This is a genomic window from Kitasatospora sp. NPDC041917 (assembly GCF_055589745.1).
The window spans coordinates 113,805-169,975 of the sequence record NZ_JBVJBI010000004.1 but is presented as its reverse complement, the minus strand read 5'-3'; the positions used below and the strand labels follow the sequence as shown (position 1 = coordinate 169,975).

The window sequence follows — 56,171 nt, the reverse complement described above, 5'->3', positions numbered from 1 at the left end:
GTAGTCAAGTGCTCTATCCGTTGAGCTATGAGCGCTCGCCCTGGTGAACGTTGCCTCCGGGGCGTTGCGGGGACAACATTACATGACCTGCGGCGTAGGACGAAATCGGTTGATCCGGGCCCCCGCCGACCCCTTCCGGCCCCGCCATGGCCGCGCTCGGGGCCCCGCTCCGGGCCGCACCCGCACCCGCACCCGCACTGTGTCCGGGAACGCGAAGAGCCCCCGTCGACGAGATCGTCGACGGGGGCTCCCGACTGGCGGAGGCTGAGGGATTTGAACCCTCGATCAGGAATAACCCCGAAACCGCATTAGCAGTGCGGCGCCATAGACCGGACTAGGCGAAGCCTCCCCACATGGATCGCATCCGCGCGAGCGGACCCGTTCCGTGTGTCAGTGATGATGCCACAACCGTGGGGCTCGGCACCAACCACCGCCAACGTTACTAGGCGGGTCGACCCCGCCGCAAAGAAGAATGAGATACTGCCGTCTCCGGAGGAGCTGCCCCGAGCCGAGGAGACCTGTCGACGTGAGCAGCAGGCCGATCCGAGGCGCTGCTCGCCTCGCCGCCATACTCGACGCCCTGCCCGACGCGTTGCTGCTGGTGAACAGCAACGGCACCGTCGTGGACGCCAACAGCGCGGCGGTCCAGGCGTTGCAGGCGCCGGGCACCTCACTGGTCGGCATGGGCGTGCTGGGTCTGCTGCCCGAGTTCGACCCCAGCCGCATCCCCGGCTCGATGCGCCCGGCCACCCGCGACGACGAGGCCCTCGACCGCCCGGTCCGGATGACCGCCCACCGCACCGACGGCACCACCTTCCCGGTCGAGGTCTCCGGCAACGACTTCGCCGACGACGGCGACGGCCGCGGCTACGCGCGCTCCCCGTACGACTCGTACCGCGAGAACTCGCCCTCCTCCTCCGACCTGCTCCTGCTGCTGGTCCGCGACCTCTCCGGCCGGCTCGGCGTCGAGGCCGAGCTGCGCCGCCAGCACAAGCAGACCGAGATGATCCTGCGCGCCGCCGCCGAGGGCGTGCTCGGCGTGGACCTCGAAGGCCGCTGCGTGCTGGTCAACCCGGCCGCCGCGCACATCCTGGAGTACCGGGCGAGCGAGCTGGGCGGGCGCGAACTGCACCCGCTGATCCAGCACTCCCGGGCCGACGGCACCCCGCTGGCGCTGGAGGAGTCGGCGCTGCTGGACACCCTGACCTCCGGCCGCAAGCACCGGGTGCGCGGCACCGTGCTGTGGCGCAAGGACGGCCGACCGGTCACCGTCGACCTCACCACCGCCCCGGTCCGGGACGGCGACCAGCTGGTCGGCGCGGTGATGACCTTCACCGACCGCAGCCGCGAACTCGCCCTGGTCGCCCGCAACGAGCACCTCACCGCCGTCCTGGAGAGCGAGCTGGGCGGCGCGCTGAACGCGCTGAACCAGCGGCTCGACGCGCTCGCCGCCGACCCGGCCGGCCAGCTCTGGCCGGAGGCCAACTGGACGCTGCGCCGGCTGGCCGCCGAGTGCCGCCGGTTCGGGAAGCTGATCGACGGGGTGCTCGACCACCAGCGCTGCGAGGCCGGCGAGAGCGCCGGCAGCGAGGCCAAGGACGGCAAGGACAGCAAGGACGGCAAGGAGCCCAAGGCCGGCAAGGACGCCAAGGATGGGCAAAAGCCCGCGCCCCGGGTGCCGGTCGGCCTGGACAAGGTGGTCCGCCGGGCCGTCGACGTGGCCGGCGAGCTGGTCGGCCCCGGCCGGGTGCGGTTCTCGGTGCACGCCGCCGCGGTCGAGGTGATCGCCGACGAGCGGCGGCTCGCCCAGGCACTGGCCCACCTGGTCGCCGACGTCAGCGGCATCGGGCTGGCCCTGGACCCCCCCGACGCCCCCTCCCCCGGTCTGGCCGTGCCCGGGCTGAACGGCGCCGCCACCCCCGCGCTGCCGCCCGCACCCGACCTGCCGACCGTGGTGCTGGCCGCCGCCCAGCGCGGCGAGGTCGCCCGGGTCGAGATCCGCGGCCCCGGCGTCGGCGGCAGCCCCGTCCACCTGCCGATAGCCCGCGCGGTGGTCGAGCGCCACGGCGGCGTGCTCCAGCCGCACGAGCTGCCCGGCAAGGCCGGCACCACGTACGTCGTCGAGCTGCCACTGGACCCGGTCGCCGCGAAGGCCGCCGCCGAGCGCGCCGCCGCCGAAGGCCGCTCCGACCGGCCCAAGGAGAGCGACAGCGCCGTCCTGCCCGAGCTTCCGGGCATCCCGCAGCTGCCCAGCAGCGGTGAGAGCACCGAGCCCGCGGCGACCGCCGAACAGCCCGGCGCCGAGGCCCCCGAAGCCCCCGAGGCCCCGGCCGCGGAGCGGGCACTCGCCGAGGAGCCCCCCGCCGAACGGCGCGGCCGCCGAGGCCGACCGGCCGCCGAGGTCCCGGAGTCCGACACCCCCGGTGCCCCCGGCAGCCCCGGTGCCCCCGACATTCCGGCCGACCAGTGGCCGAACGCCCCCGCCCGGGTCGAGCGGGCCGTCCCCGAGCAGTGGAACGGCACCGGCAACGACCCCGCGTACGGCCGCCAGGGCCTGCCCGGACCGGACGGTGCCCAGAGCGACCCGTGGGGCAAGGACGACGGCCGCTCCGGCCCCGCCTACGCCGTGCCCGTCGAGGGCCACCGGGCGCCGCCGAACCGCCCCGGCGGGCGCGAGCCGCTCGCGCTCGGCCCGGCCCCCGCGCCCACCGCCCCGGACGGCACCCCGCCGGCCGGCACCCCGACCTCCCCGACCACCGAGGCCGCCCAGGAGCAGGCCCCGGGCGAGACCAAGCACCGGCGCCGCCGCGCGCTGCCCTCGACCGAGGAGTCCTCCGGCGGCTTCGCCCTGCCCGGAGCGGCCGACGCCCCGGTCTACCCCGGCCTGGAGCACGCCCTGCCGGCCGGTCCCGCGCCCGCGCCGCCCGAACCGGGCGCCACCGCGCCGACCGGACGCCGCCGCCGGCTGGCCGTCCCGCCGGGACCGGACCCGGACGCCCTGGTGAACGCCTCCGTTCCGGCCGGTCCGGTCGGCCAGGTCGAGCACGTCGGCCAGGTCGGCCAGGCGCTGCCCTCCCCCGGCAGCGCGCTGGCGCCCGCCCGCGCCGCCCTGCCCGCCGCCGAGGAGCCGTCCGGCCCCCGCCCGGTCGGCACCGGCCTGGGCGAGCTCGCCCCGCCGCGCCAGCTCGGCCCCGCGCCGGTGCCCGCCACCGCGCCGCAGCCGCCCGTACCGGCCGAGGCCCACCGGACCGCGCCGCGCCCGATGGCCGAGCTCCCGCCCGCCGACGAGCGACCCGCCGACGAGCAGCCGTCCGCCCCGACCGGCGAGCTGGCCAACACCCGCCGGCTGCTGGTCTGGCCCGAGCCCGACCCCGCCACCAAGCAGGCCCTCCAGGCGCGCGGCTACCTGCCGGTGATCGTCCGCTCCCGCGAGGAGGTGGACGCCCAGGTCCCCGGCTTCCCCGCCGCCCTCTTCGTCGACCCGCTGACCGGCCCGATCACCCGCACCGCGCTCCAGTCGCTGCGCACCGCGGCGCTCAACCGCCGGGTCCCGGTGCTGGTCACCGCCGGCCTCGGCCAGGCCACCCGGGACGCGGCGTACGGGGCCGACCCGGCCGTCCTGCTGCGCGCCCTCGCACCGCGCGACGGTGAGCACCACGCCCCACGGGTGCTGCTGGTCGAGGGAGACCCGGACATCGCCGCCGCCATGATCAGCAGCCTGGAGCGGCGCGGCATGCACGTCGAGCACGCGGTGGACGAGAACGACGCGGTGGCCCGGGCCAGCAGTGTGCAGCCCAATCTGGTGGTGATGGACCTGCTGCAGATCCGCCGCCGCCGGGTCGGCCTGCTGGACTGGCTGCGCGCCAACGACCGGCTGCACCGCACCCCGCTGGTGGTCTACACCTCCGTGGACCTCGACCCGCGCGAACTGCCCCGGCTGCGCACCGGCGAGACCGTGCTCTTCCTCGCCGAGCGCTCGACCAGCGAGGACGTCCAGTCCCGGATCGTCGACCTGCTCGGGCGGATCGGTGCGATGGGCGAGGCGGGCGTCGCCGCCGCGGGCTGACTCCGTCGTGGGCCGGCTCTGCGGCTCTCGGGCTCTGCGGCTCTCGGGCTCTCGGGCACGTGAAAGGGCCGACCGCCCCCGTTCCGTACGGGGCGGCCGGCCCTTTCGGCCGGTCACTCCTTGCCGAGCACCGTGACGTCCAGCTCCTGCGCCGCGTAGCCGGCCCGGATCACCTTCTTGTCGAACTTGCCGACCGAGGTCTTCGGCACCGACTCCACGATCGCCCACCGCTCCGGCAGCTGCCAGGAGGCGATCCGCTCGCCCAGGAAGGCCCGCAGCTCCTTCAGGCCGACGGTCGCGCCCGGGCGCAGCACCACGGTCGCCAGCGGGCGCTCGCCCCACTTCTCGTCCGGGACGGCGACCACGGCGGCCTCGGCCACGTCGGGGTGGGCCATCAGGGCGTTCTCCAGCTCGACCGAGGAGATCCACTCGCCGCCGGACTTGATGACGTCCTTGGCCCGGTCGGTGAGGGTCAGGTAGCCGTCCGCGGTGATCGTGCCGACGTCGCCCGTGCGCAGCCAGCCGTCCTCGGAGAACTTGTCGTCCGGGCGGACCGGGTCCTGGCCGGCGCCGCCGTAGTACGCCCCGGCGATCCACGGACCGCGCACCTCCAACTCGCCCGCCGAGACGCCGTCGTGCGGCATCCGCTCGCCGCCCGGGCCGATCAGCCGGGCCTCGACGGAGGCCGGGAAGACGCCCTGGGTGACCCGGTACGGCCACTCCTGCTCGGGGGTGAGGCCGCCCGGCGGCTGGGCGAAGGAGCCGAGCGGGGAGGTCTCGGTCATGCCCCAGGCGTGCAGCACCCGGATGCCGTGGCGCTCCTCGTAGGCCTTCATCAGCGACGGCGGACAGGCGCTGCCGCCGATGACCACCATGCGCAGGCTGGAGGTGTCGTAGTCGCCCGCGTCGAGTTCGTCCAGCAGGCCGGCCCAGATGGTGGGGACGGCGGCACTGACGGTCGGACGGACGGCGGCGATCATCTCGGCCATCGGCTTGGGCTGGAGGAAACGATCCGGCATGAGCAGGTTGGCGCCGGACATGAAGGCGGCGTGCGGGATGCCCCAGGCCTGGACGTGGAACATCGGCACCACCGGCAGCGCGGTGTCGCGCGGGGTGAAGGCGAAGTTGTCGCCGGTGTTCACCTGGAGGCAGTGCAGGTAGACCGAGCGGTGGCTGTAGAGCACGCCCTTCGGGTCCCCGGTGGTGCCGGAGGTGTAGCAGAGCACGGCGGCCCGCCGCTCGTCGATGTCGTGCTGCCACGGGTACTCGGTGGGCCGACCGGCGATCAGCTCCTCGTAGTCGTGCACCGCGCCCGCGAAGCCGGCCAGCACCGAGCGGTCGCCGGGGCCGCTCACCACGATGTGCCTGAGGGTCGGCGCGAGGTCCGGGAGGACGGCGGCGAGCAGCGGCAGGACGGTGCCGTTGACGATGATCACGCGGTCGGCGGCGTGGTTGACGATGAACGACAGCTGCTGGGAGGGCAGCCGCAGGTTCAGCGTGTGCAGCACGGACCCCATCGCGGGGACGGCGAGGTACGCCTCCAAGTGCTCGGTGTTGTTCCACATCAAGGTGGCCACCCGGTCGTCCGCGGTCACCCCCAGCTCGTCGCGCAGCGCGCACGCGAGCTGCGCGGCCCGCGCGCCGACCTCGGCATAGGTCCGGACGACCGGCCCGGTGCCGTCCCAGGTGGTCACGGTCGAGCGGCCGTGGATCGTCGACCCGTGCTCCAGGATTCGGGCGACGGTGAGCGGTACGTCCTGCATCGTGCTGAACACGGGTCCTCCTCGACCTGGCGGCACTGGGGGCTGCGCCTGCGGCACCTACCGGGCGGTAATGCGCGCGGACGTGCCCGATTGTGCCGCCCCCACCCCCCGCTGTCAGTATCCCGGCCCCGTTGCACGGATCACGGATCCGTCCCGGTTCCGCCCTCCGCCCGCAGGGGCGGGCAGGCGTCGGCGGCCCGACGGTCACCGGAGCCCTGCGGCGGGGGAGGTCAGGGGAGGTCGGGGCGGGTGAGGCGGAGGGAGTTGGCGGGGTCGGGGAGGTAGGCGGGGTCGAGGGTCCAGCCCTGTTCGGCGGCGATGCGCAGGGCCTGGTGGGCGCCGGCGCCGCGGTAGGTGGCGCGCTTGAGCTGGATGCGGTGCGCGGGGGTGGTGCCGGAGGTGCGGGCGGCGGCGCGGATGCGGGTGGCGTCGCGTTCGAGGATGCGGCGGATGTGGCGGTCCCAGGCGGCGGGGCTGTTGGTGAACTCGGCGCGGAAGGCGCGCGGGCCGACGGTCCAGCGGGCGCCCCAGCGGTCCCAGTGGTCGGGCTCGGGGCGGCTCACCCAGCAGGTGAGCAGGCCGTACACCGGGACGTAGAGGACCTGGAGCAGGAGGACGAACGGCAGCAGCGGCGCGAAGCGGACCGGCTGCGGGCCCCACGGGGTGCCGGGGGCGGCGGGCGGGTCCTGCGGGGAGGGGGCGTTCAGGGCTGCCGGGGCGGGGAAGTGGCGGGCGAGGCGGACGTGCCCGGTGTCCGTCCCGGACGCCACGCCGTGCCAGCCGTGCCGCTCCGCGAGCCGGACCACGCCGGCCGCGCCGAGACCGCGGTAGAACCGCAGCGGGAGTCCGACCCGCATCACCCGGCCGAGGTCGGCCCGTACCTCGCCGTCGCCGGCCGCGTGCGCCGCCTCGGCGGCGGCGATCCGGCGGGCCAGGATCGGGGCGACGTAGCGCTCCCAGTGCTCCGGCCTGCCGGAGAGCTCGGCCCGCAGCCGGCGGGGCGGGACGAAGCTGCGGTTGACCTTCAGCCAGCCGTCGGAGTCGGGACCTCCCCCGCTGTAGTCCGCGAGGAGCAGGACGACGAAGAGCAGCACCAGGCCGAGGACCCAGAGCGGCGCGTAGATCCACTGGAGGACGAACTGGACCAGCACGGCCAGGCGGTTGCGGCGCGGCGCGGGGCCGGGGAAGCCGCCGGGGCGGCCGGCTCCGGGCTCCGGCGGGGCGCCGAACCGGTCGGCGGCGTACGGCTGTTGGGGGGCGGGGTGGGCCTGGTGGACCGGGTGGGCCTGGTGCGCCGGGACGGCCTGCGGCTGCCGGGGCGGGTAGGGCTGCGGCGGCGGCACCGGCTGCGCGTACGGGTTCTGCTCGTACGGGTTCTGCGCGTACGGATTCTGCGCGTAGGGGTGCTGTCCGTACGGCGGCTGTCCGTACGGGTTCTGCGGTGGCGGCGCGCCGTACCCGCCGGTGCTGCCGCCGTGCCCCTGCCCGTTCGCCATGCCGTTCCCCCGTGCTCGATCGGGGGCCACCCTACCGGCGGGGCTCAGTGGGCGGTCGGGCCGTCCACGTGGTTGCGGTCGACGGTGAGGGTGGCGCCGCCGAAGGTCTCCTCGACGTTCCCGTGGTACTGGTGGACGCGCTGGTGCAAGCTCCAGAGGTCGGGGGCGAGGCCGCCGGAGCCGTCGGTGTCGGCCCGGTCGTCCCAGCGGGCGTACCAGAGCGCGTCGGGCATCGGGGAGCTGCCGGCGCGGGCGGCGGCGGCGAGGTCCGCGATGCCGGAGTCGAGGCTGGAGTAGAAGCCGGAGCGGTAGTCGGCGTCGTGCAGGGCCGCGGTCCAGCCGAGGGTGAAGTCGACCACGGCCTGGCCGCACGCCGGGTCGCGCATCGGGTAGGCCTCGATGTCCAGGTAGACCGGGCTGCCCTTGGCGAGTCCGAGCGCGCGCAGGGCCCGGGCGGCCTCCTCCGCCTCATCCCGGCCCTGCTCGGCGGCCGTCGCCGGGTCGATCCGCTTGGGCTTGCGGCCCGGTTCGGCGCACGGCGCCTGCAGTCCGACGTGCACCGGCAGGAACCGCCAGCCCAGCGCCCGCACCTGGCGCACCCACTCGGCGGTGAGCCGGGGCTGGTCGCAGCCGCGCTGGGAGCCGCTGGTGTAGATGCCGACCGCCCCGTACGGGGAGGCGTCGCGCCAGGTCTTCAGGGTGTCGAGCGACGGTGCGGTGCAGGCGTCGAAGGCGGGGCCGCTCCAGGTGTCGCGGACCCGGGGCGGGCCGTACCGGTCGGGCAGCGTGACGGCCCGGATGCGGGGGGCGGCGACGGCGGCCGGGACGGTGGCTTCGGCGTTCACTCCCGTCCCGTCGGTGGCCGGCAGGAGCACGAGGGCGGCGGCGAGGAGGGCGGCGGGGCGGAGAAGGCGCACCCCGCCTTGATACTGACGGCCCGTCGGGGGTTTGCCGCAACCACGCCGCAGCGCCCGCGCGAGTCCACCCTTTCGGACGCACCCGTCCGCATCCGTCCCGATTTTTGTAACGAGCTTGCCCGTTCATCACTCCTTACGGCAAACTCACAAATATGCCCACCTCCCATACCAGCGAAACCCCTGCCGCCTCGTCGTCGGCCGCCGCCGTCGCCGAGGCCCTGGCCATGCCGCCCGCCCCCAAGGGCGAGCCTGCCGGCGAGCGGGGAAGCTGGCGACGAGGTGGGGCCTCCGGCCCCGCGGCGCCACCCGGGATCGACCCCGGCCGGTCCACCGGCCGGCTCGGCAAGGTCCTGCGGCGCCCGGAGAGGATCCCGGCGCCGCTTCTCTGTCTGACCGCGATGTTCCTGGTGCAGACCGGCATCGCCCTGTCCAAGCCGCTGTTCGGCCCGCTCGGCGTCAGCGGCACGACCTTCCTGCGGCTCGGCTTCGCCGCCGTCATCCTGCTCGCCGTCACCCGGCCCAAGCTCCGCGACAAGCGCCCGCGCGACCTCGTCGCGGCCGCACTGCTCGGCGTGGCCTCGGCCGGGATGACCTTCCTGTTCGCCGGGGCGATCGACCGGCTGCCGATGGGCACCGCCGCCACCATCGAGTTCCTCGGCCCGCTCGCGGTCGCCCTGGTCTTCGCCCGGCGCGCCAGCCACCTGCTCTGGGCGCTGCTCGCGGCCGCGGGCGTGGTGCTGCTGACCCTGCTCGGCGAGGGGGACGGCGGCGGGTCGCTCGACCCGGTCGGCCTGCTCTACGCCTTCGGGGCGGCCGCCTGCTACGCCCTGTACATCCTGTTCACCGACAAGGTGGGCGCGACCTTCCAGGGCTTCCAGGGCCTGGCCGTGTCGATGACGGTCGGCGCGCTGGCGCTGGCACCCTTCGGGCTCGGCCAGGCCTGGGACGGGCTGACCGCGCCCGGCGCCTCGCCACTGGGGCTGCTCGCCGCGGTGGCCGGGGTGTCGCTGCTGCTGCCGGTGATCCCGTACGCGCTGGAGATGACCGCGCTGCGACGGATGCCGCAGCGGGTGTTCAGCGTGCTGGTCAGCCTGGAGCCGGCGGTCAGCGCGCTGGTCGGGCTGGTGGTGCTGGGCCAACTGCTGGGCGTGCCGCAGCTGGCCGGGATCGGCTGTGTGGTCGCGGCCAGCGTGGGCGCCACGCTGACCGGGCGGCGGTAGCCGCGTCTGCCTGGGTGCTCCTCCTCCGGGGAGGCGTGCTCCGGGACGGCCTGCCCCGGGGACGCCCTACGGCCAGAGCAGGGTGCGCGACCACTCCGGGGAACTGACCGGGCCGGTACGGGTGTAGCGCAGCCGGATGTGCCGGCGCTGGGCGTCGCCCTGCCAGAACTCCACCTCGTGCGCCCACAGGGTGTAGACCGCGTGCCCCGGCGCGACCGCGTCCGGGTACGTCTCCAGCCGGCGACGGGCGACCGCCTCCGCCTCGTCGTACTCGTCGACCGAGCCCAGCGGCTCGCTCTGCCGCCCGACCAGCGCGCCGACCCGGGCGGCGGGCGAGCGGGTGGCGAACTCGGCGGCGGCGACCAGGTCGGCGGCCCGCTCGACGGTGCCGCGCACCCGGACCTGGCGGCCCAACTGCGGCCAGTAGACGGTCAGCGCGGCGGCCGGGTGACCGGCGAGCTGACGGCCCTTGGGGCTGTCGGCGGCCGCGGAGAAGTTCCAGCCGGTGCCGGCCGCGTCGACGTCGCGCAGCACCAGCACCCGGGCGTCCGGCATGCCGTCGGCGTCGACGGTCGAGAGGGTGAAGGCCTGCGGGTCCAGTACCCCGGCGTGCAGCGCGGTGGCGAGCCAGTCCACGAACAGCGGGCCGGGCTCGGTGGGGGCGGCCGCATGGTCGAAGGAGGGCAGCGGGCGGGCCATCGGCGGACGGCCGAGCAGCAGCTCCGGGACGGACCTGGGCCCGGACCGGTGCCCGTGGACCGGCTCGGCAGACGGCTCCGGGCGCGCGTCCGCCGCGGGCTCCGGTGCAGGCCTGGCCTCGCCCGGGCCCGTCAGGCCCTCCTCCTCCGCCGCCATCGCGCACCCTTCCTTCCGATTGCCGCGGTCGCCGCCCCGGCCGGGCCGGCCCTTCGGGCCCGGGCACGTGGTGCGCTGTCGGAGCGCAACCGTACCGCCGTACACCCACGGCTCCGGGCGCGGGCCCTCGGTGGACGGATCCGGGCCGGTCGGCGGGCGGTTCCGGGGCGTGCGGCGGGCGCACCGGCACCGGCACCGGCACCGGACACGCTCGTGGGCGGTGCCGCCATCGGCACCGCCCACGAGGCCGGTTTCGCGGTGACCCTTTCCGCGGCCGGTCGAATGTGCTGTTCCCTCTGCTGTACTGCGGTGGTACCTCGGTTTCCGTTACAACCGTTCCAACCGATCCGTCCGTTCCGACCCGGTCCGGGCCCGTCCGCGGCTGCTCAGCTCAGCCGCGGCCACCCACGTCCGGCGCCCCCGCCTTCCGTGGTGCCCGGTGCCGCATCACGGCGGTCAGTTGAAGGTCGGGGCGACGACGACGTTGACGTCCTTGTTGCCCTGACCGGCCTGGACGTTCCCCGCGTTGTCCTTCACCGCGACGGTGTTGTCCTGGTTCGAGCCGCCGGAACCGGTGGCGGTCTGCTGGGTGGAGACGTAGTTGCCGTCGACCCCGCCGAACACGTTGCCGGTACCGGTGTTGGAGACCGCTCCGGCGTTGGAGCCACCCTCGGCACCCGCGCCGTCGTCGGCGGCGGCACCACCGGCACCGGCCAGCAGCAGACCGGCCGCGAGTGGGCCGGCGAACAGTAGTCCGGCTGTTCGACGGGTACGGGTGCGAGCCATGAATGCCTCCAAAGAGCTGTTCACCGGGCAATGGTCGATCAAGGTGTGCAAGGTTCGTCGACCGGACGAACACCTGCGGGCTGCGACGCCGGAACACAGCCTTCCGCAACAAATCGACAAAGCACTAGCTCCCACAGCGATTTTCCCCCGTTAGCGTGATATCCAGCCGCGCGGCGCATGGCGGCCGCGAAACCGGACCATGCGTCGATGCACCCCGTCCGAGCTGGGAATTCACCCGGACGGCCGAGGATCGGGGCGGCTCGGCGAGCGGCGCAAACGGCGTCACACAGTCCGCCGGTCGCACCACCCCGGCGCATGCGAACCCGTGAACGCGCCCCCGAAAAGTTCGATCACCCTTCCATGTCGACTTTCCGACCATTCACAGACCATCGGAATGTCACACCAGGGCGGCAGGAGTGAAGGCCCCGTCCGATCCGACGAGATGACTCAGTGGAAATCAGATCATCTTGCCGGGATTCAGAATTCCCAGCGGATCGAAGACCGCCTTCAGCTGCCGCTGCAGGTCCAGTGCCACCGGGCCCAGCTCACGGGCCAGCCAGTCCCGTTTCAGCAGCCCCACCCCGTGCTCCCCGGTGATCGTGCCGCCCAGCTCCAGCCCGAGCGCCATGATCTCGTCGAAGGAGCGCTGGGCACGGGCCGTCTGCTCCACGTCCGAGGCGTCGAAAATGACGATCGGGTGGGTGTTGCCGTCCCCCGCATGACTGACCACCCCGATGGTCAGCCCGTGCCGCTCGGCGATCACCGCGACACCGTTCAGCATCTCCGCCAGCCGGGAACGCGGCACGGCCACGTCGTCGATCATCGTGGTGCCCAGCCGGTCCAGCGCGGGCAACGCCATCCGCCGGGCGGCCAGCAGCAGATCGGACTCCGCCTGGTCCTCGGCCGGCACCACCGCCGTCGCCCCGGACTCCCGGCACAGCTCCGCGACCCGCGCCAGCTCGGCCTCCCGGTCCGGCCCGTCGAAGGCCACCAGCAGCAGCGCCCGGGTGGACTCCGGCAGGCCCATCCGACCCAACTCGTTGACGGCCCGCACCGAGACCGCGTCCATCAGCTCCATCAGCGACGGGGTCAGACCGCGCGCCATCACCTCGCAGACCGCCGCCCCGGCCGCGTCCGCACTCGGGAACTCCGCCGCCAGCGCCAACTGCGGAGCGGGCGCCGGCCGCAGCGACAGAACCGCCCGGACCACCACACCGAGCGTCCCCTCCGAGCCGACGAACAGCCTGGTCAGGTCGTACCCGGCCACGCCCTTCGCCGTCCGGCGCCCGGTGGACAGCAGCCGCCCGTCCGCCAGCACCACGTCCAGCCCGAGCACGTACTCGCTGGTGACGCCGTACTTCACGCAGCAGAGCCCGCCCGCCCCGGTACCGATGTTGCCGCCGATCGTGCAGGACTCCCAGCTGGACGGGTCCGGCGGATACGAGAGCCCCAACTCCTCGACAGCACGGGAGAGTTCAGCGTTCACCACACCGGGCTCGACCACCGCGATCCGGTTCACCGGGTCGATCTCCAGGATCCGGTTCAGCTTCACCAGCGACAGCACGACGCAGCCGTCCACCGCGTTCGCCGCACCCGACAGCCCGGTCCGGGCCCCCTGCGGCACCACCGGCACGCGCAACTCGGTCGCGGTGCGCAGCACGTGCTGCACCTGCTCGACCGTCTCCGGGAACACCACCACCGCGGGCTGCCCGGCCGCGCAGAAACCCGCCATGTCGTGGCGGTACGCGGCGGTCACGTCCGGGTCCACCACGACGGCCCCCGCCGGGAGGCCCTGCGCCAGTCGGTCCGTCAGATCACTCATCGCCGCCTCCACTCGCCGCCCGCCCGCCTCCACCTCCGCACTCTGCCCGGACGACCGGGGCCGGGCAAGTGGGCCGCGGGGCGGTTGGGGAACAGGAGACGAACGGACAGGGGAACACGGGGTGACTCAGGCCCGGCGGAGGGCCGGGGTGGCCAGGGCGGTGAGCCCGGCGGCGGCGGTGGCCAGGGCGCAGAGCAGGGTGGGCAGGGCCGCGCCCGCCGCGTCCGCGAGCAGGCCCAACAGGGAGTTCGAGAGCACCAGTGCCAGGCTCTGCACGAGCGTCAGCAGTGCCTGGACCCGGGAGAGATGGGTCGGCGGCGCGCCGGTCAGCACGAGTGGGCCGAGGTGGCAGGCGAACAGCCCCGAGCCGAGGCCCGCCACCGCGCTGCCGGCCACCGCCGCCACCGGCCCCGCGGCCGACGCCAGCAGCGCGATCCCCACCGAGGCCGCGCAGAGCCCGGCCGCCGCCCCCACCCCCGCCCGGGGCAAGGTGCCCCGCCGGGCGATCAGGCCGGCCACCGCCAGCACCCCGGCCGCCTGGCCGCCGCCCACCAGTCCCGCCGTCCCGGCCGCCCAGCCGTGCGCCCGGGCGAGCAGCGGACCGAGCAGTGACACCACCGGCAGCAGCGCCCCGGCCGCAGCGCCGGTGACCAGCAGGGCGGCCCGCAGCAGCGGGTCGGCCACGGCGAGCCGGACGCCGGACGCCGCCTCGCGGAGCAGTCCCGCCCGCGGACCGGACGGCCCGTCCTCCGGGGGCCGCACCCGCAGCAGAACCAGCAGCACGACCCCGAAACTCGCCGCGTCCGCCAGCGCCGCGCCGGACAGCCCGCCGGCCGCGACCAGCAGGCCGCCCAGCGGTGCGCCGAGCAGGACGGCGCTCTGCCCGCCGGCCTGCCGCAGGGCGAGCGCCCGGGGCAGCCGGTCCGCGGGCACCAGCCGGCGGGGCATCGAACCGCCGGCCGGGAGGTGGAAGGCGTCGACCGTCCCGATCACGGCCGCCGCCGCGACCAGCAGCCACAGCGGCGTCCCCCAGGAGGCCGCCACCAGGGCCAGCACACCGGTCGCGACCAGCATCACCGTGTCCCCGGCGAGCATCACCCGCCGGGCGCCGAAGCGGTCCGCGACCGCGCCGCCCAGCAGGACCAGCGCGGTGCGCGGCACCGTGATCGCCGTCAGGACCAGCCCGGCCGCGCCGCCGCCGTGCGCGGAGGCGGCCCAGCCGAGGGCGAAGTACAGCGCGGCGTCACCCAGCAGTCCGGCCTGGACACCGGCCAGCCAGAGCAGGTACCTCCGCGGCAGCGCGGCCCGCGGAGCGACAGTGGCAGTGGCAGTGGCAGTGGCAGTGGTCATGCCGGGCGACGCTAGGGCCCTCGACCCGGTCGAGGGCAAGCGCGGCTACCGCCGGACCACCGGCTCCTGCAGCTCGGTGACCCACCCGGCCCGGTCCTCCGGGCACTCCAGGTACAGCTCCCGGGCGTAGCCGGCCGAGCGGTAGCCGTTCTCCTCGATGAAGCGGGCCAGTTCCTGGCCGGTGCCCAGCACGTCGTCCATCGGGCCGCGGTGCACGATCGTCGCCGCCTCCTCGATCGGCGGCAGGTCGAGCACCTCGAAGTCGTGCTCACCCGGCCGCACCGACGGGCCCACCGGGACGGCCACCAGGACCAGCACCGAGCCGTTGCCCTCCGGCGCGTCCTGGTAGCGGGCGACGGACGGGCCGGCCGCCTCGACCCCGGCCGCGGCCAGCCTCCGGCACAGTTCGGCGAACAGCGGCCCGATCACCGGGCCGATGTCCTCCGGCTCGTAACTCGTGGCCGCACCGGCCAGTTGGGCCACCCGGACGGACGGCACCCGCTTCACCACGACATCGTGTGCGGACATGGTCCCCTCGCTCTCGATCGTCCGGAGCCTCGCCTCCACCCGGGCCAGCCGCAGCTCGTCGGCGGCGATCGCCTCGGCGAGCTGGGCCCGCCGCAGCCGCAGCATGCCGCGCAGTTCGGCCGCGTCCACCTGCTCGTCCAGGACGGCGCGCACCTGCTGCAGGGTGAAGCCGAGCTCCTTGAGCGCGATCACCCGGTTGAGCCGGGCCAGTTGGGACGCCTCGTAGGAGCGGTACCCGCTGATCGGGTCCACCCGGGCGGGCCGCAGCAGCCCGATCGCGTCGTAGTGGCGCAGCATCCGTACCGACACCCGGCCGTGGCTGGCGAAGTCTCCGATGTTCAACATGATGCGCCCACTCCATCCCCTGCCACCGTGTCAGGGTCAACCCGGCCGTCCGGGAAACACCGAGGGCGGGTGCCGAGCGAACTCGGCACCCGCCCTGAGCAGGTGGTTCTCCTACCAGCGGAGAGCGTGGGATTCGAACCCACGGTGACGGGTCACGCCACGACAGTTTTCAAGACTGTTCCCTTAGGCCGCTCGGGCAGCTCTCCAGGCGGAGGTCAGCCTAACGGGTCCGGCGGGGTTCGGCGCACACGTTTCGGTGCGGGCGGGGGTCACGACTGGTCGCCCTCGCGCTGACCGAGGGTGACCTTGGTGTTGAAGGTCTGGCCGTTGCGGGTGTACTCGACGTCGACGGTCTCGCCGGGCTTGTGCGTCCAGATCCGGCTGACCAGGGCCGGGCCGTTGTCGATCGGCACGCCGCCGAGCTTGGTGATGACGTCGCCCGGCTTGAGGCCGGCCTTGTCGGCCGCGCCGCCGGGGGTGACGGCCGGCTGGCCCTGGATGTCCTTGGTCTGGATCTGCGCGCCGTCGCCCTTGTAGTCGTCGTTGCGCAGCACGTCGAGCTTGGCGTAGACCGGCTTGCCGGTCTTGATCAGGGTGTCCGCGACCCACTTGGCCTGGTTGATCGGGATGGCGAAGCCCAGGCCGATGCTGCCGGCCCGGCCGTTGGCGGAGGCGTTGGACTGGATCGCCGAGTTGATGCCGATCACCGCGCCACCGGAGTCGAGCAGCGGGCCGCCGGAGTTGCCGGGGTTGATCGAGGCGTCGGTCTGCAGGGCGTTCATGTACGAGGCCTGCGAGCCGGTGTCGTCGCCGGAGGCCACCGGGCGGTCCTTGGCGCTGATGATGCCGCTGGTGACGGTGGACTCCAGGCCGTACGGCGCACCGATCGCGACGGTGGCGTCACCGACGTTGACCTTGTCGGAGTCGGCCAGCGGCAGCGGGGTCAACTTGCTCTTCGGCGGGTTGTCGATCTTGACCACGGCGACGTCGTAGCCCTCGGCGTGGCCCAGCACGGAGGCGCTGTAGGAGCTACCGTCGGCGAACTTGACGGTCAGTTTGCCGCCGTTGAGGGTCGGCGCGACCACGTGGTTGTTGGTGAGGATGTGGCCCTCGGTGTCGAAGACGAAGCCGGTGCCGGTGCCCGACTCGCCGTTGCCCTGCGCCTTGATGGTGACGACGCTGGGCAGCGCCTTCTGCGCGATGGCGGCGATCGAGCCGGGGGCGGGCTCGTTCTTCTGGGTGTCGCTGGCCTGCACGGTGGTGCTGCGGTGGTCGTTCGCGGAGCTGCGCTTGTCGGCATTGTCGGTGACGGTCACACCGAGCACGCCGCCGGCCACACCGGCGACCAGCGCGACGGCCGCGATCAGGGCGACCAGGCCGCCGCGCTTCTTGCGCGGGCCGCCGGGGCCGACCGGACCGCCGGGGTGGTCCGCCGGGTAGCCGAGCGGGCCCGCCGGGCCGCCGGGGTAGCCCGCGCCGCCGGAGGTGGAGTCGTGGGTGGGGCCCCAGCCGCCGAGCGGCTGACCGGCCCCGAAGGGGTGGTGGCCGTGCGCGGCGGGGGCGGCGCCGTAGCCCTCGTGCGCGACGGGGGCGGCCGGAGCGGCGCCGTAGCCCTCGTGCGCGACGGGGGCCGGGACGCCGTGGGTCGGGGTGGCGTACGGGTTGTCGGCCGGCGGCAGCGCCGGGGCGGCGGGGGCCGCGGCCGGGGCGGGCGCGGCGAGCGGGGCCACCGGAGCCTGCGGGGCGGGCGGCAGGACCGGCGGCGGCGCGTCGATGTAGCCGGTGACCGGGTCGACGGCCGGCTGCTCGGCGGCGGGCGCCGCAGGGGCCGCGGGGGCCTCCGGTGCGGGCACCTTGGTGAAGGCGACGGTGGGCTTGTGCCCGCCCTCGGCCGGGACACCCTCGGCCGCGACGGCGTCGACGGGCGGTGCCGCCTCGACGGGGGCGGCCTCGACGGCGCCCGACTCCGGCTCGGGCACCCGCCGGAAGGCCATGGTCGGCTGGTGCCCGCCCTGAGCGGGGCCTTCGGAAGCGGACTCGGCCGCCCCCTGCCCGGCGGGCTGCTCCCCCTGCGGCCCGGCGGGCCCAACCTCGCGCTCGGTGCTCACGGACGACCTCCATAGCTGGCAGAACCAAGGACCATAGTTTTTCGCACTGTCGATTCGATTGCCGTAAGGACCCCTCTGAAGAACTCATAAGAATCCTTAGCCGACGCAGACGCCGACACCCGACGCCGGCACCGAACACCGGCTCCGACACCGGCACCCACGCCGGCACCCACGCCGGCACCGGCACCGACGGCCGAGGCTCCCCTCCCCCGCCGGGCGTCCCGCGATGCGGACCGCACACCCTCGGCCTTGGGCGTTCGCCCCCGTGCCGGTTAGCCTGTCGCTCCAAACTGACACGCGGGAGCTTGGACCCACCAGGCTGAGAGTGCGCATGTCGACCGTACGCCACACGAGTGACGGACGGTCGAGGGGGCGCTGACCGCCGGAACCTGTCCGGGTAATGCCGGCGTAGGGAGTATCGGCCATGCCGCCTGCTTCGCCATCCTCTTCTTCGGGCGCGAACGTTCCCGCCCCCGGTGCGGACGCCTCCGCCGCGGGCGCGACCGCCGTCCTGGAGCGCCCCGAGCACGTCGAAGCGCCCCTGGTGCTGGACACCGAGCCGCCGCGCACGCTGCGCTTCCGGGACCACTTCGCGCTCTGGATGAACCTGGGCGTCAGCCTGATCGGCTTCTCCACCGCCGCCACCGTGCTCGGCGCCCCCGGCAGCGAGCTGTCGCTGGTCGCCGCGGTGACCGCGATCACGGTCGGTACGGCGGTCGGCACCGCGATGCTCGGCGTGGCCTCGCTGATCGGCGCCCGCACCGGCGCCCCCGCGATGGCGAACCTGCGCGGGCTGTTCGGCACCCGGCTGTCGTACCTGCCGACGGTGCTGAACATCGTGCAGTGCATCGGCTGGGGCGTGTTCGAGCTGCTGACCATCTCGGCGGGCGCGCAGACCGTCGCGCACACCACCGGCTACCGCTGGCTGTTCGTCCTGCTCGCGGGCGCGCTGACCACGGCGCTGACCATCTGGCCGCTGGGCTCGATCGCGGTGCTGCGCCGCTTCGTGGCCGGGGCGGTCGCGGTGGCGATGGTGTACTTCACCGTCCAGCTGGGCCGCCAGGGCGTGCCGGACCCGGGGGCGGGCAACTGGCACGGCTTCCTGGGCGCCACCGACGCGATGATCGCGGTGTCGGTCTCCTTCGTCCCGCTGGCCGCCGACTACACCCGGCACTCGCGCACCCCGCGCTCGGCGTTCTGGGGCAGCTTCTCCGGCTACACGATCGCCCAGGTCTGGTGCTACGTGCTCGGCCTGATGGCGCTGCTGCAGTCGGACGGCGATCCGAACCGGATCTTCGACTCCTTCCTCGGGGTCTGGGCCGGCTGGCTGTTCCTGCTGGTGCTGGTGCTGCGCGAGACGGACCAGTCCTTCGCCAACGTGTACTCGACGGCGATGTCGGTGCAGAACCTGCTGCCGAAGGTGGACCGCCGGGTGCTCTCCGGCACGATCGGCGCGCTGACCACCGTGCTGGCGCTGCGGATCGACGAGTTCACCGACACCTACTACGGCTTCCTCGGGCTGATCGGCTCGGTGTTCGTGCCGCTGCTGGCGGTGCTCGTGGTGGACTACTTCCTCGGCGCCGGGCGGCGCGGCTGGAACCTCTCCGCCGACGCGCCGTCCCGCTGGCCGATGCTGCTGCCGTGGGCCCTGGGCTTCGCGGTCTACCAGTTCATCGCGCCGACCAAGGTGGCCGGCTGGTGGACGGACTTCTGGACCTCGGCCCAGGAGTCGCTGCACTTCACCCCGCAGGAGTGGACCTCCGCCTCGCTGTTCGCCTTCCTGGTGCCCGCCCTGGTCACCTGGGCGCTCACCCCGCTCTCCCGCCGCGCCGACCGGCACTGAGCGGGCCGCCCGCACCGGGCGAAGCGGGGGCGGCCCGGCCCCGCGGGCCCGGCCGGGACGGCCCCGCGGGCAGGAAGACGGCCCCACAGGTTGGGGCCGTCTTTGTCCGCGCTTCACCTGTGCCGCCTATCGTTGGGCCTGTGACCAGCCCAGACCTGTCCTCGCCGGCGGCGCGCACCGTGCCGTCCGTCCAGGTGATCGCCCACCGCGGTTCCTCCCACGCCCTGCCCGAGCACACCCTCGCGGCCTACCGGCGCGCGCTCGACGAGGGCGCCGACGCGCTGGAGTGCGATGTCCGGGTCACCGCCGACGGCGCGCTGGTCTGCGTGCACGACCGCCGGATCGGCCGGGTCTCCAACGGCCGGGGCACCGTCTCGGCGATGACCCTCGCCGAGCTGGAGGACTACGACTTCGGCGCCTGGAAGACCGGCCGCCCCAGCGTCGACCCGGAGCTGCGCGGCGTGCTGCGGCTGGAGCGGCTGCTGGAGCTGGTGGTGGAGTGCGGCCGCCCGGTGGACCTGGCGATCGAGACCAAGCACCCGGTGCGTTTCCGCGGCCGGGTGGAGGCCGAGCTGCTGCGGACGCTGGAGCGGTTCGGGATCGGCGCGACCCGGGGCGGCGACCGCCCGTCCGCCCGGATCATGAGCTTCTCCTCGATCGCGCTGAACCGGGTGGCCGCCGCCGCGCCGCAGTACCGGCGGGTGTTCCTGTTCGAGCGGACCCTGCCGCTGCTCGGCCGGCTGCGCGAGGGTTCGCCGCTGCCGGGCGGGGCGCGGATCGCCGGCCCGGGCATCGAGCTGGTGCGGGCCCGCCCGCACCTGGTGACCAGGCTGCGCGAGCTGGGGCACGAGGTGCACGTGTGGACGGTGGACGAGCCGGCCGACGTCGAGCTCTGCCTGGAGCTCGGGGTGTCCGCGATCATCACCAACCGGCCCGCGGAGGTGCTGGCGCAGCTCGGCCGGTGATCCGCCGGTGCGTCCGGGGCCGCACCCGCCCGATCCGGTCGCCCCGAACCGGTCGCTCCGTCAGGTCACTTGCGTCCGGTCGGCCCGATCCGATCACCCGATCCGATCACCCCGATCCGATCACTCCGGTCCGATCACTCTGGTCGGCAGTCAAACCTTCCTTGCGCGAAATTGCCGGAATTCTTGCATCCAGGCGACAGAGGGTGAGCACGGAATGACCTGATGTCGACCGTCGGTCGCCGCACTCGAAATGGGCTCGCGGGATCGTCCGGTGCTCGTTTCCGACGCATTACCAAGGGGCATCTCTCCCTCGGCATACGCTGAAGGAGGTCCGGGGGTGGCGTTGATGGTGGCGCGTGAAGTGCCGACTTCATCGACCATGGCAGTGCCGCACGGCCCAGCGAGTGTCGGGGTCGCACGGCGCCGACTGCGTCGAGATCTGGGTGACCGGCAGATACCGGAACCGGTCATCGATGATGCTGTTCTGATCCTTTCCGAGCTGTTGAGCAACGCCTGTCGATACGCCCGTCCGCTCGGCCCGCTGCCGGCCCTGGGCCGCAGCGGCCGGGCCGAGGTGCTCGGGCAGGTGCTGGTCGGCGTCCCGTCCGGGACGCGCGCCGCACCGGGCGGCCGGGAGTCCGCCGAGGGCTCGGACGAGCCGGACGGCGGCGTGCTGGTCCGCTGGCAGATGCACGCCGACGGGGTGCTCACCCTGGAGGTCACGGACGGCGGGGCGGCCACCCGGCCGCTGCCCGCGAGTCCCTCGCTGACCTCGCGCGGCGGCCGCGGCCTGAGCATCGTCGACCAGCTGGCCAGCGACTGGGGCGTGCGCGACGCCCCCGGCGAGGTCACGGTCTGGGCGGCGCTGCCCGCCCGGGCCCGGCACGCCCGGCGCACCGGGGGCGACGCCCGTAGCGCGTGAGCCGGGCGCGGGGAATGTGTCGTTAGGCTTCCCGGAACACAGGACCACCGTTTCCGGGAGAGCCGCAGCATGGGCAAGAAGGCCGCCAAGAAGGCGCCGCAGCGCCAGTCCACCACCGCCGTCACGGGCGAGATCCCCGTGGTCGGGGCCCGCGAGGACTGCCCCTGCGGCTCCGGCCGCCGGTACAAGGCGTGTCACGGCCGGGAGGCCTCGCACGCGGTGCAGGAGCTGGTGCACCGCCCGTTCGAGGGCCTGTCGGGCGAGGCCGACTGGGTGGCGCTGCGCGAGCTGGTGCCCGCCGCCACGGTGCCGCTGACGCTGGCCGCCGGGGTGACGGACGGCGCCACCGGTGACGTCCCGTCGGTGACCCTGGCCACCGTGCTGCCGCTGGCCTGGCCGGCCCTGCGCCGCCAGGACGGCTCGATCCTGCTCGGCCTGCAGACCCAGTCCGCCTCCGGCGACCTCAGCCGCGACCTCGCGGACGCCCTGGAGCTGGCCCTGGCCACCGAGCCGGGCAGCCCGGTGCCGGCCCGCCGGACCGTCCCGGGCGGGCGCCGCCTGCAGGACCTGCTGGACGCCGGGGCCGCGTTCACGCCCACCGTGCACACCGGCTTCGAGTTCTGGCTTGAGGACGCCGAGGCCGCCACCGGTGAGGTCGCCGCCTCCCTGGAGCGCGCCAACGCCTCGGCCATCCCGACCGAGAAGCTCGCCGGCGTGGACTCCGCCTACTGGTGCGGCACTCCGGACAAGAACCACCTGCGCTGGGTGATGACCGTGCCGGAGGAGCAACTGCTGGACGCGCTGGCCCGGCTGAACGCGGCCGGCGAGGCCTCGCTCGGCGCGGACACCCGCCTGGTGGGCTCGTTCCGCGCGCACGGCCTGACCGTCCCGGTGTGGGACCTCCCGCTCGCGATGACCGCCGCCGACTGCGAGAAGCCGGCCGCCGAGTTCGCCGAGCGGCTCGCCGCCGTGCTCGCCGACGGGACCCCGCTGACCGCCGAGGAGCGGCGCGCCCGCGCGAACCTGGTGAACCGTCAGGTCACCCTGAACTAAAGCGCGCAGGATCCGCGTGATACGCGTCACATTGTCGCGGTGAACGCGCAATTTCCGGGCGTGGAGGGCGTCTTGGAAATTGGCGCGGGCGCAGATCCTTGTTACTGTCTAAAGAGTCCGGCCGCTGGTGCATCCCCCGTCGCCAGCGGCCGGATCTTTTGTTTTTCCGGAACGCCCCGGTGCACGCCCCGACGCGGAGGCCCCGACGCCCCGCCCGGCACCTGCGCTCCTCAGTAGGCCGAGCGTCCGCTGTCCAACCGGACCGCCGCCTCCACCAACTCCCCCAGCAGCGGCCCGACCTGCGGCAGCCAGACCCCGCCGCCGGCACCCGGCCGCGGTGCCAGCACCCAGCGCACCTTCCCCCGCCCTCCGGCCGCGGCGACCCCCGCGGCCGCGCCTCCGGGCGGCAGCGCCAGGAAGCCACCCGGCCCGTGATAGCGCAACGAGCCCGGCACCCAAGGGAGTTGGGCGAGCATCTCACCGAGCACGTCCAGCGAGTACGGGGCCACCAACAGCGCGTAGCGGCCCGGCATCGCCAGCACCGGTCCGAGCGGCAGCCGCAGCGCGCCCAGGTAGACCAGCGCCCGGGCGCCGGCCGCCGCGGGCAGGCTGACCGCCGACACCGTGGAGCCGGTGGCGGCCAGCACCGGCGCGTCCGGGCTCTGCCGCTCCCACCACCAGCGCACCATCCGGGCGTCCGTGGTGGCGGCCAGCAGCGAGGGGTCGTGGGGGTGCGCGCCGGGGACGGTGCAGTCCAGGTCGCCGCAGGAGCACCGGCCGTCGCGCAGCACGGCGCCCGGCACCACGGGCCAGCGGTGGTCGACGGCGGCCGCCAGGGCCGCGGCGAGCCGGGCGGAACGCTCCTCCGACCGGTCCTTCGGATTCTCACGCATGGCGCTCGTTCCTTTCCCTGACCGCTCGGTTCGCTCCGCCCCGCCGGCGTCCGTCGGGATCCTCCGTGCGGGCCCGCCGCGGCACGGTCCCCGGGCGGCGCGGCGCGGGGCGGGCGGCAGGGCGGGCGGCGCGGCTTCGACGTGGAGCGGGTGTGGAGCACGACATGAAAGGGCCGCGCACCGGCACAGCCCTTGGAACGAGAATCCCGTACGCGACGGATGGACGCCGCCCGGGCACGCTTGGTTCCACCGTACGAGTGAGAGAGTTCCGGCCAGCCCGGCTCACGGGCGGCACGGACATACGATCCGGACGGCCGCCCGGGCCGTCCTCCCGGTTCTGCCCGTTCGCGGCCCGCTCCATGCCTCCCGGCCCGACCGGCGCGCGCACCAACCCCGCGCGCCCCCCGACCGGGTCGCGATGGATGTGGAACAGGCCACCGCGTCGTCCTGGATCTGGACATGCCCCGAATGGCCTGTGTAGAAGTGGTGGCATTGCTGTCGATCAATGACGAGTAGTAGCGAATCGAGGCGAAACGCGCCCTAAGGCCGTGCTCGCTCCACATTGGCCGTATCTGGGGGTTTCGCATGGCACGTAGCACCGCGTCAGGAGTGACGGCATGAACGAGTCCCACCCGTCGACGGCCCTCCCGTCGACGACGACCGCCGAGCCGGGCGAACCCGGCTGCGCAGGCGGGCTCACCGTCCTCGACCTGCCGGACCTGCCCGGCCCCGTCGACGCCCTGGACGGCACGACGGACGCCCGCACGGCGCCGTCCGCCGCCGTGCAGGACCGTTTGGCCGGACGCCTGTCCGAAATCACCAGCCTGCACGAGCACACCGAGCGGCTCGCCCGCACCCGCGGCCTGGCCGCCACCCTGGACACCGTCCTCGCCTCCGGCGCCGCCCTGCTCGGCGCCCGGCGCGGCGTGCTGGTCACCAGGCGGCCCGGCGGCGGGCCCGGACAGCCGGTCGGCTTCGGCCTCGACCGCGCCAGCCTCGGCGCCCTGGAGACCGTCCCGACCGAGCAGAGCCTGCTGGCCCGGCTGCTGCGCGAACGGGACCGGCCCGCCCGGCTGCACTCCCGCGACCTCGCCGAGGACCCGGCCATCGGCACCCGGCTGCGCGAACTCGCCGTCCACCTCGGCCTCGGCGGCGCCTACGGCCTGCCGCTCGCCACCGCCGAGGACGGCCCGCTCGCCGCCGCCCTGTGGTTCTACGACGAGCCCGCCGAACCGACCGAATGCCAGCGCGAACTGGCCCGCCACTACTGCGAGATCGCCGCCCCGCTGCTCGCCAAGCAGCTGGAGGCGGACCGGATCTCGCGCACCACCGAGGCGCTGCGCCGCGGCCTGCTGCCGGACCGCCTCCCCCAGGCCGCCGGGCTGCGGCTGGCCGCCCGGCTCGTCCCCGCCGGGCTGGAGCGCTCCGCCGGCAGCGACTGGTACGACGCGATCCCGCTGCCGGACGGCACCATCGGCCTCACCGTCGGTTCCGTCTCCGGCGACGGCCCCGGCGCGGGCCCCGGCTCCGCCCCCGGCGCGGCCGCCGCGATGGGCCGGGTCCGGGCCGCGCTGCGGGCGTACGCGGTGCTGGAGGGCGAGGACCCGGTCTCCGTCCTGGGGGACCTGGAGCTGCTGCTCAAGACCACCGAGCCGAGCCGCTCCGCCACCGCCGTCTACGCCTGGGTCGAGCCCGAGGAGCGCCGGATCACCCTGGCCGGCGCCGGGCACTGCCCGCCGGTCCTGGTCGGCCGGCACGGCGCCGAGTTCGTCGAGACCTCGCTCTCCGCCCCGCTCGGCATGCTGGCCTGCTGGGAGGCCCCCGGGGTGGAGTTCACCGCCGAGCGCGGCGACACCCTGCTGCTCTACACCGACGGCCTGGCCCGCCGCTTCGGCCCCACCCTGCACGCCGGGCAGGCCAACCTGCGCCGCGCCGCCGCCGACGCCCCGCGCGACGTGCGGATCGACCCGGACCGGCTCTGCGCCCACCTGCTGGCCGTCTGCCCGGCCCCGCCGCCCGCGGGCACCGCCACCGACGACCTGATGCTGCTGGCGGCCCGCTTCGAGTGAAGGTTCGGACCCGAAAAGGGCGGGCGGCCCGGCGTCCGTACCATGGACGCACGGCCGCCCGCGCGTGTCGCGATCCGACACCTCCCCCGAGGGGCGGCGGTACCACCCCCCAAGGAGGCGTTGCACGTGACCGAGGACCGTACCCCCGCGGTGGCCGAGAACCCCGAGGCCGAGGGCGGCGAGGAGCCCGAGCAGCACAAGGGCCGCAAGAACGGTCTCTACGGCGAGATCTCCGACGAGCTGGCCGCCTCGATGAAGTCCGGCTGGGCCGACACCGAGCTGCACGGCCTCTCCCCCGTCGCCCAGGCCCCGTACGCGGCCGAGCGCCGCGCCGCGCTCTCCGCCGCCTTCCCCGGCGAGCGCCTGGTCGTCCCGGCCGGCAACCTGCGGGTCCGCTCCAACGACACCGACTACGCGTTCCGCGCCTCCAGCGAGTACGTCCACCTCACCGGTGACCAGACCGAGGACGCGGTGCTGGTCGGCGAGCCGACCGGCGACACCGGCCACGCGTTCGTGCTCTACCTGCTGCCCCGCTCGAACCGCGAGAACGGCGAGTTCTGGCTGGACGGCAACGGCGAGCTGTGGGTCGGCCGCCGGCACAGCCTGAGCGAGCAGGAGCAGCTGCTCGGCCTGCCCGCCCGCGACGTGCGCCAGGCCGCCGAGGAGCTGGCCGCGAAGGCCGCGGACCCCGCCGTGCCGACCCGGATCGTCCGCGGCTACGACGCCGGCCTGGAGGCCGCGCTCGCCGACGCCCTGGACGAGGACAAGGACGCCGGGCTCAAGGAGTTCCTGAGCGGCCTGCGGCTGGTCAAGGACGCGTGGGAGATCGGCGAGCTGCGCGCCGCCTGCGACGCCACCGTCAAGGGCTTCACCGACGTGGTCCGCGAGCTGGGCCAGGCCGTCGCCACCTCGGAGCGCTGGATCGAGGGCACCTTCTGGCGCCGTGCCCGGGTCGAGGGCAACGACGTCGGCTACGGCACCATCGCCGCGGCCGGCCCGCACGCCACCACCCTGCACTGGGTGCGCAACGACGGCGACGTGCGCCCCGGCGAGCTGCTGCTGCTGGACGCGGGCGTGGAGACCAGCACCCTCTACACCGCCGACGTCACCCGCAGCCTGCCGATCAACGGCCGCTTCACCGGGCTCCAGCGCCGGATCTACGACGCCGTGTACGACGCCCAGGAGGCCGGCATCGCCGCGGTGCGGCCCGGCGCCCGGTTCCGCGACTTCCACGAGGCCTCGCAGCGCGTCCTCGCCGAGCGGCTGCTCGCCTGGGGCCTGCTGGACGCCTCGGTGTACGACGTCGAGAAGGTCCTGGAGCTCGGCCTCCAGCGCCGCTGGACCCTGCACGGCACCGGGCACATGCTCGGCCTGGATGTCCACGACTGCGCCCACTCGCGCCGCGAGGAGCACGTCGACGCGCTGCTGGTCCCCGGCATGGTGCTGACCGTCGAGCCCGGCCTGTACTTCCAGCAGGACGACCTGACCGTGCCGGAGGAGTACCGCGGCATCGGCGTCCGGATCGAGGACGACATCCTGGTCACCGCCGACGGCAACGAGAACCTCTCGGCCGGCCTGCCCCGCAGCGCCGAGGACGTCGAGGCCTGGATGGCCTCGCTCGCCTGAGCCGCCGCACGACGGCCATGACGAGGCCACGGTGAAGGGCCCGGCCTCCCGAGCAGTGGGAGGCCGGGCCCTTCGGCTTCGGTGCGGGCTCAGCCCTTGCTGTAGGGCTGGACCAGGGAGTCCGCGCTGTGGTGGCCGGCGGCCACCCCGCCGACCTCGATGGCCATCGGTCCGGCGTGCCGCGCCACCGCGACCCGGAAGGTGTACGAGACCGAGCTGCCCGGGAGGAGGTCCGCCAGCTCGGCCGGCTCAGCCCCGAGCCGACCGTTGCAGTCCTGGACCGTGGTGAGGGTCTTCCACTCGTCGCCGACCTTCGCCTGCACCGTGACGTCCGACTCGGACAGCCCCTCGCTGTTCCGGGTGGACAGGAACACCGACGGGTACAGCCGGGTGACACCGTCCGGCGAGGAGAGCTTGTAGGAGAACTCGGTCGGGGCGCCGCCGTAGACCAGCAGGGACGGCTCGGAGACCGAGTTCACCACCGGGCGGTGGGCATCGACGACCTTCGCGGTCACCACGCTCCTGGCCATGTCCTTGTACGACTTGGCGTGCGGGGTCGGGGCGTCCGCCTCGATGGCGAGGCTTCCGGGGCGGTTGTTCACGTCGAGCGACATCCGGTACTCGACCGTCCGGCTCTCGCCCGCGGCCAGGGTGAAGGCGGCGGCGTCGCCGGTGCCCGCGTAGTCCATCCCGCCGCCCTGGCTCAGTGCCGGCAGGGCGGTCCAGCCCGAGGCGTCCTTGCGCTCCAGCGTGCCCTCCGCCATCGAGAGCACCAGCTGGCACGGCGCGCCCTCGTACTGCTGCGTCGCCACCACCGGCGCCACCGCGCGGGTGCCCGAGGCGTCGTTGTTCTTCCAGGTCACCGAGAACGCGACCTTGTCGCCCACCTGGATCTTCTGGCCCTCGCGCAGGCCGTTGAAGGTGATCCCGATGCCGCCGGGCCTGGTCGCCGGCTTGGCGGAGACCAGCTTGGCCGGGGCCTTCGCGGACGGCTTGGCGTCGGTGCCGGCGGCAGCGGGGGCCGCGGGCGCCTCCGCCGCGGGCGCGGCGGCGGCCGGAGCCGCCTCGGTGGTCGGCGCGGCAGGGGTGGTCGGCGCGGCCGGGGTGGGGGTGGCCGGGACGGCGCCCGCGCCCGGCGTGGCCGAGGAGGTGACGGCCGGGGTGGAGGTGGGGGCGGAGGCGGCGACGGACGCTCCGCCGCTCGTCGGGCCGCAGGCGGCGACACCGACGGCGGCGACGACGGCCAGCGGGACGATCTTCGCAATACGGGCGATAACGGACGCGTTCATGTGACAGTCCCCCCAAGGACACGTGGTGATGAAGGTGATGGTGATCGGATGAACGGGCGCCTGATGTCGCGCCCCGAGGAGCCGGCCCGAGCCCCCCGGCTCCGCCGGCTCGCTCTCCCCGCCTCTCACCCTGATAGACGTCCATCCCCCCGGGGGGTTGCAGGTGGGTTCGAAGAATTTTTCGCGGACTTCGCCCGGAACGCCGAAAGGCGCCGTGACCAGGGGAGATACCCGGTCACGGCGCCTCGACGGCCCGCCTGGGACGGCTACTTCACGACCGTCACCGGGACGGTCAGCTCCTTCAACGGCGTCAGCGTCGTGGTGCCGTCGTACGGCAGCGTCGCCTGGACGGACACCGGCATCGTCCCCGGCCCGTCCACCAGGTCCAGGGCCATCCGGTAGGTCACCTTCTTGGACTCACCCGGCGCGAGCGAGAACCAGGCCTTCTGGCTCACCGCGGCGTAGTCCATGCCGCCCCCCATCGAGAGCGGGATCTCCGTCCAGCTGCCGCCGTCCTGGCGCTCCAGCTTGCCCTTGTTCGTCGGGAGCACCTCGTTCGGCGGCGTCCCGGCGTACTCGTTGGTGTACACCAGCGGCTGGAGCTTGTCGTAGGTCTTCTGGCCGGAGTTCCGGTACGTCACCGTGAAGGTCACCGGGGTGCCGCTGTTGGACACCTTCTGCCCCGCGCCGATGCCTCCGTCGACCGTGATGACGAGGTCCTTCGCGGCCTGTTCGGTCGCGGACAGGCCCGGCGCCTTGTGGCCGCTCACGTCCAGGCTGTTGACGATCGCCGTCAGGCCCGACTGGTAGTCGCTCTTGAGCCCGTTCGCCACCACGAAGACCTGGTCCGTACCCATCCCCCACAGCTGGGCCGTGAAGGTGTCCCCGGGCTTGCAGGTGACGTTCCACTGGGTCTTGTCGATCGTCCGGCCGGCCACGGTGGGCTTGGTCCGCACTGGGGCGCCGATCGAGGAGTAGCCGTTCTCGGGGATGTAGGGCCGGCCCCAGATCGGGCAGTTCGGCTGGTGGCCCCAGCCTCCGTCGGCGGTCAGGTCGGCCGTCGTCGGCCAGGCACCGCCGACGATCTCGTCCGGGCTGTTGTAGACCACGACCAGGACGCCGTACGGCTCGCACTTCGCCGGCGCCCAGCCCTGCTGCGGGTCCGTCGGAGCCCCCGGGCTCAGGACGCAGACCTGACTGGTCGAGACCGGCACGGCCTTCCAACCGGCCGGAACCTTGAACCTGACACCCCTGAAGTTGTACGAACTCGCCGCACCGGGCGGCGTGTTGGAGGCCGAGGGGGCGGAGGGGGCGGCGGCGTCGGCGAGCGGGACCTCGGGCTCGGCCTCGCCGGCGGGGGTGCCCGAGGCGGTGGGGGCAGCCGTCGGGCTGGGCTCGCCGGTCGGCTCGGGCGTCGGGCTCGGCGCGGCGGTCAGGGTGGCGGCCGGGGGCGGGACCTGGTCCTGGGCGACCGGCTCGCCGTGGAAGGTGAGCACGCCGAGCGCCATGGCGGCGGCCAGGCCGAGCGGCACGGTGACGGCGTACACCGGACGCAGCCGGCGGATGCGGTTCTTCGGGGGAGCGGCCGGTCGCAGGCCGGCCGCCGTGACCATGGAGGCCCGGGCCGTCATCGCCTCGCGGAGCAGCCGTTCCGTCGGTGTCTCGGCCGGCCCGTCGCCGTCGCCGCCGATGCGGCGGGGGAGCTTGTCGGTCATCGAACCTTCTCCAGGTGCTTTTCCAAGGCGTCCAGAGCGCGGCTGGCAGTGGACTTCACGGCGCCCCGGGACAGTCCCAGGGTCTCGGCAATCTGCGCCTCCGACATGTCGGACCAGTAGCGCAGCACCAGCACCTCACGCTGGCGGGGAGTCAACTCCTGCAGGGCGACCAGCACCCGGCGGTGCTCGTCGTTGAGCACCGCGTGGTCCTCGGCGGACGGGGCGTCGGCCACGTGCGGCGGCACGTACTCGCGGGCGGTCTTGCGGCGGCGAAGCATCGAGCGGGCCCCGTTGACCACCGAGGTGCGCAGGTAGCCGAGGGCGTTGTCGAGGTCGTCCAGCTCCTCGCCGTAGCGCTGGTAGAGCTGGGTGAAGGCGTCCTGCACGACGTCCTCGGCCAGGTCCTGGTGGTCGACCAGCAGGACCGCCATCCGGACCAGACCGAGCCGGTGGGCGTGGTAGAGGTCGGTCAGGGTGGGCCGGTCCTCGGCGGGCTTCCGGCCGCCGCGCAGCAGCCGGAACCCGGAGCGGCGCTGCTTCGCCTCCTGCTCGGTGGCGACGGCGGCGAGCGGCTCGCCGACCTCCTGCGCGCCGAACAGTGCGGCGACCACTCCGCGGACGGAGAAGCCGCGCCCCCCTGCCTGCACGGCGGTCGGCCCGATGGCCATGGACATTCGCGATTCCGCTTTCCCCCGGGACGGTGACGGCGGCCGCCGTTCCGTCAGGTCCACCTGATCAAGATCGTGATCGGGGGGATCATCCCAGCCGCCCTCCGCCGGGTTCCCTCCGCCCCCGTACCAAAGGACGTGTGACGGAGGTGAAGGTTGCAGTCGGGTTCGAAGAAAATTCCGAAGGGGCCGGGACGGCTACACTCACCGGCATTCCGCCACCCGTGAGCAGGGGGTTCGCATGGCCGAGCAGAACGTCGACGGCCCGGCCGGCGCCCCGGTCGCCGAAGCCGCCGTCGGGCCACGGCCGGTGGCCGTCACCATCGGTCGGCGCCCGGAGCCCGTGCACGACGTCGCCGTGTACGCCTTCCCGGGCATGGCGCCGTTCGAACTCGGCGTGGTGGTCGAGGTGTTCGGGCTTGCGCGACCCGAGCTGACCGGCCTGCTGGCGGCGCCCTGGTACGGGCTGAAGGTGTGCGCGGACCGGCCCGGTACGGCGCTGGAGGCGGTGGGCGGCTTCACGCTGACCGCCCGGCACGGGCTGGACGAGCTGGCCGCGGCCGACACCGTGGTGGTCCCCGGGGTGCCGAACGCGTTCGGCGGCGTGGGGGCATCTCCCGGTCGCCGGGCCGGGGACGTCTCCCCCGCGCTGGTCGAGGCGCTGCGCACCGCGCACGCGCGCGGCGCCCGGATCGTGTCGATCTGCTCGGGCGCCTTCGCCCTGGCCGCCGCCGGCCTGCTGGACGGCCGGAGGGCGACCACCCACTGGCGGTACGCCGAGCTGCTCCAGCAGCGCTACCCCGCGGTGCGGGTCGATCCGGACGTGCTCTACGTGGACAACGGCGACGTGCTGACCAGCGCGGGCAGCGCGGCCGGCATCGACCTCTGCCTGCACCTGGTCCGCCGGGACCACGGCGCCAAAGTGGCCAACACAGTGGCCCGGCGCTTCGTGGTGGCACCGCACCGGGACGGCGGGCAGTCCCAGTTCATCGAGGCGGCGGTCCGCCCGGTCGAGGAGGAGGACGACGGGATCGCCCGCAGCATGCAGTGGGCGCTGGACCACCTGGCCTCCCCGCTGACCATCTCGCAACTGGCCGGCGCCGCCCGGATGTCGGACCGCTCGTACCTGCGGCACTTCACCGCCCGCAACGGGACCAGCCCGATGCGCTGGGTCGTCACCCAGCGCATCGCGGCCAGTCTGGCGCTGCTGGAGTCGCCGGAGGGGTCGGTGGAGGAGATCGCCGTGGCGGTCGGCTTCGAGAGCGCCGCGACCTTCCGCCACCACTTCGGCCGGGTGATGCGCACCTCCCCGACCGCCTACCGGCGCTCCTTCGGGCGCGGGGTGGCCTGAGCCCGGCGCTTCATCGGGCGCGGGGTGGCGTGGGCGCGGGGTGGGCGCGGGGTGGCCCGGGCACGCGACCTACTGCCCCGCGCGCTTCTCCTCGCGCCGGTCGGCGTTGGCGAGGATGGCGTCGTGCAGCCACTGGGCCAGGCCCGGCGCGATCTTCTCGTAGGTGTCGGTCCAGCGCGGGTCGGAGACGTACAGCCCGGCCAGGCCGCGGTGGATGGTGTACGTGCAGTCGTAGAAGTTCCGGCAGATGTGCTGCCGGTGCTCCTCGGCGAGGTCCGTGGCCACCGGGCCGTCGGCGGGCTCGCCGGCGGTGAGCGCCTCGGCCAGGCGGTCGTTGAGCCCGGTCATCTCGGCCTGGATCCGCTGCCAGTCGGCCTTGGAGTAGCCGCCGGTGCGGCGCTGCGACTCGGCCCAGGCCGTGGTGTCGCCCCAGCGCTGCTCGGCCTCCTGCTCCCAGTCCTCCTGGTAGTCCTCGCCGAAGATCTCGAACTTCTCCTCCGGGGTCAGCTGAATGCCCATTCTCCGTGCCTCCATGGCGTGTTCGACGGCTGAGGCGAGTTCCTGGAGGTGACTGATCCGGTCGGTGAGCAGCCGGTGCTGCCGCCGGAGGTGTTCGGTCGGGCTGACCGAGTCGTCGTCCAGGATCGCCGCGATCTCCTCCAGGGGGAACCCGAGCTCTCGGTAGAAGAGGATCTGCTGCAGCCGGTCGAGGTCGGCGTCCGTGTACCGGCGGTAGCCGGACCGGGTACGGCCGGCCGGGGACAGCAGACCGATCCCGTCGTAGTGGTGCAGGGTGCGGACGGTCACCTTGGCGATCTTCGCCACGGCGCCGACCGAGTAGCCCTCACTGGTCATCGGAGTTCCTCCCTGGTGCTGACCACCACCCTCGGCTCTCACGTCGCGTGAGGGTCAAGCGGTGAACGGGAGCGGGCCCTCCCGCATCAGACCCCGGCGCCGGCCGACACCCGCACGCGCCGTCGCCCGCCCCGGTGGCCGACGGCACCGCCCTCGCCGTCGCCGTCGCCGTCGCCCGGCGCACCGGACCGCGGCCGACGGGACCGCTGCGCGGGCCAGAACAGCACGTACGCGGCGGAGACCACCACGAAGGCGAGCCGGACGAAGCCGCGGGCCGCGTCCGACGGGAGGAACAGCGTGCCGCCGTACAGCGCGACCAGCGCGATCCAGCTCCACCACGGGACGAGCCGCTTCTGCCCCACCGCGTCCCAGAGCAGGGTGCCGAGCAGGATCGAGGCCGTGTAGTAGGTGTAGACGCTCGGGTCGAGCAGGACGCGGGCGTCCGCGCCCAGCAGCACCACGGCCGGCCAGCGGCCGCGCCAAACGGCGACGCAGCCGAGCCCGATGCCGAGCGCGAACTGGGTGGGCCGGTCCCACCAGGGGGTGGACGGGTCGGTGACCCCGAACCAGCGCAGCGCGGAGGCGGGCTGGTTCGGGATGGTGAACTTGGCGGCCGCCATGGTGTCCAGGTTGCCCAGGTAGAACGGCAGCCAGGCGATCGCCACCAGGGCGCAGAACCAGAGCGCGGTGCGCAGCCAGGCGGGCCGGGGCAGCGCCAGGATCAGCGGGGCGAAGGCGATCGCCCAGGGCTTGGAGTCCACCGCCAGCGCCAGGAGCACCGCGACCTGGACGGGCTTGCCGCGGGCCAGGGCGTGGGCGGCGAGGGTGGTGAAGAACAGCGCGAGGACGTCGTCCAGGTGCGCGAAGCGGACCGAGACCTCGACCCACATCGGGATGAACGCCAGCCCGGCGATCAGCAGCCGTTGCTGGAGCCGCCGGTGGTTGATCCCGGTGCCGAGGTAGTACAGGGCGGCGGTGCGGCCGACCACGACCAGCATCACCAGGCCCAGCCCGGCGCTCACCGCCTCGGCGATCAGCTCGCCGGTGTGCGGTGCGAACGGGGCGGTGAGCCTTGCCGCGGCCAGGCTGACCGGGCCGATCTGGAGCTCCGGGTGGCGGGCGTAGAGCGACAGGCCGCCGTCGGGCTGATCGCTGAAGAGCAGTTGCTCGCCCTGGCGCAGGTAGTGCCAGGAGAAGCCGCCGCTGGGCTCCACCAGGAGGAACCAGAGCACCGTCCAGGCGGCCAGCAGGACGTGGTGCCTGCGCAGCGGCAACCCGGCGATCCGCCCGGTCGCCGCCTCGTAGTCGGTGGTGGCCCGTGCCGTGCGTGCTGTCCGCACCTGTCCTCTCCCCGCCGTTCCGCCCCCCTCCGGCCGGACATCCTATGTGACGGAGGAGAACCGTCCGCGCCGCCCGCGGATCCGTCCGACGGGACGGATCCGCGGGCGGCGCGGGGGCTGCGGGGACGCGCCCGGACCTGCGGGAGTGAGCGTGCCCGGGAACGCCGGGAGGGCCGGGCCGGCATCAGCCGCGGCCCGGCCCTCCCGGGCGTCGGTGCGTTGCGGGTCAGCCCTGCTGGGCGGACTTGCGGCGGCGCAGCACCACGAGGGTGCCGACACCGGCCGCCAGGACGGCGCCGCCGGCGGCCGCGATGGCGGTGGTGTTGTCACCGCCACCGGTCTGGGCCAGGGCCTTGTCGCTGCCGTCCGCGGCGGCCTTGGCCTTGTCGACGGCGGCCGGGGTCAGCGGCGGCGGGGTGATGACCGGGGGCACGACCGGGAAGTCGATCGGGCCCGCGGCGTCGCCGCTGCTCTCGGCCGGGGCCGGGGCGGTGGCCGAGCCGGAGGGCTCGCCGGTGGCCGGGGTGGTCGGCTTCTCGGTGGGCTTCTCGGTGGGCTTCTCGGTGGGCTTCTCGGTCGGCTTGCCGGTGGGCGTCTCGGTCGGCTTCTCCGTCGGCGTGGCGGTCGCGGTGGCCGACGAGGAGCTGCTCGCGGTCGGGCTGGGCTTGCCCGTCTGGGTCGGGGTCGGGCTGGGCTTGCCGGTCTGCGACGCGGTGGGCGTCGGGGACGGCTTGCCGCCGCCGTGCGCCTTGATGACGAAGCCCACGCCGCCTTCGCAGCTGAGGTGGCCGTTGTCGACCGGCTGGTGGCTGGAGTCGTCGAGCTCGGCGGCGAAGACGACCGGGACGACGCCGGCCCGGCCGAGCGGGGCACCGTCGGTGAAGGACGCCCGGACCTTGATCGGGACGTTCTTGCCGCGGTTCACCCCGAGCAGGTCGTCGGCGACCGGGTTGCCGGCCCCGTCGAGGGTGCCGAGCATCATCAGGACGGAGTCGTTCTTCTCCCCGCTCTGGTCGGGGGCGACCACGGCGGTCTGCCACTCGCCCCCGGGGAGCCGGTACTGGACCTTGAGGTCCTTCGCCTGGAGCGAGCCCGCCTTGTTCTTGAACTTGAGCAGCGGGATGAAGACGAAGTCGTGCTTCGTCCTGTTGTCGACCCTGAAGGTGAACTCGCGGGCGTCACCGCCGGCGATGAAGGTGCCGGGCACGCCGTTCAGCGAGAGATCGAGGCTCGCGTGCGACGCCTTGTCGGCCTGCTGCGCGGCGGCGGACGGGGTGCCGGTGGCACCGACGGCCATGGCGCCCTGGGCGCCGGCCAGGACGAGCGAGGACGCGAGCGCGACGGCTCCGGCAAGGGCAAGACTGCGACGTATGGACAAGGAGACCTCACGGAAGTGTCCGGGCGAGGCCCGGGGCGCGAGGGGGCGGCCGCAGACGCCACGTACCCCCCGCGAAGCTGAAAGTCCGACGGAGAGTACCGAACGACCCGACCGGTCCGGAAGGCGGGTGGCACGCTACGAATCGAACCGGGGGGCGAAGTGCCCGAATCATCCAACTCTGGCCACTGGTAAGGCTTTTGCACCTTGCCCCGAGTCGACCGCCGGGGTGCCGCGTGACGGGTACACGTCCGAAGGACGGTAGCGCACGGCCCCCGGTGGCGGGGGCGGACGCGCGCGCGACGCCCGGTCGGCCGGGGCCGCCGTAGCCGTCGGTGCCGCGCTGCGCGGGCGGACCCGGCCCGGGGTTCAGTCCGCGAAGAACGACTTGGCCGCGATCACCGCCCGCTCGTCGTCCAGCACCTCGCCCGGGCGGCTGCCGTTGCCGAGCAGCACCCCGCCCCAGCGCATCCCCATGTACCCGGCGGTCAGCCGGAGGGTGCCGATCAGCGGCTCGGCCTTGTCGTCCTCGGTGGCGAGCGCCGTGACGCCCCAGAGCGTGCCGCCGCCCAGCCGGGCCTTGAGGTTCACCCCGGGCACCCGCATCCAGGCCGACCAGTGGTCGAGGTAGAGCTTGGCGCTGGTCGGCAGCGAGTACCAGTACAGCGGCGCGACGAAGACCAGGTCGGTGGCCGCCAGGGTGGCGTCCAGCAGCGTCCGCTCGTGGCCGGCCGGCTCGGGGTAGCTGCCGTCGCCGGTGTGCCGCAGGTCCCGGAAGGGCGGCAGCGGGTGCTCGTCGAGGCGCAGCCAACGCTGCTCGGCACCGGCCGGCAGGCTCGACCCTGCGGCCAGCCGGGCGAGCCGGGCCGAGTTGCCGTCGGCGCGGGCGCTGGCGTCGAGGAACAGGAAACGGCGCGGTGCCTCGGCGCCGGACGGCTGATCGGCCATCAGGACTCCTCCGTCGTGCATACGGTGCGGACCCAGGAGTGAGCAGCCCCCGAACGCCGGTTTATTCCGCGCCCATGCCAAAGCGCGGGCGCGGAGCACCGGGCGCGGACCGGGGGGCGGCCCGGCCGACGGTCAGTCGGGCAGTCCGGCCCGGCGGCGGGCGACGGCCGCGACGGCCGCCCAGTCCTTGTCCCCGTCGCCGTGGGCCAGCGCGTCCAGGAAGGCGTCCCGCAGGATGCTGCCGAACGGCAGCGGAACGTTGCGCGCGGCCCCCGCTTCCAGCGCGAGGCCGACGTCCTTGAGTCCGAGCGGCAGCCGGAACCCCGCCGGCTCGTAGCGGCGCTCGGCCACCATCGAGCCGTAGCCGCTGTGGATCGGCCCGGGGAAGAGCGTCCCGCTGAGCATCTCCACCAGGTCGGTCGGCCGGACGCCGTGCGCCTCGGCCAGACTGCACGCCTCGGCCATCGACTCGATCGCGCAGGCGATCAGGAAGTTGGCACTGATCTTGGCCGTGTTGGCCTGCCGGGGGCTCTCACCGAAGTGCCAGGTGCGCTCGCCCATCGCGGCGAACAGCGGCTCGGCCCGTTCCAGCAGTTCGGGCGCGCCCGCGACCAGGATGTTCAGCCGTCCCTCCGCCGCGACCGGCGGACGGCCGAGGACGGGCGCGGCGACGTAGCCGATGCCGTGCTCGGCGTACCGCTCCTCGGCCCGCTCGGCGAGCGCGAGCGAGACGGTGGCCATGTTGACGTGCAGGGTCGCCGCGGCGCCGGCCAGCAGCGCGGGGTCGAGCAGCCGCTCGACCGCCGTGTCGTTGGCGAGCATGGAGACCACCGTGTCGGCGGCGAACACCTCGGCGAGCGAGTCGGCCGCCTCCGCGCCCTCGGCCACCATGGCGGCCACCGGCCCGGGCGAGCGGTTCCAGACCCGTACGGTGTGGCCGGCCCGCAGCAGGCTGCCGGCCATGCCGCGCCCCATCGAACCCAGCCCCACGAAGCCGATCGTCCGCCCGGTCATCCCCGCACTCCCGTCGCCGCACCTGCTCGTGCACGACCGACTGTACGTCAGAACGCCCGCGGGCCGACCGGTGAACCGGGCGGCGCACCGGCGGCCGGGCAGCGGCTCACGCGCAGGCGCGGGCCGGCATCCGGGTGCGGTCGTCGGCCGCCCCGCGCTCCAGTTCGGCGACCACCCGGCCGCGCAGCAGCTCGTACTGGGCCTGGAGCCGGCCGGGGCGGGCCGGCCGGGCCACCGGGCGGCCGGGGCCGACCAGTTCGTCCGGCCCGAACTGCTCACGGGTGAGGTCGATCTCGAAGCCGGTGGCGAAGCGGTTCCACCAGTGGAGGTCCGTCCGCACCCCGTCGACGTACACCTCGCCCATCATGAGCTCGCCGCCGAGCAGGTCGTGCACCACCATCGCCGTCACCCCGCACTGGCCGCGGGCGGGATTGTCGGGACGCCAGTGGGCCAGATCCTCGGGCGCACAGGTGTCGACACCCCAGGAGGAGCGGATCGCACGTTCGATGTCGTTGAGGGTCCACGCCGTCATACCGGGAAGCCTGCCACGCGCCACTGACAGTGGCACCGGCTTTTCGAAGGGTCATCCCGTGTTCTGCGGCGACCCTCCCGGTGTTCACCCGAACGAGACCATGACCCGGCCGCCGGCCCTCCCCTCGCGCGGGGCGGGCCGGCGGCCGGGCTCACGTCACTTCGCCAGCTCGGCGACGCCGGCCTGCGCGAACTGCTCGTCCAGGTCGCCGCTGGGCGCACCCGCGACGCCGACGGCCGCGATCGGAGCGCCCTTCGACTGGATCGGGGCACCGCCGGCCAGGAACAGGGTGCCCGGGATGTCCTTCAGGTTCGGGGCCTGGGCCAGCCGCTTGGCCAGCTCCGAGGTCGGGGCGTTCCAGGACACCGCGGTGAAGGCCTTGCGCTCGGCCGAGACCGGGGCCTGCGGGCCGGCGCCGTCACCCTTCAGCAGCACCCGGGTGACACCGTCGCGGTCGACGACCGCGACCGACACGTGCTGGCCGGCCCTGGTGGCCGCGTCCAGGGCGGCCTGGGCGGCGCGGGTGGCGGCGTCGATGGTCAGGCCGCTGCTCGCGGCCAGGTTCTTGTTCTGGGTGTCGGCCTTCGCCGCCACCGGGACGGCCGGGGTGTCGGTGGACTCGGCGCTGGCCGAGACGGCGCCCACGGTGGCGGCGGCGAGCGCGGCGGCGGCGACGGTGCCGGTCAGCACCCGGGTGCGCACGGAGGTCTTCTTCATGGTCCAGCTCCTCAGCGGATCTGCGGGGTGGGTGTGGCGGGGTGGGGTGGGGCGGGGTTCGGGGGCCGCCGGGCCGTTGGGGGGATCGCCCGGCGGCGTGCTTCGATCCTCCGCCCGGGGAAGGCGCCGCCACATCGACGGTCCGGCGCGGACGTCCGGGCATGATGGTGGACGCCGGGGTCAACCGATCGGCTGATGCGGCCCCGGGCCGGACGGGTCACCATCGAGGGATCGACGCAGGTCGGTGCGAGGCCGGACTGCGACGGTACGGGCCGGTGCAGGCCGGCGCAGGCCGCGCCCGCACCACCCGTTCAGCCAGGAGCCACCCGTGCAGCAGCCCCGTCCGACCGCCGGCCGCGGCGCTGCGGACCGCACCGGCACCGGCCGCCGGGACGCCCTCGGCACCGGCGACACCCTCGGCACCCGTGACACCGGCGACCCGGACGCGGGCCGGTTGGCACTGCTGCTGGACTCCGCCTTCCTGCTGCTGCTCGCCGCCTCGCTCAACCGCTACCTCACCCACCACTCCGGCACCGCGCAGGCGCCCTGGGTGATCGGGCTGAGCGCGGCCCTCGCGGTCGCCCGGCCGGCCGGGTCCTGGCTCGACCACCGCCGTCCGCCCGCCCCGGGCCGGCCCCGCCGGTGGCCGCTGGCCCTGGTGGTGGCCCTCTGGGTGGTGCTGGTGCTGCTCGCGCCGAGCTTCGCCTGGTGCGCCGTCCCGCTGATCTACAGCGTGCTGCGGGTACTGCCGGCGAGGGCGGCCATCCCGCTGGTCGGGGCGCTGACCCTGCTGGTGGTGATCGCCGAGATCCGGCTGCCCGGCGGCGCCGACGCCACGCTGGTCCTGCTGCCGCCCGCGGTGGCCGGGCTCGCCACCGGCGTCTTCCTCGTCATGGCCCGGCAGGCCGCCCGGCAGCGCGCGCTGATCGCCGATCTGGTCCGCACCCGGCGCGAACTCGCCGCCACCGAGCGGCGGGAGGGCACCCTGGCCGAGCGCGAGCGGCTGGCGATGGAGATCCACGACACCCTGGCGCAGGGCCTGTCCAGTCAGCAGATGCTGCTCCAGGCCGCCGAGCGCACCTGGGACACCCACCCGGCGACCGCCCGCACCCACGTCCGCACCGCCGCCGAGGTGGCGGCCCGGAACCTGGCCGAGGCCCGCCGCTTCGTCCACGACCTCGCCCCGGCGGAGCTGTCCGACGGCCGCACCCTCGACCGGGCACTGCGGTCGCTGGCCGAGCGGGAGTCCGCCGAGAGCGGGCTGCCGGTCCGCTTCCACCTGGACGGCACGCCGGTGCCGCTGCCCGCGGCCGCGCAGTCCGCGCTGCTGCGGATCGCCCAGGGCGCACTGGCCAACGTCCGCGAGCACGCCGGGGCTTCGGCCGCCGCGATCACGCTGTCCTTCCTCGGCGACCAGGCCGTGCTGGACATCGCCGACGACGGACAGGGCTTCGACCCGGACGCGGCCGGCCCCGGGGGCGGGCGCGGGTACGGCCTGCCGGCGATGCGGGCCCGGCTGCGGCAGCTGGGTGGCAGGCTGACCGTGGAGAGCACGCCCGGTGAGGGCACCGTCGTCTCCGCCGCGATCCCCCTGACGCAGCGATGAGTCGGAGCACCCGTGCACCCGGCGCGGCAACCGGCCCGGAACGCCGACGGGCCCGGCGCGGCCATGACCTTGGAGCAGAGATGAGCACGACTCCCGTCCGGACGACCCCGGTCCGCCTGCTGGTCTGCGACGACCACGCCGTGGTGCGGGCCGGGCTGCTGGCGTTGCTGGCGAGCGCCGGCGACATCGAGGTGGTCGGCGAGGCGAGTACCGGGGAGGAGGCCGTCGCGCTGGCCGCCCGGCTGGCGCCGCAGGTCGTGCTGATGGACCTCCAACTCGGCGACGGCATCGACGGGGTGGAGGCCACCCGGCGGATCACCGTCGCCCCGGGCGGACCGCACGTCCTGGTGCTCACCACCTACGACACGGACGCCGACATCACCCGGGCCATCGCCGCCGGCGCCACCGGCTACCTGCTGAAGGCCGAACGGCCGGAGGAGCTGTTCGCCGCCGTGCACGCGGCCGCGCGGGGCCGCACGGTGCTCTCGCCGCCGGTCGCCTCCAGGGTGATGGCGCAGATGCGGGCGCCCTCACCGCAGCTCACCGAACGCGAGCAGGACATCCTCGAACAGTTGGCGCAGGGGCTGGGCAACCGGGAGATCGCCCGGGCGCTGTTCATCAGCGAGGCCACGGTGAAGACGCACCTCGGCCGGATCTACGACAAGTTGGGCGTGGACACCCGGGCGGGCGCGGTGGCGGTGGCGAAGGAGCGCCGGCTGCTGCGCTGAGGCCGGACCCGCTCCCCGTTCCCCCGGCTGCGCTGGGCGCCCGCCCGGTGTCACTGCGTGCTGCCATGATGCTCGGAATGTCGGATTCCGAGCCGGTGCCCGCCCGTGAGCTCCACCGGCCCGGTGCGGGCGGCTCGGGCGCCGGCCGTCCCGGATCGGCCACAACTCCCTGGTCCGAGGCCTTTTCGGGTTCCGCTGAGGGCCTCGCCACAATGTGGATGTTTCGTGGATTTCGCTATTGACAAACCAACCACGCGGTTTGTTAGTTTGAGATCAACGACGTCCCCGGGGGTGGGGGCTCGCCGGGGCCTGTGCGGACCGCTCTCGCCGGAGGGTGTGGCCAGGGGGGAACGGCGGGTTTGCCCGGGGTGTCGGGGGGAGCGGCAGCGCCGAAGCCGCGCGACGAGGCGGCGTGGAGCGGGTCCGGGGGGACTCGCTCCACGCCTCCCCCGGTTCCCTTCCACCGACTCCTCCGGCCTCCCCGGCGCGTCCCGGCACCTACGCCAGGGCGCTCCAGTACGGACAGCGGACGTACGGCAGCGGCGGCGCGCAGTGGTCGACGCTCCCGGACAGCACCGGGCCCCGCTCCGAGCGGGCCACTCCCGGCGAACTCGCGGTCAGCCCGGCCTCGCCCGACTCGCCGAAGCGCAGTGCCAGCCGGTAGCCGTCCGGGGTGGTCGCGGCGACGCCCGGGCGCTCCTGGCCGGCGTTCAGCGAGGTGATCGTCCAGCCGCGCCGCCGCCAGTGCCGCTCCACCACGTCCGCCAGCACCGCCCGCCGGGGCAGCGAGACGACGGTGAGGAGGTCCCGGCCCCGGGTGACGTACCAGAGCAGCTCCGACTCGCGCCCCGGCAGCGGCAGCCGCGCCCCCGCCCGTGCGGGCGCCCCCTGCCAGACCGGCGCCGGACGGACCGCGTCCAGGGTGTCCTGGAGCAGCGTCTCGCAGTGCTCGGCGGCATCGAGTTGATCGACCGTCACCCCCGGCTCCGACCCCGGCCCGGACCCCGGCCGACGGACCGGCGCGACTCTCGCGCCTCCGGGGCCGCCGCCCGGACATCCGACGTTCAGCTCGGCACCACCTGACTGCACAGGGCCCTCCGTACTCCTCCCGGCGTTCAACCCGGGCAGGCATTCCGTCACTGCTTGGACGGCGGGCGGGTACGGGCAGTTCCCCTCCCGGCTCCATCCCTCACCGTTCCCACACCTCAAAGTGCACTGCACGGTGCAGTTGAATCACTGATCTGCACCGTGTAGTTTACTTCTCGTGCCGAGCCGCCGGGCCGAAACCGCCGTCCGGCCGCTTGCCGCACGTCTTCTGACCCACCGTCCGCCCCCTGTCGAGAGGACCCGCCATGCCCGTCATCACCGTCGGCACCGCCCGCATCCCCTACCGCGTCGTCGGCGACGGCCCCGACACCCTCGTCCTGGTGCACGGCACCGGCCCCGGCTCGGCCATGTGGGACGGCCTGCTGGACGCCTTCACCGACCGCTGCACCGTGCTGCTGCCCGACCTCTCCGGCAGCGAGGCCGCCGACGACGACGGCGCGCCGCTCACCCTGGAGGCGCTGGCCGCCCAGGTCGCCGCCGTGATCGAGGACGCCGGCCGCGGCCCCGCCGACGTCCTCGGCTTCTCGCTCGGCGCCGTCGTCGCCACCGCGACCGCCGCCCTGCACCCCGAGCGGGTCCGCCGGCTGATCGCCGCCGCCGGCTGGATCAGCGCGGACCAGGACGAGTACCTGCGGCTCTCCATGGCCACCTGGCTCTCGCTCGCCGACCACCCCGCCGCGTTCGGCGGCTACGCCACCCTCACCGCCTTCAGCCGCGGCTTCCTCGACCGGATCGGGCGCGCCGCCGTCCAGGCCAACACCGCCTACATGCAACCGACTCCGGGCACCCTGCGGCACATCGCCCTCAACCTCGGACTGGACCTCGGCCCGCTGCTCCCGCGCGTCCAGGCGCCCGCCCTGGTGATCGGCTGCACCCAGGACGCGACCGTCCCGGTGGAGAACGCCCGCCGGCTGCACACCGCCCTGCCCGGCAGCGCCTACGCCGAGTTCGACACCGGCCACATCGTGCTCGCCGAGGAGACCGAGGCGTTCACCGGCACCGTCCGGGACTTCCTCGCGGCCGCGTGACCGGCCGTCGCACGACCGACCGCCGCGCGACCGGCCGTCGTGCAACCGACCGCCGGGAGGGAGCGGGCGGCGGCGTACGGGAGGTCCGGCCGGCGGGCGCGCACGGCCCGGGCGACCGGCGCGCGGAGCACACCATTGCCCGAGAGGCAAGCCCTGCTCCAGAAAGGCCGATTACCGCGCATGGTGATCCTTATCGAATTGACTGAACGTCAACTTCAAAGGTGAGACTGCCTTGTCAGCGACATCCGCAAGGAGACCACCATGCGCATACTCTTCACCGGCCCCACCGCGGCCGGTCACCTCTACCCGATGGTGCCCACCGCCCAGGCGCTGCGCGCCGTCGGGCACGAGGTCCTGTTCGCCGTCGGACAGCCGGTCGAGCTGATCCGGTCCGCGGGCTTCCCCATCGTCCAGATCGGCGACGGCCGGAGCCTGCGGGAGATCATCGAGGAGGCTCTCGGCGGCAAGGTCGAGTACGTCAACCGAAACAGGACCCAGGACGAGATCCTCGACATGGCGGCCGCGATGTTCGCGCGCGCCTCCCGTCCCGACGTGGACGGTCTGCTGGCGGCCGCCACCGACTGGGGCGCCGACCTGATCGTCCACGACTCCTTCGCGGCCGCCGCCCCGCTGGTCGCCGCCCAGCTCAAGATCCCGTCGGTGGTGCAGAACTTCGGTGCCAGCCCCGGCGGTCCCATGACCGAGCTGGTGGCCTCGCACGTGTCCGACCTGTACGAGGAGCGCGGCCTGACCGGCCCGGGCATCGCCGCGGTGCTCAACGTCGGCCCGCTCGGCGGCGACCCGGACGGCCTGCCGATGCGCTACGTCCCGTACAACGGCGGCGGCATCGTCCCGGCCGAGTTCCTCCGCAAGGCCGACCGCCCGCGGGCGGTCGTCACCCTGGGCACCGTGCTCGCCGAACTCGACGGCGTCCGCGCGGTGGTCCGCCTGGTCGAGGCGGCGGCCGAGGTCGACGCCGACTTCCTGCTCGCGGTCGGCAGCGCCGACCTCGCCCCGCTCGGCACCCTGCCCGCCAACGTCCGCGGCCTGCCCTGGGTCCCGCTCAACGAACTGCTCGGCCGCGCCGACGCGCTGATCCACCACGGCGGCTCGGGCACCATGCTGACCGCCCTCCAGGCGGGCCTGCCCCAGCTGCTGCTCCCCCAGGGCGCGGACCACTTCCTCAACGCCGACGCCATCACCGCCACCGGCGCCGCCCTGAGCTCCACCTCCGACGCCGTCGACACCCCGCTGCTCACCCGCATCCTCACCGACGCCGCGCTGCGCGACGCCGCCCACCGCCTGCAGGCCGACAACGCCGCCCTGCCCACCCCGGCCACCCTGGTCCCCAGCCTGGAGGGCCTCGCCGCCCGCCGCTGATCCACTGATCCATTGCCGGCTCCGGCCCACCCGGACGGCGCACGACAGCCGCGGGCCGACCGGCCTGCGGCTGTCGGCCGTCTGCGGGCGCCTGTCGGTCGGCCGTCTGCGGGCGCCTGTCGGCGGGGCCGGGTCGCGCCGGGGCTCGACGCACACCCGCGCCGGCCGGCTCCACCCACCGGATACCAGCTGGCGGCGCCCCGGAACCAGATCGATCCCGGCCACTTCGACGCTCTGCCGCCCCACGAACACCGCACGCCGCACGCCGCACCGGGTGGGCGCGGCGGCCGGGGGCGGGACGGGTTCGTGGCCGTCAGTCGCCCCGGAGCAGGGCGCGCAGCCCGGCGGTGTCGACGACGTCGGCCCGGGAGGGGAGGACCCGGCGGAGCAGGACCTCGTGGACCTCCGGGTCCGGGTCGGCGACGCCGTCGGACAGGACGAGGAGCCGGTAGTCGCGGTCGGCCGCGTCGAGGACGGTGGACAGGACGGCGCCGCCGGTACCGACGCCGCAGACGACCAGCGTGGTGATGCCGCGCTCGCGCAACTGCCGGTCGAGGTCGGTGGTGGACAGGGCCCCGTAGCGGGTCTTGCGCACGAGGATGTCGCCGTCCCCGGGCGCCAGGTGCTCGTGGACGGCGGCGGCGGGGTCCTCGTGGTGCATGGCGCGGTGCCGGGCCAGCGGCGCGAAGGTGGCGTTGGCGGCCGGGACGGCGTCCCAGTCGGCCTCGGTGAAGCCGACGCGCACGTGGGCGATGGTGCCGCCCTCGGCGCGGACGTCGGCGATCGCCCCGGCCACCCGGCCGAGCAGGGCCTCGCGGTCCCCGTCCCCGGGCAGCGCGGCCAGGATCGCGGGCTGGCAGTCCAGGACGAGGAGGGCGGTGTGCGCGGGATCGAGTGCCCGGTCGGTGCTCATGCGGGTGTCCTCCGTACGGATGGTGCGGCCGGCGGGGTGTCCGGTACGGCGTCCGGCCGCGTCCGGTCGGGTCGGGGAAGCAGGAAGGGGGTGGCGAGGATGAGCAGTCCCGCGACCGTGAGGGCGGTGCGCGGGCCGGTGGCGTCGGCGAGCAGCCCGCCGAGCGCGGTGCAGACGGCGATGGACGCCTGCTGGCCGATCGACCAGGCCGACAGGGTGCGGGCGACGAGGTGCTTGGGCGTGCGTTCGAGCCGGTAGGTGGCGAGCACCGGGTTGAACAGGCTCATGTTGATGATGATCGCCAGCTCGACGGCCATCACGGTGACGAGCCCGACCACGCCGGGGCGGACGAAGGCCAGACCGATCAGCCAGACGGCCCGCAGGGTGCCGACGACCCGGAAGACCCGGTCCCGCCCGTGGCGCTCCACGACCCGCCGGGCCAGCCGGGAGCCGATCAGCCCGCCGAGGCAGGGGGCGGCGAAGGCGAGGCCGTACTCCCAAGGAGCGAAGTGGAGTTGGCGCAGGAGAAGGACGGCGAGCACCGGCTCGGTGGCCATGATCAGACCGGAGACGAGCATGTTGTTGAGGTAGAGCGCCCGCAGACCGGGGTCGCCCAGGATGTGTCGCCAGCCGTCGAGCACGGCGCCGGCCCGGAGCGGGCTCCCGCCGTTCCGGGCCGGGTTCCCGCCGGCCCGGACGGGCGGCTCCTCCCGGTCACGGATCGCGATGATGCCCAGCGCGGAGAGCAGGTAGCCGAGCGCGTCGGCCACCACGGTGGTGACCGGCCCGAACCAGCCGATCGCCGCCCCGCCGAGCGGCGGCCCGATCGCGATGGAGCTCCAATTCGTGGACTCGAAGCGCGCGTTGGCCACAAGCAGGTCCTCCGGCCGGACGAGCGCCTTGAGGTAGGCCCCGCTGGCCGCGCCGAACGCGATCTTGGCCGCGGCGATCACGATCGAGACCACGAGCAGCTGGACGAAGCCGAGCCACCCGAGGGCGTAGGCCACCGGGATCGTCGCCATGGCCGCGAACCGGATCAGGTCCGTCGCGATCATGACCGGCCGCTTGCGCCGGAACTCCACCCACGGCGCGAGCGGCACCGCGACCAGCGCACCCACCGCGGGCCCCACCGCGGACAGCGCGGACACCTCGGCGGGCCCGGCGTGCAGCACCAGGACGGCGATCAGCGGCAGTGCCCCGAACCCCAGTCCGGACCCGTACGCGCTCGCCGCGTACGCCGCCCACAGCCATCCGAACCGCCGGCCCAGTCGTTTCCCGCCCGTCATGCGCGATGCGCTCCCCTCGACGTCCCGACCCCGGCCGAACAAACCGGGGTTGACCGGTGAGAGCCAATCGGTCGCCACTACGGCAGGTCAAACAACCGATTCACCCACTCCGCACAACCTCTGGTTGTTCCCTAAGGTGGGTCGCGTGGACCTCGAAGCAGTACGCACCTTCGCCGCCATCGCGGAGGCCGGCCAGTTCCAGAAGGCCGCCGTCGACCTGTCCGTCACCCAGCAGGCCGTCTCCAAGCGCGTCGCCGCACTGGAGCGCGACCTCGGCGTGCGGCTGTTCACCCGCACCCCGCGCGGCGCCGAACTGACCATCGACGGGCAGGCGTTCCTTCCCCACGCCCGCGAGCTGCTGCGGGTCGCCGAGCGGGCGGTCGCGTCCGTGCGCGCCGGCCGCCGCCCGCTGCGGGTCGACGTGATCAACTCACGCGGCGCGGTCTCGGGCCTGATGCGCGGCTTCCACCGCAGCCACCCCGACATCGACCTCGACGTGCTGATGCTGTTCGACATCGACACCGCCGTCGCCGCCATCCGCTCCGGCACGATCGACGCGTCCTTCCGCGCCGTCGCCGCGCCCGGCAGGCCCCTGCCCGAGGACATCGAGTCCGTCCGGGTGCTCGACGAACCGCTCCAACTCCTCACCGGCCCCGACCACGCCCTCGCGGACGCCGGATCCGTGACCGTCGCCGAACTGGTCGGCCACCGGATCTGGATGCCCGGCATCGCCCCCGGCACCGAGTGGGGCGCCTACTACGCCGACCTGGTCGCCGAGTTCGGCCTCACCATCGAGGCCACCGGCCCCAACTTCGGCTCCGACGTGCTCCTCGACACCATCGCCGACACCCCGGCCCTGGCCACCTTCATGAGCGAGCGGACCCGCCTCGTCTGGCCCGCCGGCCACGGCCTGCGCCGCATCCCGGTGACCGACCCGACGCCCGTCTACCCCCACTCCCTCCTCTGGCACCGCGACAACCCCCACCCGGCGCTGCCCACGCTCCGCGCCCACCTCGCGGCCGCCCCCGCGGACCCCGCCGCCCCGGACACCTGGACCCCCGCCTGGGCCCTCCCCCGCTGACCGCCCGAACCGGCCCGGCCCACCCCGACCCGAACCGCCCGGCCAACGCGAAAGGGACAGAGCCGGACCAACCGAAACAGCGGCCACGGCGGGGCCGTGCTCCACCCCGCCCGGGATCCCCGCCGGCGGCCACCCGTGAGAGGGACGTGGCCGGAGGGCGCGATGCACCGCCGTCGGGCGTAATGGAAGGACCCGCCCCGGCGGACTGCACCGGGGTGCCGGGGTCGATCGAGCCGGTGTCGAGTGCCCGCGCGGGAGCAGAACGGCGGCGGGAGCAGGACGGCGGCGGGCAGGGATGAGCGGTGAACAGCGATGAGCGGTGAGCAGCTGTCCGGCGCGGCGCGACCGGACCGGCCGGAGGGGCACGGCGAACGCCTGCTGGGCACGCTGCTCGATCAGACCCATGAGCTGCCGCCCCAGCTGATCGCCCCGCTGGTCGCCGCCGCGGTGCGCGGGCTCGGCGGCCGCGACCCGGCGCTCCTGCTTCAGGACTACGGCCAGCTGGTGCTGGTGCCGTTGCCGGGGCGGGGGTTGGCCGCCGGGGAGCCGGTGCCGATCGACGGCTCCCCCGCGGGTGCGGCCTTCCTGCGCGGTGTCGCCGTCGAGGAGCCGCGGCCCGACGGGGTGCGGATGTACCTGCCGTTGCTGGACGGCGGCGACGAGGTGGGGGTTCTGGCCCTCACCCTGGACGCGGTCGACGAGGGCGACCGGCTTCCGCTGCGGCGCCTCGCCGCCCTGGTCGCCGATCTGCTGGTCACCAAGAGCGGCTACACCGACCGGATCTTCCAGGCCCGGCGCCTCGAACCGATGAGCGTGGCCGCGGAGATCCAGTGGTCGCTGCTGCCACCGCTGTCGCTGTCCGTTCCGCAGGTCGCCGTGGCCGGCATCCTCGAACCGGCCTACCAGGTGGCCGGGGACAGCTTCGACTACGCGCTCAACGACGGCCTCCTGCACGTCGCCACGATCGACGCGATGGGCCACGGGCTGGACGCCGCGACCATGGCGACCGTGGCCATCGGCGCGTACCGGCACGCCCGGCGCGCCGACATCGGACTCGCCGAGATCTACGCGTTCATGGACCGGGCCGTCGCCGAGCAGTTCGGGCCGGACCACTTCGTCACCGCGCAGATGATGCGCCTGGACACCGGGACCGGCCACCTGCAGTGGGTCAACGCCGGCCATCCCCAACCGCTGCTGATCCGCGACCACGTCGTCGTCGAGCGGCTGGAGAGCGAGACCACCCTGCCGGTCGGCTTCGGCGGTGAGGAGCCGGTGATCAGCGAGCGGGTGCTGCGGCACGGTGACCGGGTGCTGTGCTTCACCGACGGCCTGGTCGAGGAGCGCGAGGCCGGCGGGGAGCAGTTCGGGGAGGAACAGCTCATCGACTGGGTCAACCTCGTCGAGCGCTCGCAGGACGGGGTGCGGGCCGTGGTGCGCGCGCTCTCCCACGTCCTGAAGGAGAAGCGGGGCGGGCGGACGAGCGACGACGCGACCCTGTTCCTGATCGAGTGGCGCTGAGCGGGCCGCCCCCACCACGGCTCTCGTGACCACGGCTCTCACGACCACGGCTCTCACGACCGGCCGGGCCGACCCGGTGCGGGCGGAGTACCGTGGGATGTCGGAGCGGCCCGTGCCGCCGCTCCCCCGAGGGCCGCCCCTCGCTCGGTGGGGTCGGGCCGCGTCCGCGGATAGGTGGCGAGCCATGTCGGACGAAGCCGGTGCCGCGTTCCCGGGCCTTCTGCCGGACCGGTTCCGGCAGGCCGCGCGGCCGGGGACGGTCCTGTTGCGCCTGGAGACCACACAGTCGCGCGAAGGCCTGCTCGACGGCGCGTGGTGGCCGCGTTCACGAGACGTCGGCGCCGAACTCCCTGGCCTGGTCAGGGCGTTGACCGAACACCTCGGCCCGGTGGCGAGGGTCGGGCTGGACACGGCAGCCTGGGACGACGTACCGGCCCGGCTGGTCGTCGACGGCCGGTCGGTGCACATCGACCGGTTCCCCGTCGGCGACGACACGGTGATCGTCACACGGGGCGACCACGATCACTTCAGCCTGCTGGTCGTCCCCCCGCAGGCGAGCCAGGAGGCGGCGCTCGCCGCGATGGCCCGCGCGGTCAAGGCCGGCGGAAGCGACTCGGCTCGGCAGATCCTCGTCGCCACCGGCATCGACTCCGAGCCACCGGGCGAGGCGTCCTGAGGGACGGTCCCGCGGGCCCGGCTCCTCGGACAGACAGGAAAGGCGGGACGGGGAGATGTCCGTCTACGTGAAGCTCTCGGCCGACGCCCGGGCACCGGCGGAGCCGTCGAAGGGGCCGTTGGACATGCAGTACGAGGACGGTGCGGACGGCGTCACCTTCGAGTACGACCTGCATCCGAGTGGTGCGCTGCGCGTCCTGCGGGTCTTCGAGGACACGCCGTACCGGATCGAGGTCTGCTTCGGCCCCGGGGCGTGGCTCCAGGTCGTGGGCAGCTACCTGCGGAAAGGCGCCGAGTACTGACGGCGATCCGCGTCGGCCCCCTCCGCCGTGCGGTTCCGGCGCAGAGGGACGGGGGCGAAGGCCGGTGCTACGACCGGTACGACGACGCCGAGGACGCGGGTACCGGCCAGGAGGCGGCCCTGTTCCGGGCGACATCCGCCCGCCTGCCGGCCTCACCGGCACCGCCGGAGGGAGCGGGGGCCGACGGCAGGAAGTCGGAACGGGGCTGCCGCTCTGCCGCTCCACCGCCCGTCTCCGCGGCGATCAGGTCGCTCGCGATCCGGATGTCGGCCGGGTCGGCCGCCTCCGACATCAGCCGGGCGGCATCGACGGAATCCGTCTCCGGCGGGACGACCAGCAGGTTCAGCCGGCGCGGGGCGTACGAGAACACCGCGACCGTGTGCTCGTCCTGCTCGGTGGTGAACCAGCCCGCGTGGACGATGTGCCCGGTGACCGGGATGCGCCGGGGGATGACGGGCCACTGCGCGGGGTTCACGGTGATCCGGGTGATCCGGCCCCACCGCTCGTCGATTTCGGCGGCCAGGGCGGGGAGTTCGAGAAGAAGATCACGCGAGCGGGGCCACCAGGCTCCGTCGAGTCGGCCGGACCGCGCACCACGAGGTGCCAGGGAGAGCCGCACGGTGGGTTCCAGGGCGCGAGGCGTCGTCGCACGATCGAGCGTCGTGGCCATGATCAAGGACCTGCCTCCGGGCCCGGCCCGCGGGGCCGGGTCCGGCATTGCCGTTCGCCGGAGACGACGCCAGTATCCGGGTGCCGGCATGCGAAGTGCCTTCGGTACTGTCCAGGTTACTCTCGGTCCACTCCGAACCCTGCATGTCGCGGTGGGTTCCCACCCGACGCCTGCGGTAGGACACCGGAGTACGACGGGGCGGCGGCCCCTCAGACGCGCCCGTAGCGGACCGCCTGGTCGGCGAACTCCCGGGCCATCTCCTCGGAAACGGTCGGACGGGTGCGGTGGATCGCGTCCAGATAGACCTGGGTGCTGGGCTGGGTCCGCTCCCCCGTGTCGAGCGTGCGCTCGAACGTGCTCTGGGCGACCGCCATGGCGACCTGCCGGATGTCGGCGGGAGTGAAGCCCTCGCTGGCTTCCGCGAGGACCGCCGTGTCCGCGGCGGTACCTGTTTTCGCGGTGTAGCCGGCCCACAGCGCGTCGCGGGCCGCGGCGTCGGGTGGCCCGACCGGCAGGACGTAGTCGAACCGGCCGTGGCGCAGGAACGCCGGGTCCAGCGCGGCCACCGAGTTGGTGGCGCAGACGAGGAGCCGGCCGTCGCGGTCACGGAACCGCACGATCGACTTGAGGAGTTCGTTGACCACGCCGACCGACGCGGGGGCGGCGAGGCTGCGTGTCCCGGCGACCTCTTCGACCTCGTCGATGAAGAGCAGCACATGGTCGAGCTGCACCACCTCTTCGAAGCGGCGGCCGAGTCCGGTGGCCAGCCCGTCCTCGGAGACGAGCCGGGAGGGGAAGATCTCGATGAACGGCCAGCCGAGCCGGCCGGCCACGGCCTTGGCGAACGTGCTCTTGCCCGTGCCCGGCGGGCCGAACAGCACGACCGCGCGCGGCGGTTCCACTCCGTGGGCGTCCGCCAGCTCGGGGTTCGCCAGGGGCAGCACCAGTCGCCGTTCGATGAGCCGCTTCTCGTCGGCCATGCCCGTGAGCCGCTCCCAGAGACGGGCTTCGGGCATGACCGCGCCCAGCATCGCCAGGACCGTCGCGCCCTGGGCGCTGACGGCCTCCGACTTCTCGAAGTACGTGAGCCCCCGGTGGGGTTGGAATCCGGAGTTGACCAGTGCGGTGGCGCCGGTCTCCTCATCGGGCAGCAACGCCGCGACGATCCTGGCGCCGGCGTCCCGCAGACGGTGCTCCAGCGCGGACAGCAGGGCGGTGCCCATGCCCAGGTTCCGCCAGGCGGGGTGCAGGGCGATGCGCAGCACCCATGCCCGGTCCCCGTCCACCCGGCCCACCGCCGCGCCCACCAGATGCCCGTCCGCGACCGCGACGACGCTCGGATTCCGTGCCTGCAACGCGGCGACCACGTCGGAGAGACGGAAGGCGGCGGCGCGATCCGTGGTGGCGCTCTCGGCGTCGAGCCGGACCATCGCTTCGAGGTCGTCCGGAGTGAAGTCCCGGACATGCCATACAGCCATACGCCGCTCTCGCATACGCCGCTCTCGAACGTCGCGCGCCCCTGGACTTCCATCATCGGTCGACTCCGGCCCGGTCGCTCGCCAGGGCGGACGACCACGGCCGGTGCGCACCGAGGCGGGCGCCGCCCGGCTCCGGACATGACCGCCCGGACACGCTCGACCCGGAACGCTCCGTCGATCGCCACGGTGATCACCCGGAGCCACGACGAACGTCAACTCCCGTGCATGGCACATGCGTTCGCAGCCATGAAGCCAGCTCCCCCGCGGCCCCCAGGGCGGCCCCGCCATGCCCGGCCCGGACAACGCGAAAGGCCCAGGTCGCTGACCTGGGCCTTTACTGCTGGAGCGGGCGACGAGAATCGAACTCGCGCTCTAAGCTTGGGAAGCTCATGTTCTACCATTAAACTACGCCCGCCTGATGAGCCGTCAGAGACCGCTCGATCCAGTGTCACTGTACCCCATCTGCGACGGTGGTTGCACAGGGGGTCGGTGAACGTGGCGGAGCACGGTGGGGCGGGTGCGGGGGCGTACTGTTTGGGCCGCGTGCGAGTGCCCCGGTGGGTGGGGGCCGGGGCGGCGAGCCATGGTGAGGAATGTCCGGAACATCCCTTCGTGTGACGCTGTCCCGGGGCTCGGCCGCCGGGGCACGTGAGTACGGGTGAGTACTGGGTTAGGGATGGGAAGGGGATCGATGGAGCAGCGCGCCGTCGTTCGTTGTGCCGAGGGGCACCTGTTCAGCACCACCACGTTCCCGATGCAGAACCTCGGTCCGGGCCGGATCGGCCCCGGGCGGTTGATCCGATGTCCGCAGTGCGGACGGCTGCGGAGTTCGGTGCTGGCCGACGTGCGGGAGCTGTCGGAGCCGCAACTGGCGCGGGCGATGCGGCTGGAGGCCGCGGAGTTCCTGGCCTGAGGGCCGGCGGAAGGGCGGACGGGCCCCGGGCGGATTCGTCCGGGGCCCTTTCTTGCACGTAACCTCGAAGCGTGCTGCTCTCTGACAAGGACATCCGGACCGAAATCGACCGGGGCCGGGTCGTCGTCGACCCGTTCGACCCGTCGATGATCCAGCCGTCGAGTATCGACGTGCGCCTCGACCGCTTCTTCCGCGTGTTCGAGAACCACAAGTACCCGCACATCGACCCCTCGGAGGAGCAGCCGGACCTGACCCGGCTGGTCGAGCCGGAGGGCGACGAGGCGTTCATCCTGCACCCCGGCGAGTTCGTGCTGGCCTCGACGTACGAGGTCATCACGCTGCCCGACGACGTCGCGTCCCGGCTGGAGGGCAAGTCGAGCCTGGGCCGGCTGGGCCTGCTCACCCACTCCACGGCCGGCTTCATCGACCCCGGCTTCAGCGGCCACGTGACGCTGGAGCTGTCGAACGTCGCGACGCTGCCGATCAAGCTGTACCCGGGCATGAAGATCGGGCAGCTGTGCCTGTTCCGGCTCTCCTCGCCCTCGGAGCACCCGTACGGCTCGGAGCGCTACGGCTCGCGCTACCAGGGCCAGCGCGGCCCGACGCCGTCGCGCTCGTACCTGAACTTCCACCACACCAAGGTCTGAGCCGAAGGGCTCCGCAGAGCGCACGCACGACGGGCGGCCACCCCCTTCCGAGGTCGGAAGGAGGGGTGGCCGCCCGCGGCGTTCCTCAGGCCCGCTTCGGGCTGGTGACGGCGACCAGTTCGGTGCCGTCCTCGGACAGCCGCAGCTCGGTGCGCAGCTCGGCCAGCTCGCCGAGGTGGTGCAGGTGGGTGCCGCCGCAGAAGATCTGCGCGCCGCCCTCGGGCAGCTCGCAGTGCCACTGGCGGCGGGCGGTCAGCTCGGGGCCGGGCACCTCGATGCGGACCGGGGCGTCCGCGGCGACCCAGGCGGCCAGCCGGGCGTTGACGGCCTCGGTGAGGGCCGGCAGGGCGTCGGCGAGGGCCGGGAACTCCTCGGTGGCGTCCACCGTGAAGCCCTTCTTCTTCAGCGACTTGCCGAGCCGGTAGGTGTCGGTGCTGGCCGCGGTGTCCATCACCGAGCTCGCCATGGCGAGGCTGTCGAAGTCCGGGTGGCCGAAGGCGTCCGAGCGGCCCGGGTCCTTGCGCCAGCGCGGGGCGAGCGCGGCGTTCAGGGCGAGGGCGAGCAGGTGGCAGCCGCTGTGCGAGGCACTGAGGGCGCCCCGGCGGTCGGCGTCGACGGCGAGCGCGGCGGTGCGGCCGACGATGTCGCCGGGGTCGCCGTCGAGGACGTGCAGGACCAGCCAGGACCACTCCTCGTCACCGCGCCGGACCGGGATGTCGGCGCCGACCAGCAGCTCCCCACCGTCCGGGCCGACGGCGCCGGTCAGGCAGTCGACGACGGCCAGCCCGGTGCCGTCCACGGTCAGGGTGCCGAGGTCGGCCGGCTGGTCCGGCCAGGTGTGGTCGAGCGGGTGGAACGGGGTCGCCTCGGTGACGACGGCGTACCGGCCGTCGGCCAGCGGGTGCACCGCGAGCACCGGGGACTCGCCGGTCACCGCCCCGGCCGGGAAGCTGACGTGGGTGGTGGGGAGGGTCATTCCTGGCTCCGGTGAAGGTGGGACGACGAGGGTGGGCGGGCCCGGCGCTCGGCCGCGACCCGCCCCCATTCTGCCTTCCGCCCGCCGAAGGGTTCCGCCCACCGAAGCCCGCCGGAGCCGTCCGCCCGCCGAAACCCTCGGCCCGCCGGGCGCTCAGCCCAGCGTCGGCAGCTTGATCAGCACCAGCAGCGCGACCAGCTGTACCGCCGAGGCGGCCGCGGCCTTGCCCCAGGGCAGGTCGTGCAGCCGCCGGACCATGCTGGTCAGCAGGTACGCGCAGAGCATCCAGGTGACCCAGCCGACGACCTGGACGACGGCGCTGCCGGAGGGCAGCACCAGGTCGAGCAGCAGCCGGGGCGCGTCGGTGAGCCAGCCGATCAGCGCGGCCAGGCCGACGGTCGCCTTCCACGGGCCGTCGCCGCCGAGCTGGCGGGCCAGCGCGTAGGTGACTCCGCCGAAGAGCGCCCCGGTCACGGTGAAGCCGATGGCGGCGGCGAGGATGCCGGTCAGCGCCACGGTGAAGGTCGAGTTGACGATGTCGTCGTGGGTCAGCCCGATGCCGAGCACCGCGAGCGCGCCGTACAGCAGCGAGACGGTGAGGGCGGGCAGCCAGACCTGGTGGTCGCGGGTGCGGTCGAAGATGGCGGTCGGGGCGCGGAACAGGCCGGTGAACAGCTCGCGCCAGTGCGGCCGGGGCCCGGCGACATGCGGAGCGGACTGGCCGCCGGCCCGGTAGACGGCGACGTTGTCCTGGCCGTACGGCTGCTGGTCGTACCCCTGGTCGGGCCCGTACCCCTGGTCGGGCCCGTACCCGTGGTCCGGCCCGTACCCGTGGTCGGGGCCGTAGCCCTGGTCCGGTCCGTAGCCCTGCGCGGGCCCGTACGGCGGCTGCTGCGCGTACGGGCCGCCGTCCGCGTACGGGTCGCCGGTCGGGAAGGCCCGGGTGCTGCCGGGCCGGTCCGCCGCGTACGGGTCGTACCCGTCCCCCGCCGGGTGCCCCGGACCGCCGGGCGGGCCGGCCGGACCGCCGGGCGTCGCCGCGTGCGGGGCCGTGAAGTACTCCGGCCCGTCCGTCCCCCCGTGCCCCCCGGGCACCGACGGCGGCGAAGGGGCCGACCACCCGCCGTGCGGACGGTCGGCGCCCTGACCGCTGTCGTATCGATTACCAGCCACGGTCCGAAGGTACCCGCCCGGCCCGGCCCGCGTCGGCCCCGGACGGAGCCGGGGCCGGTTTGCAGCGAGGCTGAGACGAACGGGGCCGAAACCCGCCGGAACGACCCCCGGGAGCCCAACAGCCCAACAGCCCGGCACCCCGGGAGCCCGGCAGTCCCCGGAGGCGCTACCGCTGCGCGCCGACCGACGGCCCGTGCACCGCCGCGGCCGCGCTGGTGCCGGCCGGGCAGCCGCCCGGCCCGGCCGTGGTGCGGACGGC

At 74.3% G+C, this 56,171-nt stretch carries 46 protein-coding genes, 4 tRNA genes, 1 pseudogene and 1 riboswitch (2 of these 52 cut by a window edge); of the genes and pseudogenes, 19 read left to right on the top strand and 32 right to left on the bottom strand.

The window, feature by feature from the left end:
* Positions 1-35 (bottom strand) — tRNA-Arg (locus tag ACZ6EM_RS06485); it reaches 41 nt to the left of the window's first position.
* A gap of 220 nt (positions 36-255) precedes the next feature.
* Positions 256-349: transfer RNA gene (locus tag ACZ6EM_RS06480), tRNA-Ser, on the bottom strand.
* A 177-nt stretch (positions 350-526) separates the two neighbouring features.
* Here ACZ6EM_RS06480 and ACZ6EM_RS06475 point away from each other — a divergent pair.
* On the top strand, positions 527-4,066 hold the full coding sequence (locus ACZ6EM_RS06475; RefSeq protein WP_465771834.1) for a hybrid sensor histidine kinase/response regulator: 3,540 nt from the start codon (positions 527-529) through the stop codon (positions 4,064-4,066).
* Between the two features lie 113 nt (positions 4,067-4,179).
* Here the strand turns inward: ACZ6EM_RS06475 and ACZ6EM_RS06470 are convergent, their stop codons facing one another.
* From ACZ6EM_RS06470 to ACZ6EM_RS06460, 3 genes are all read right to left on the bottom strand, one after another.
* Entirely contained in the window at positions 4,180-5,841 is a 1,662-nt protein-coding gene (locus ACZ6EM_RS06470; RefSeq protein WP_387688816.1) for a long-chain fatty acid--CoA ligase, read from the bottom strand.
* A 218-nt stretch (positions 5,842-6,059) separates the two neighbouring features.
* The gene (locus tag ACZ6EM_RS06465) at positions 6,060-7,325 is read right to left on the bottom strand and encodes a hypothetical protein (RefSeq protein ID WP_465771833.1); all 1,266 of its coding nucleotides are present in this window, start codon (positions 7,323-7,325) and stop codon (positions 6,060-6,062) included.
* Positions 7,326-7,369: 44 nt separating this feature from the next.
* A complete protein-coding gene (locus tag ACZ6EM_RS06460) occupies positions 7,370-8,242 on the bottom strand; it encodes a glycoside hydrolase domain-containing protein (protein ID WP_401051246.1) in 873 nt (290 codons plus the stop codon).
* Positions 8,243-8,394: 152 nt separating this feature from the next.
* On the opposite strand from ACZ6EM_RS06460, the gene ACZ6EM_RS06455 reads away from it, so the two are divergent.
* The gene (locus tag ACZ6EM_RS06455) at positions 8,395-9,462 is read left to right on the top strand and encodes an EamA family transporter (protein ID WP_380547509.1); all 1,068 of its coding nucleotides are present in this window, start codon (positions 8,395-8,397) and stop codon (positions 9,460-9,462) included.
* Between the two features lie 66 nt (positions 9,463-9,528).
* On the opposite strand, the gene ACZ6EM_RS06450 is transcribed toward ACZ6EM_RS06455, so the two are convergent.
* The 7 genes from ACZ6EM_RS06450 to ACZ6EM_RS06420 all read right to left on the bottom strand — a co-directional run bounded on the left by ACZ6EM_RS06450 (position 9,529) and on the right by ACZ6EM_RS06420 (position 17,256).
* Positions 9,529-10,317, bottom strand: coding sequence for a pyridoxine/pyridoxamine 5'-phosphate oxidase (locus ACZ6EM_RS06450; RefSeq protein WP_401051250.1), 789 nt, complete (start codon positions 10,315-10,317; stop codon positions 9,529-9,531).
* 456 nt (positions 10,318-10,773) lie between these two features.
* Positions 10,774-11,103, bottom strand: a complete 330-nt coding sequence (locus ACZ6EM_RS06445) for a hypothetical protein (RefSeq protein WP_401051252.1) — start codon at positions 11,101-11,103, stop codon at positions 10,774-10,776.
* Between the two features lie 457 nt (positions 11,104-11,560).
* The gene (locus tag ACZ6EM_RS06440) at positions 11,561-12,925 is read right to left on the bottom strand and encodes an FAD-binding oxidoreductase (RefSeq protein WP_401051254.1); all 1,365 of its coding nucleotides are present in this window, start codon (positions 12,923-12,925) and stop codon (positions 11,561-11,563) included.
* Between the two features lie 126 nt (positions 12,926-13,051).
* Complete coding sequence (locus tag ACZ6EM_RS06435; RefSeq protein WP_465771832.1) at positions 13,052-14,275, bottom strand: MFS transporter; 1,224 nt, start codon at positions 14,273-14,275, stop codon at positions 13,052-13,054.
* Positions 14,276-14,320: 45 nt separating this feature from the next.
* Complete coding sequence (locus tag ACZ6EM_RS06430; protein ID WP_465771831.1) at positions 14,321-15,148, bottom strand: MerR family transcriptional regulator; 828 nt, start codon at positions 15,146-15,148, stop codon at positions 14,321-14,323.
* 118 nt (positions 15,149-15,266) lie between these two features.
* A tRNA-Ser gene (locus tag ACZ6EM_RS06425) sits at positions 15,267-15,354 on the bottom strand.
* A 63-nt stretch (positions 15,355-15,417) separates the two neighbouring features.
* The gene (locus ACZ6EM_RS06420; RefSeq protein ID WP_465771830.1) at positions 15,418-17,256 is read right to left on the bottom strand and encodes a S1C family serine protease; all 1,839 of its coding nucleotides are present in this window, start codon (positions 17,254-17,256) and stop codon (positions 15,418-15,420) included.
* A 287-nt stretch (positions 17,257-17,543) separates the two neighbouring features.
* Positions 17,544-17,688, top strand: a riboswitch (TPP riboswitch).
* Between ACZ6EM_RS06420 and ACZ6EM_RS06415 the strand changes: the two genes are divergently transcribed.
* The 4 genes from ACZ6EM_RS06415 to ACZ6EM_RS06400 all read left to right on the top strand — a co-directional run bounded on the left by ACZ6EM_RS06415 (position 17,681) and on the right by ACZ6EM_RS06400 (position 22,039).
* Positions 17,681-19,099 carry a purine-cytosine permease family protein gene (locus ACZ6EM_RS06415; protein WP_465771829.1) on the top strand — a complete coding sequence of 473 codons (1,419 nt, stop codon included), beginning with the start codon at positions 17,681-17,683 and terminating at the stop codon, positions 19,097-19,099. It overlaps the preceding riboswitch by 8 nt.
* Positions 19,100-19,239: 140 nt before the next feature.
* Positions 19,240-20,064, top strand: coding sequence for a glycerophosphodiester phosphodiesterase (locus ACZ6EM_RS06410; RefSeq protein ID WP_401049103.1), 825 nt, complete (start codon positions 19,240-19,242; stop codon positions 20,062-20,064).
* 346 nt (positions 20,065-20,410) lie between these two features.
* Positions 20,411-20,986 carry an ATP-binding protein gene (locus ACZ6EM_RS06405; RefSeq protein ID WP_387726706.1) on the top strand — a complete coding sequence of 192 codons (576 nt, stop codon included), beginning with the start codon at positions 20,411-20,413 and terminating at the stop codon, positions 20,984-20,986.
* Between the two features lie 69 nt (positions 20,987-21,055).
* The gene (locus tag ACZ6EM_RS06400; protein ID WP_465771828.1) at positions 21,056-22,039 is read left to right on the top strand and encodes a DUF5926 family protein; all 984 of its coding nucleotides are present in this window, start codon (positions 21,056-21,058) and stop codon (positions 22,037-22,039) included.
* 230 nt (positions 22,040-22,269) lie between these two features.
* On the opposite strand, the gene ACZ6EM_RS06395 is transcribed toward ACZ6EM_RS06400, so the two are convergent.
* The gene (locus tag ACZ6EM_RS06395) at positions 22,270-22,932 is read right to left on the bottom strand and encodes a bifunctional DNA primase/polymerase (RefSeq protein ID WP_401049106.1); all 663 of its coding nucleotides are present in this window, start codon (positions 22,930-22,932) and stop codon (positions 22,270-22,272) included.
* Positions 22,933-23,549: 617 nt separating this feature from the next.
* Here ACZ6EM_RS06395 and ACZ6EM_RS06390 point away from each other — a divergent pair.
* Both ACZ6EM_RS06390 and ACZ6EM_RS06385 read left to right on the top strand, forming a co-directional pair.
* Positions 23,550-25,001, top strand: coding sequence for a PP2C family protein-serine/threonine phosphatase (locus ACZ6EM_RS06390; protein WP_401049108.1), 1,452 nt, complete (start codon positions 23,550-23,552; stop codon positions 24,999-25,001).
* Between the two features lie 126 nt (positions 25,002-25,127).
* Entirely contained in the window at positions 25,128-26,627 is a 1,500-nt protein-coding gene (locus ACZ6EM_RS06385) for an aminopeptidase P family protein (RefSeq protein ID WP_401054927.1), read from the top strand.
* Between the two features lie 89 nt (positions 26,628-26,716).
* On the opposite strand, the gene ACZ6EM_RS06380 is transcribed toward ACZ6EM_RS06385, so the two are convergent.
* The 3 genes from ACZ6EM_RS06380 to ACZ6EM_RS06370 all read right to left on the bottom strand — a co-directional run bounded on the left by ACZ6EM_RS06380 (position 26,717) and on the right by ACZ6EM_RS06370 (position 30,305).
* Positions 26,717-27,916: a hypothetical protein gene (locus ACZ6EM_RS06380; protein WP_465771827.1), complete on the bottom strand. Its 1,200-nt coding sequence runs from the start codon at positions 27,914-27,916 to the stop codon at positions 26,717-26,719.
* A 266-nt stretch (positions 27,917-28,182) separates the two neighbouring features.
* Entirely contained in the window at positions 28,183-29,631 is a 1,449-nt protein-coding gene (locus tag ACZ6EM_RS06375) for a hypothetical protein (protein WP_465771826.1), read from the bottom strand.
* Positions 29,628-30,305 (bottom strand): RNA polymerase sigma factor, encoded by a 678-nt coding sequence (locus ACZ6EM_RS06370; protein ID WP_401048318.1) that lies wholly within the window; start codon positions 30,303-30,305, stop codon positions 29,628-29,630. Before ACZ6EM_RS06370 ends, ACZ6EM_RS06375 begins: the two co-directional genes overlap by 4 nt.
* Positions 30,306-30,642: 337 nt before the next feature.
* Between ACZ6EM_RS06370 and ACZ6EM_RS06365 the strand changes: the two genes are divergently transcribed.
* Entirely contained in the window at positions 30,643-31,650 is a 1,008-nt protein-coding gene (locus tag ACZ6EM_RS06365) for a helix-turn-helix domain-containing protein (protein ID WP_465771925.1), read from the top strand.
* A 69-nt stretch (positions 31,651-31,719) separates the two neighbouring features.
* On the opposite strand, the gene ACZ6EM_RS06360 is transcribed toward ACZ6EM_RS06365, so the two are convergent.
* The 7 genes from ACZ6EM_RS06360 to ACZ6EM_RS06330 all read right to left on the bottom strand — a co-directional run bounded on the left by ACZ6EM_RS06360 (position 31,720) and on the right by ACZ6EM_RS06330 (position 38,431).
* The gene (locus ACZ6EM_RS06360; protein WP_452180991.1) at positions 31,720-32,505 is read right to left on the bottom strand and encodes a MerR family transcriptional regulator; all 786 of its coding nucleotides are present in this window, start codon (positions 32,503-32,505) and stop codon (positions 31,720-31,722) included.
* Positions 32,506-32,591: 86 nt separating this feature from the next.
* Positions 32,592-33,845 (bottom strand): hypothetical protein, encoded by a 1,254-nt coding sequence (locus ACZ6EM_RS06355; RefSeq protein ID WP_452180990.1) that lies wholly within the window; start codon positions 33,843-33,845, stop codon positions 32,592-32,594.
* Positions 33,846-34,071: 226 nt separating this feature from the next.
* Positions 34,072-35,223 carry an LPXTG cell wall anchor domain-containing protein gene (locus ACZ6EM_RS06350; RefSeq protein WP_465771825.1) on the bottom strand — a complete coding sequence of 384 codons (1,152 nt, stop codon included), beginning with the start codon at positions 35,221-35,223 and terminating at the stop codon, positions 34,072-34,074.
* Positions 35,224-35,589: 366 nt separating this feature from the next.
* Positions 35,590-36,168 (bottom strand): flavodoxin family protein, encoded by a 579-nt coding sequence (locus ACZ6EM_RS06345; protein WP_465771824.1) that lies wholly within the window; start codon positions 36,166-36,168, stop codon positions 35,590-35,592.
* 132 nt (positions 36,169-36,300) lie between these two features.
* Positions 36,301-37,182 carry an NAD(P)-dependent oxidoreductase gene (locus ACZ6EM_RS06340; RefSeq protein WP_359897775.1) on the bottom strand — a complete coding sequence of 294 codons (882 nt, stop codon included), beginning with the start codon at positions 37,180-37,182 and terminating at the stop codon, positions 36,301-36,303.
* Positions 37,183-37,288: 106 nt separating this feature from the next.
* Positions 37,289-37,714 (bottom strand): YunG family protein, encoded by a 426-nt coding sequence (locus ACZ6EM_RS06335; protein ID WP_359897774.1) that lies wholly within the window; start codon positions 37,712-37,714, stop codon positions 37,289-37,291.
* Positions 37,715-37,870: 156 nt separating this feature from the next.
* Positions 37,871-38,431, bottom strand: coding sequence for a GlcG/HbpS family heme-binding protein (locus ACZ6EM_RS06330; RefSeq protein WP_401048307.1), 561 nt, complete (start codon positions 38,429-38,431; stop codon positions 37,871-37,873).
* A 328-nt stretch (positions 38,432-38,759) separates the two neighbouring features.
* On the opposite strand from ACZ6EM_RS06330, the gene ACZ6EM_RS06325 reads away from it, so the two are divergent.
* Together ACZ6EM_RS06325 and ACZ6EM_RS06320 are read left to right on the top strand one after the other, a co-directional pair.
* Positions 38,760-40,037: a sensor histidine kinase gene (locus tag ACZ6EM_RS06325; RefSeq protein WP_465771823.1), complete on the top strand. Its 1,278-nt coding sequence runs from the start codon at positions 38,760-38,762 to the stop codon at positions 40,035-40,037.
* Positions 40,038-40,117: 80 nt separating this feature from the next.
* Entirely contained in the window at positions 40,118-40,765 is a 648-nt protein-coding gene (locus ACZ6EM_RS06320; RefSeq protein WP_401055080.1) for a response regulator, read from the top strand.
* 498 nt (positions 40,766-41,263) lie between these two features.
* Here ACZ6EM_RS06320 and ACZ6EM_RS06315 read toward each other — a convergent pair whose 3' ends face one another.
* Positions 41,264-41,743: a hypothetical protein gene (locus ACZ6EM_RS06315; protein ID WP_401054501.1), complete on the bottom strand. Its 480-nt coding sequence runs from the start codon at positions 41,741-41,743 to the stop codon at positions 41,264-41,266.
* Between the two features lie 374 nt (positions 41,744-42,117).
* Here ACZ6EM_RS06315 and ACZ6EM_RS06310 point away from each other — a divergent pair, with 374 nt between their 5' ends.
* Together ACZ6EM_RS06310 and ACZ6EM_RS06305 are read left to right on the top strand one after the other, a co-directional pair.
* Positions 42,118-42,900 carry an alpha/beta fold hydrolase gene (locus ACZ6EM_RS06310; RefSeq protein WP_401054500.1) on the top strand — a complete coding sequence of 261 codons (783 nt, stop codon included), beginning with the start codon at positions 42,118-42,120 and terminating at the stop codon, positions 42,898-42,900.
* 261 nt (positions 42,901-43,161) lie between these two features.
* Positions 43,162-44,280 carry a nucleotide disphospho-sugar-binding domain-containing protein gene (locus ACZ6EM_RS06305; protein ID WP_452179070.1) on the top strand — a complete coding sequence of 373 codons (1,119 nt, stop codon included), beginning with the start codon at positions 43,162-43,164 and terminating at the stop codon, positions 44,278-44,280.
* A gap of 313 nt (positions 44,281-44,593) precedes the next feature.
* Here ACZ6EM_RS06305 and ACZ6EM_RS06300 read toward each other — a convergent pair whose 3' ends face one another.
* Both ACZ6EM_RS06300 and ACZ6EM_RS06295 read right to left on the bottom strand, forming a co-directional pair.
* Positions 44,594-45,193 carry a cysteine hydrolase family protein gene (locus ACZ6EM_RS06300; protein WP_465771822.1) on the bottom strand — a complete coding sequence of 200 codons (600 nt, stop codon included), beginning with the start codon at positions 45,191-45,193 and terminating at the stop codon, positions 44,594-44,596.
* Positions 45,190-46,479 (bottom strand): MFS transporter, encoded by a 1,290-nt coding sequence (locus ACZ6EM_RS06295; protein WP_401054156.1) that lies wholly within the window; start codon positions 46,477-46,479, stop codon positions 45,190-45,192. The genes ACZ6EM_RS06300 and ACZ6EM_RS06295 overlap by 4 nt, the downstream gene beginning before the upstream one ends.
* 145 nt (positions 46,480-46,624) lie before the next feature.
* Here ACZ6EM_RS06295 and ACZ6EM_RS06290 point away from each other — a divergent pair, with 145 nt between their 5' ends.
* The 4 genes from ACZ6EM_RS06290 (at position 46,625) to ACZ6EM_RS06275 (ending at position 50,055) form a co-directional block, all read left to right on the top strand.
* Positions 46,625-47,560: a LysR family transcriptional regulator gene (locus ACZ6EM_RS06290; protein ID WP_465771821.1), complete on the top strand. Its 936-nt coding sequence runs from the start codon at positions 46,625-46,627 to the stop codon at positions 47,558-47,560.
* Between the two features lie 312 nt (positions 47,561-47,872).
* Positions 47,873-49,078, top strand: coding sequence for a PP2C family protein-serine/threonine phosphatase (locus ACZ6EM_RS06285; protein WP_465771820.1), 1,206 nt, complete (start codon positions 47,873-47,875; stop codon positions 49,076-49,078).
* A gap of 184 nt (positions 49,079-49,262) precedes the next feature.
* On the top strand, positions 49,263-49,754 hold the full coding sequence (locus ACZ6EM_RS06280) for a DUF5994 family protein (protein ID WP_401052321.1): 492 nt from the start codon (positions 49,263-49,265) through the stop codon (positions 49,752-49,754).
* A gap of 55 nt (positions 49,755-49,809) precedes the next feature.
* Entirely contained in the window at positions 49,810-50,055 is a 246-nt protein-coding gene (locus ACZ6EM_RS06275; protein WP_380549886.1) for a hypothetical protein, read from the top strand.
* Positions 50,056-50,122: 67 nt separating this feature from the next.
* Here the strand turns inward: ACZ6EM_RS06275 and ACZ6EM_RS06270 are convergent, their stop codons facing one another.
* The 3 genes from ACZ6EM_RS06270 to ACZ6EM_RS06260 form a co-directional block, all read right to left on the bottom strand.
* Positions 50,123-50,725, bottom strand: coding sequence for a DUF5994 family protein (locus ACZ6EM_RS06270; RefSeq protein ID WP_465771819.1), 603 nt, complete (start codon positions 50,723-50,725; stop codon positions 50,123-50,125).
* Positions 50,726-50,934: 209 nt separating this feature from the next.
* The gene (locus ACZ6EM_RS06265; RefSeq protein WP_452179074.1) at positions 50,935-52,203 is read right to left on the bottom strand and encodes an ATP-binding protein; all 1,269 of its coding nucleotides are present in this window, start codon (positions 52,201-52,203) and stop codon (positions 50,935-50,937) included.
* A 341-nt stretch (positions 52,204-52,544) separates the two neighbouring features.
* A tRNA-Gly gene (locus ACZ6EM_RS06260) sits at positions 52,545-52,618 on the bottom strand.
* A 276-nt stretch (positions 52,619-52,894) separates the two neighbouring features.
* On the opposite strand from ACZ6EM_RS06260, the gene ACZ6EM_RS06255 reads away from it, so the two are divergent.
* Both ACZ6EM_RS06255 and dcd read left to right on the top strand, forming a co-directional pair.
* Positions 52,895-53,116 carry a hypothetical protein gene (locus tag ACZ6EM_RS06255; protein WP_380351225.1) on the top strand — a complete coding sequence of 74 codons (222 nt, stop codon included), beginning with the start codon at positions 52,895-52,897 and terminating at the stop codon, positions 53,114-53,116.
* Between the two features lie 71 nt (positions 53,117-53,187).
* Positions 53,188-53,763 carry a dCTP deaminase gene (gene dcd, locus ACZ6EM_RS06250; protein ID WP_380548121.1) on the top strand — a complete coding sequence of 192 codons (576 nt, stop codon included), beginning with the start codon at positions 53,188-53,190 and terminating at the stop codon, positions 53,761-53,763.
* Between the two features lie 85 nt (positions 53,764-53,848).
* Here dcd and ACZ6EM_RS06245 read toward each other — a convergent pair whose 3' ends face one another.
* From ACZ6EM_RS06245 to manB, 3 genes and pseudogenes are all read right to left on the bottom strand, one after another.
* The gene (locus tag ACZ6EM_RS06245) at positions 53,849-54,739 is read right to left on the bottom strand and encodes an alanyl-tRNA editing protein (protein WP_359897744.1); all 891 of its coding nucleotides are present in this window, start codon (positions 54,737-54,739) and stop codon (positions 53,849-53,851) included.
* A gap of 153 nt (positions 54,740-54,892) precedes the next feature.
* Positions 54,893-55,912, bottom strand: coding sequence for a Yip1 family protein (locus ACZ6EM_RS06240; protein ID WP_465771818.1), 1,020 nt, complete (start codon positions 55,910-55,912; stop codon positions 54,893-54,895).
* Positions 55,913-56,162: 250 nt separating this feature from the next.
* Positions 56,163-56,171: pseudogene (gene manB / locus ACZ6EM_RS06235) on the bottom strand (mannose-1-phosphate guanylyltransferase); its annotated part runs 1,056 nt beyond the window's last position; the annotation flags it as partial.

What these genes read in the sequence shown, in the direction of transcription:
- ACZ6EM_RS06465 (WP_465771833.1), bottom strand. Translation starts at nt 7,325, where the DNA reads ATGGCGAACGGGCAGGGGCACGGCGGCAGCACCGGCGGGTACGGCGCG.
- ACZ6EM_RS06455 (WP_380547509.1), top strand. Translation starts at nt 8,395, where the DNA reads ATGCCCACCTCCCATACCAGCGAAACCCCTGCCGCCTCGTCGTCGGCC.
- ACZ6EM_RS06450 (WP_401051250.1), bottom strand. Translation starts at nt 10,317, where the DNA reads ATGGCGGCGGAGGAGGAGGGCCTGACGGGCCCGGGCGAGGCCAGGCCT.
- ACZ6EM_RS06445 (WP_401051252.1), bottom strand. Translation starts at nt 11,103, where the DNA reads ATGGCTCGCACCCGTACCCGTCGAACAGCCGGACTACTGTTCGCCGGC.
- ACZ6EM_RS06440 (WP_401051254.1), bottom strand. Translation starts at nt 12,925, where the DNA reads ATGAGTGATCTGACGGACCGACTGGCGCAGGGCCTCCCGGCGGGGGCC.
- ACZ6EM_RS06435 (WP_465771832.1), bottom strand. Translation starts at nt 14,275, where the DNA reads ATGACCACTGCCACTGCCACTGCCACTGCCACTGTCGCTCCGCGGGCC.
- ACZ6EM_RS06430 (WP_465771831.1), bottom strand. Translation starts at nt 15,148, where the DNA reads ATGTTGAACATCGGAGACTTCGCCAGCCACGGCCGGGTGTCGGTACGG.
- ACZ6EM_RS06415 (WP_465771829.1), top strand. Translation starts at nt 17,681, where the DNA reads ATGCCGCCTGCTTCGCCATCCTCTTCTTCGGGCGCGAACGTTCCCGCC.
- ACZ6EM_RS06405 (WP_387726706.1), top strand. Translation starts at nt 20,411, where the DNA reads ATGGTGGCGCGTGAAGTGCCGACTTCATCGACCATGGCAGTGCCGCAC.
- ACZ6EM_RS06400 (WP_465771828.1), top strand. Translation starts at nt 21,056, where the DNA reads ATGGGCAAGAAGGCCGCCAAGAAGGCGCCGCAGCGCCAGTCCACCACC.
- ACZ6EM_RS06395 (WP_401049106.1), bottom strand. Translation starts at nt 22,932, where the DNA reads ATGCGTGAGAATCCGAAGGACCGGTCGGAGGAGCGTTCCGCCCGGCTC.
- ACZ6EM_RS06390 (WP_401049108.1), top strand. Translation starts at nt 23,550, where the DNA reads ATGAACGAGTCCCACCCGTCGACGGCCCTCCCGTCGACGACGACCGCC.
- ACZ6EM_RS06380 (WP_465771827.1), bottom strand. Translation starts at nt 27,916, where the DNA reads ATGAACGCGTCCGTTATCGCCCGTATTGCGAAGATCGTCCCGCTGGCC.
- ACZ6EM_RS06375 (WP_465771826.1), bottom strand. Translation starts at nt 29,631, where the DNA reads ATGACCGACAAGCTCCCCCGCCGCATCGGCGGCGACGGCGACGGGCCG.
- ACZ6EM_RS06370 (WP_401048318.1), bottom strand. Translation starts at nt 30,305, where the DNA reads ATGTCCATGGCCATCGGGCCGACCGCCGTGCAGGCAGGGGGGCGCGGC.
- ACZ6EM_RS06360 (WP_452180991.1), bottom strand. Translation starts at nt 32,505, where the DNA reads ATGACCAGTGAGGGCTACTCGGTCGGCGCCGTGGCGAAGATCGCCAAG.
- ACZ6EM_RS06345 (WP_465771824.1), bottom strand. Translation starts at nt 36,168, where the DNA reads ATGGCCGATCAGCCGTCCGGCGCCGAGGCACCGCGCCGTTTCCTGTTC.
- ACZ6EM_RS06340 (WP_359897775.1), bottom strand. Translation starts at nt 37,182, where the DNA reads ATGACCGGGCGGACGATCGGCTTCGTGGGGCTGGGTTCGATGGGGCGC.
- ACZ6EM_RS06335 (WP_359897774.1), bottom strand. Translation starts at nt 37,714, where the DNA reads ATGACGGCGTGGACCCTCAACGACATCGAACGTGCGATCCGCTCCTCC.
- ACZ6EM_RS06330 (WP_401048307.1), bottom strand. Translation starts at nt 38,431, where the DNA reads ATGAAGAAGACCTCCGTGCGCACCCGGGTGCTGACCGGCACCGTCGCC.
- ACZ6EM_RS06320 (WP_401055080.1), top strand. Translation starts at nt 40,118, where the DNA reads ATGAGCACGACTCCCGTCCGGACGACCCCGGTCCGCCTGCTGGTCTGC.
- ACZ6EM_RS06310 (WP_401054500.1), top strand. Translation starts at nt 42,118, where the DNA reads ATGCCCGTCATCACCGTCGGCACCGCCCGCATCCCCTACCGCGTCGTC.
- ACZ6EM_RS06305 (WP_452179070.1), top strand. Translation starts at nt 43,162, where the DNA reads ATGCGCATACTCTTCACCGGCCCCACCGCGGCCGGTCACCTCTACCCG.
- ACZ6EM_RS06300 (WP_465771822.1), bottom strand. Translation starts at nt 45,193, where the DNA reads ATGAGCACCGACCGGGCACTCGATCCCGCGCACACCGCCCTCCTCGTC.
- ACZ6EM_RS06295 (WP_401054156.1), bottom strand. Translation starts at nt 46,479, where the DNA reads ATGACGGGCGGGAAACGACTGGGCCGGCGGTTCGGATGGCTGTGGGCG.
- ACZ6EM_RS06285 (WP_465771820.1), top strand. Translation starts at nt 47,873, where the DNA reads ATGAGCGGTGAGCAGCTGTCCGGCGCGGCGCGACCGGACCGGCCGGAG.
- ACZ6EM_RS06280 (WP_401052321.1), top strand. Translation starts at nt 49,263, where the DNA reads ATGTCGGACGAAGCCGGTGCCGCGTTCCCGGGCCTTCTGCCGGACCGG.
- ACZ6EM_RS06275 (WP_380549886.1), top strand. Translation starts at nt 49,810, where the DNA reads ATGTCCGTCTACGTGAAGCTCTCGGCCGACGCCCGGGCACCGGCGGAG.
- ACZ6EM_RS06270 (WP_465771819.1), bottom strand. Translation starts at nt 50,725, where the DNA reads ATGGCCACGACGCTCGATCGTGCGACGACGCCTCGCGCCCTGGAACCC.
- ACZ6EM_RS06265 (WP_452179074.1), bottom strand. Translation starts at nt 52,203, where the DNA reads ATGGCTGTATGGCATGTCCGGGACTTCACTCCGGACGACCTCGAAGCG.
- ACZ6EM_RS06255 (WP_380351225.1), top strand. Translation starts at nt 52,895, where the DNA reads ATGGAGCAGCGCGCCGTCGTTCGTTGTGCCGAGGGGCACCTGTTCAGC.
- ACZ6EM_RS06245 (WP_359897744.1), bottom strand. Translation starts at nt 54,739, where the DNA reads ATGACCCTCCCCACCACCCACGTCAGCTTCCCGGCCGGGGCGGTGACC.